At 62.9% G+C, this 56,420-nt stretch carries 51 protein-coding genes, 2 tRNA genes and 1 pseudogene (1 of these 54 running past the window's edge); 34 read left to right on the top strand and 20 right to left on the bottom strand.

Features of this window, described 5'->3' with window-relative positions; translation table 11 throughout:
- On the bottom strand, positions 1-364 hold the 5' portion of the coding sequence (locus EOA19_RS14340) for an AEC family transporter (RefSeq protein ID WP_128303984.1). The gene continues 587 nt to the left of window position 1, outside the view; the window shows 364 of its 951 coding nt (coding positions 1-364); its start codon is at positions 362-364; its stop codon lies off the left edge, out of view.
- Between the two features lie 143 nt (positions 365-507).
- Between EOA19_RS14340 and EOA19_RS14335 the strand changes: the two genes are divergently transcribed.
- The 10 genes from EOA19_RS14335 (at position 508) to EOA19_RS14290 (ending at position 11,196) form a co-directional block, all read left to right on the top strand.
- A complete protein-coding gene (locus tag EOA19_RS14335; protein ID WP_128303983.1) occupies positions 508-3,528 on the top strand; it encodes a caspase domain-containing protein in 3,021 nt (1,006 codons plus the stop codon).
- Positions 3,529-3,631: 103 nt separating this feature from the next.
- Positions 3,632-4,180 carry a histidine phosphatase family protein gene (locus EOA19_RS14330; protein WP_023812259.1) on the top strand — a complete coding sequence of 183 codons (549 nt, stop codon included), beginning with the start codon at positions 3,632-3,634 and terminating at the stop codon, positions 4,178-4,180.
- 229 nt (positions 4,181-4,409) lie between these two features.
- Positions 4,410-4,483: transfer RNA gene (locus tag EOA19_RS14325), tRNA-OTHER, on the top strand.
- Between the two features lie 2 nt (positions 4,484-4,485).
- Positions 4,486-4,555 (top strand) — tRNA-Asn (locus EOA19_RS14320).
- 352 nt (positions 4,556-4,907) lie between these two features.
- Positions 4,908-6,050 carry a slipin family protein gene (locus EOA19_RS14315; RefSeq protein ID WP_023812260.1) on the top strand — a complete coding sequence of 381 codons (1,143 nt, stop codon included), beginning with the start codon at positions 4,908-4,910 and terminating at the stop codon, positions 6,048-6,050.
- A 231-nt stretch (positions 6,051-6,281) separates the two neighbouring features.
- On the top strand, positions 6,282-6,563 hold the full coding sequence (locus tag EOA19_RS14310) for an acyl carrier protein (RefSeq protein ID WP_010909964.1): 282 nt from the start codon (positions 6,282-6,284) through the stop codon (positions 6,561-6,563).
- A gap of 56 nt (positions 6,564-6,619) precedes the next feature.
- Positions 6,620-7,810 (top strand): beta-ketoacyl-ACP synthase, encoded by a 1,191-nt coding sequence (locus EOA19_RS14305; RefSeq protein WP_128303982.1) that lies wholly within the window; start codon positions 6,620-6,622, stop codon positions 7,808-7,810.
- 51 nt (positions 7,811-7,861) lie between these two features.
- Positions 7,862-9,133 (top strand): beta-ketoacyl-ACP synthase, encoded by a 1,272-nt coding sequence (locus EOA19_RS14300; protein ID WP_127291675.1) that lies wholly within the window; start codon positions 7,862-7,864, stop codon positions 9,131-9,133.
- 37 nt (positions 9,134-9,170) lie between these two features.
- The gene (locus EOA19_RS14295; RefSeq protein ID WP_127291678.1) at positions 9,171-10,199 is read left to right on the top strand and encodes a zinc-binding dehydrogenase; all 1,029 of its coding nucleotides are present in this window, start codon (positions 9,171-9,173) and stop codon (positions 10,197-10,199) included.
- 13 nt (positions 10,200-10,212) lie between these two features.
- Complete coding sequence (locus EOA19_RS14290) at positions 10,213-11,196, top strand: lipid A biosynthesis lauroyl acyltransferase (RefSeq protein ID WP_164892933.1); 984 nt, start codon at positions 10,213-10,215, stop codon at positions 11,194-11,196.
- A 61-nt stretch (positions 11,197-11,257) separates the two neighbouring features.
- Here the strand turns inward: EOA19_RS14290 and EOA19_RS14285 are convergent, their stop codons facing one another.
- On the bottom strand, positions 11,258-11,686 hold the full coding sequence (locus EOA19_RS14285) for a L,D-transpeptidase (protein WP_023812266.1): 429 nt from the start codon (positions 11,684-11,686) through the stop codon (positions 11,258-11,260).
- 222 nt (positions 11,687-11,908) lie between these two features.
- On the opposite strand from EOA19_RS14285, the gene EOA19_RS14280 reads away from it, so the two are divergent.
- The 5 genes from EOA19_RS14280 to EOA19_RS14255 all read left to right on the top strand — a co-directional run bounded on the left by EOA19_RS14280 (position 11,909) and on the right by EOA19_RS14255 (position 18,528).
- Positions 11,909-13,189 (top strand): acetylornithine deacetylase/succinyl-diaminopimelate desuccinylase family protein, encoded by a 1,281-nt coding sequence (locus tag EOA19_RS14280; protein WP_128303980.1) that lies wholly within the window; start codon positions 11,909-11,911, stop codon positions 13,187-13,189.
- A gap of 162 nt (positions 13,190-13,351) precedes the next feature.
- A complete protein-coding gene (locus EOA19_RS14275) occupies positions 13,352-14,830 on the top strand; it encodes an ABC transporter substrate-binding protein (protein WP_128303979.1) in 1,479 nt (492 codons plus the stop codon).
- Positions 14,831-15,095: 265 nt separating this feature from the next.
- The gene (locus EOA19_RS14265) at positions 15,096-16,043 is read left to right on the top strand and encodes an ABC transporter permease (protein WP_023812269.1); all 948 of its coding nucleotides are present in this window, start codon (positions 15,096-15,098) and stop codon (positions 16,041-16,043) included.
- Positions 16,040-16,909, top strand: coding sequence for an ABC transporter permease (locus tag EOA19_RS14260; RefSeq protein WP_023812270.1), 870 nt, complete (start codon positions 16,040-16,042; stop codon positions 16,907-16,909). Before EOA19_RS14265 ends, EOA19_RS14260 begins: the two co-directional genes overlap by 4 nt.
- A complete protein-coding gene (locus tag EOA19_RS14255) occupies positions 16,906-18,528 on the top strand; it encodes a dipeptide ABC transporter ATP-binding protein (RefSeq protein WP_128303978.1) in 1,623 nt (540 codons plus the stop codon). The genes EOA19_RS14260 and EOA19_RS14255 overlap by 4 nt, the downstream gene beginning before the upstream one ends.
- A 21-nt stretch (positions 18,529-18,549) precedes the next feature.
- On the opposite strand, the gene EOA19_RS14250 is transcribed toward EOA19_RS14255, so the two are convergent.
- On the bottom strand, positions 18,550-18,981 hold the full coding sequence (locus EOA19_RS14250; protein ID WP_128303977.1) for a TerB family tellurite resistance protein: 432 nt from the start codon (positions 18,979-18,981) through the stop codon (positions 18,550-18,552).
- 148 nt (positions 18,982-19,129) lie between these two features.
- Between EOA19_RS14250 and EOA19_RS14245 the strand changes: the two genes are divergently transcribed.
- The 4 genes from EOA19_RS14245 (at position 19,130) to EOA19_RS14230 (ending at position 21,561) form a co-directional block, all read left to right on the top strand.
- Complete coding sequence (locus tag EOA19_RS14245; RefSeq protein WP_128303976.1) at positions 19,130-19,915, top strand: TSUP family transporter; 786 nt, start codon at positions 19,130-19,132, stop codon at positions 19,913-19,915.
- 52 nt (positions 19,916-19,967) lie between these two features.
- The gene (locus EOA19_RS14240) at positions 19,968-20,138 is read left to right on the top strand and encodes a hypothetical protein (protein WP_023812274.1); all 171 of its coding nucleotides are present in this window, start codon (positions 19,968-19,970) and stop codon (positions 20,136-20,138) included.
- Between the two features lie 102 nt (positions 20,139-20,240).
- On the top strand, positions 20,241-21,071 hold the full coding sequence (locus tag EOA19_RS14235) for an AraC family transcriptional regulator (RefSeq protein ID WP_128303975.1): 831 nt from the start codon (positions 20,241-20,243) through the stop codon (positions 21,069-21,071).
- A gap of 70 nt (positions 21,072-21,141) precedes the next feature.
- Entirely contained in the window at positions 21,142-21,561 is a 420-nt protein-coding gene (locus tag EOA19_RS14230) for a VOC family protein (protein WP_128303974.1), read from the top strand.
- Between the two features lie 276 nt (positions 21,562-21,837).
- Here the strand turns inward: EOA19_RS14230 and EOA19_RS14225 are convergent, their stop codons facing one another.
- Positions 21,838-23,310 (bottom strand): cobyric acid synthase, encoded by a 1,473-nt coding sequence (locus EOA19_RS14225; RefSeq protein WP_128303973.1) that lies wholly within the window; start codon positions 23,308-23,310, stop codon positions 21,838-21,840.
- Positions 23,310-23,924 (bottom strand): dimethylsulfonioproprionate lyase family protein, encoded by a 615-nt coding sequence (locus EOA19_RS14220; protein WP_128303972.1) that lies wholly within the window; start codon positions 23,922-23,924, stop codon positions 23,310-23,312. Before EOA19_RS14220 ends, EOA19_RS14225 begins: the two co-directional genes overlap by 1 nt.
- A gap of 144 nt (positions 23,925-24,068) precedes the next feature.
- Here EOA19_RS14220 and EOA19_RS14215 point away from each other — a divergent pair, with 144 nt between their 5' ends.
- From EOA19_RS14215 to mmsB, 3 genes are all read left to right on the top strand, one after another.
- Positions 24,069-25,238 carry an isobutyryl-CoA dehydrogenase gene (locus EOA19_RS14215; RefSeq protein WP_128303971.1) on the top strand — a complete coding sequence of 390 codons (1,170 nt, stop codon included), beginning with the start codon at positions 24,069-24,071 and terminating at the stop codon, positions 25,236-25,238.
- A 50-nt stretch (positions 25,239-25,288) separates the two neighbouring features.
- Positions 25,289-25,657, top strand: a complete 369-nt coding sequence (locus EOA19_RS14210) for a four helix bundle protein (protein WP_023812280.1) — start codon at positions 25,289-25,291, stop codon at positions 25,655-25,657.
- Between the two features lie 108 nt (positions 25,658-25,765).
- Positions 25,766-26,650, top strand: coding sequence for a 3-hydroxyisobutyrate dehydrogenase (mmsB, locus tag EOA19_RS14205; RefSeq protein WP_128303970.1), 885 nt, complete (start codon positions 25,766-25,768; stop codon positions 26,648-26,650).
- Positions 26,651-26,980: 330 nt separating this feature from the next.
- Here mmsB and EOA19_RS14200 read toward each other — a convergent pair whose 3' ends face one another.
- The 7 genes from EOA19_RS14200 to EOA19_RS14165 all read right to left on the bottom strand — a co-directional run bounded on the left by EOA19_RS14200 (position 26,981) and on the right by EOA19_RS14165 (position 37,129).
- Entirely contained in the window at positions 26,981-29,419 is a 2,439-nt protein-coding gene (locus EOA19_RS14200; protein ID WP_128303969.1) for an FAD-dependent oxidoreductase, read from the bottom strand.
- Positions 29,420-29,613: 194 nt separating this feature from the next.
- Positions 29,614-30,258 carry a cytochrome c oxidase assembly factor Coa1 family protein gene (locus EOA19_RS14195; protein WP_128303968.1) on the bottom strand — a complete coding sequence of 215 codons (645 nt, stop codon included), beginning with the start codon at positions 30,256-30,258 and terminating at the stop codon, positions 29,614-29,616.
- 81 nt (positions 30,259-30,339) lie between these two features.
- Entirely contained in the window at positions 30,340-30,705 is a 366-nt protein-coding gene (locus EOA19_RS14190) for a hypothetical protein (protein WP_023812284.1), read from the bottom strand.
- 143 nt (positions 30,706-30,848) lie between these two features.
- The gene (locus EOA19_RS14185) at positions 30,849-32,228 is read right to left on the bottom strand and encodes an aspartate aminotransferase family protein (protein ID WP_128303967.1); all 1,380 of its coding nucleotides are present in this window, start codon (positions 32,226-32,228) and stop codon (positions 30,849-30,851) included.
- A gap of 256 nt (positions 32,229-32,484) precedes the next feature.
- The gene (locus tag EOA19_RS14175; RefSeq protein ID WP_128303966.1) at positions 32,485-34,557 is read right to left on the bottom strand and encodes a prolyl oligopeptidase family protein; all 2,073 of its coding nucleotides are present in this window, start codon (positions 34,555-34,557) and stop codon (positions 32,485-32,487) included.
- A 61-nt stretch (positions 34,558-34,618) separates the two neighbouring features.
- Entirely contained in the window at positions 34,619-35,791 is a 1,173-nt protein-coding gene (locus EOA19_RS14170) for an MFS transporter (protein WP_128303965.1), read from the bottom strand.
- A gap of 162 nt (positions 35,792-35,953) precedes the next feature.
- On the bottom strand, positions 35,954-37,129 hold the full coding sequence (locus EOA19_RS14165) for an MFS transporter (protein WP_128303964.1): 1,176 nt from the start codon (positions 37,127-37,129) through the stop codon (positions 35,954-35,956).
- 252 nt (positions 37,130-37,381) lie between these two features.
- Here EOA19_RS14165 and EOA19_RS14160 point away from each other — a divergent pair, with 252 nt between their 5' ends.
- The 4 genes from EOA19_RS14160 to EOA19_RS14140 all read left to right on the top strand — a co-directional run bounded on the left by EOA19_RS14160 (position 37,382) and on the right by EOA19_RS14140 (position 43,766).
- Positions 37,382-38,959 (top strand): trimethylamine methyltransferase family protein, encoded by a 1,578-nt coding sequence (locus tag EOA19_RS14160; RefSeq protein WP_023812287.1) that lies wholly within the window; start codon positions 37,382-37,384, stop codon positions 38,957-38,959.
- 389 nt (positions 38,960-39,348) lie between these two features.
- Positions 39,349-39,834, top strand: coding sequence for a DUF559 domain-containing protein (locus EOA19_RS14150; RefSeq protein ID WP_128303963.1), 486 nt, complete (start codon positions 39,349-39,351; stop codon positions 39,832-39,834).
- Positions 39,831-42,401 carry an FAD-dependent oxidoreductase gene (locus EOA19_RS14145; RefSeq protein WP_128303962.1) on the top strand — a complete coding sequence of 857 codons (2,571 nt, stop codon included), beginning with the start codon at positions 39,831-39,833 and terminating at the stop codon, positions 42,399-42,401. Before EOA19_RS14150 ends, EOA19_RS14145 begins: the two co-directional genes overlap by 4 nt.
- A gap of 9 nt (positions 42,402-42,410) precedes the next feature.
- Positions 42,411-43,766, top strand: coding sequence for a Xaa-Pro peptidase family protein (locus EOA19_RS14140; protein ID WP_023812289.1), 1,356 nt, complete (start codon positions 42,411-42,413; stop codon positions 43,764-43,766).
- Here EOA19_RS14140 and EOA19_RS14135 read toward each other — a convergent pair.
- Positions 43,731-44,558: a PhnD/SsuA/transferrin family substrate-binding protein gene (locus EOA19_RS14135; RefSeq protein ID WP_128303961.1), complete on the bottom strand. Its 828-nt coding sequence runs from the start codon at positions 44,556-44,558 to the stop codon at positions 43,731-43,733. The two genes, EOA19_RS14140 and EOA19_RS14135, sit on opposite strands and share 36 nt — an antisense overlap.
- A gap of 91 nt (positions 44,559-44,649) precedes the next feature.
- Positions 44,650-45,660, bottom strand: coding sequence for a fatty acid desaturase (locus EOA19_RS14130; protein WP_031213520.1), 1,011 nt, complete (start codon positions 45,658-45,660; stop codon positions 44,650-44,652).
- A 230-nt stretch (positions 45,661-45,890) separates the two neighbouring features.
- Between EOA19_RS14130 and EOA19_RS14125 the strand changes: the two genes are divergently transcribed.
- Positions 45,891-46,748 (top strand): helix-turn-helix transcriptional regulator, encoded by an 858-nt coding sequence (locus EOA19_RS14125; protein ID WP_023812292.1) that lies wholly within the window; start codon positions 45,891-45,893, stop codon positions 46,746-46,748.
- A gap of 133 nt (positions 46,749-46,881) precedes the next feature.
- Positions 46,882-47,904, top strand: coding sequence for a betaine--homocysteine S-methyltransferase (gene bmt / locus EOA19_RS14120; RefSeq protein WP_023812293.1), 1,023 nt, complete (start codon positions 46,882-46,884; stop codon positions 47,902-47,904).
- Positions 47,905-47,919: 15 nt separating this feature from the next.
- Here bmt and EOA19_RS35270 read toward each other — a convergent pair whose 3' ends face one another.
- From EOA19_RS35270 to EOA19_RS14105, 3 genes are all read right to left on the bottom strand, one after another.
- Entirely contained in the window at positions 47,920-48,189 is a 270-nt protein-coding gene (locus tag EOA19_RS35270) for a hypothetical protein (RefSeq protein ID WP_023812294.1), read from the bottom strand.
- 208 nt (positions 48,190-48,397) lie between these two features.
- Positions 48,398-50,512, bottom strand: a complete 2,115-nt coding sequence (locus tag EOA19_RS14110) for a VWA domain-containing protein (RefSeq protein ID WP_023812295.1) — start codon at positions 50,510-50,512, stop codon at positions 48,398-48,400.
- A 2-nt stretch (positions 50,513-50,514) separates the two neighbouring features.
- Positions 50,515-51,075: an RNA polymerase sigma factor gene (locus EOA19_RS14105; protein WP_128303960.1), complete on the bottom strand. Its 561-nt coding sequence runs from the start codon at positions 51,073-51,075 to the stop codon at positions 50,515-50,517.
- Between the two features lie 155 nt (positions 51,076-51,230).
- Here EOA19_RS14105 and EOA19_RS14100 point away from each other — a divergent pair, with 155 nt between their 5' ends.
- Genes EOA19_RS14100 through EOA19_RS14075 form a run of 6 tightly spaced genes read left to right on the top strand, consistent with a single transcriptional unit; the run spans position 51,231 to position 53,572 of the window.
- Entirely contained in the window at positions 51,231-51,554 is a 324-nt protein-coding gene (locus EOA19_RS14100; RefSeq protein WP_023812297.1) for a metalloregulator ArsR/SmtB family transcription factor, read from the top strand.
- Positions 51,551-51,976, top strand: coding sequence for an SRPBCC domain-containing protein (locus EOA19_RS14095; RefSeq protein WP_128303959.1), 426 nt, complete (start codon positions 51,551-51,553; stop codon positions 51,974-51,976). The genes EOA19_RS14100 and EOA19_RS14095 overlap by 4 nt, the downstream gene beginning before the upstream one ends.
- A 54-nt stretch (positions 51,977-52,030) precedes the next feature.
- On the top strand, positions 52,031-52,252 hold the full coding sequence (locus EOA19_RS14090; RefSeq protein WP_128303958.1) for a hypothetical protein: 222 nt from the start codon (positions 52,031-52,033) through the stop codon (positions 52,250-52,252).
- An 11-nt stretch (positions 52,253-52,263) separates the two neighbouring features.
- A complete protein-coding gene (locus tag EOA19_RS14085; protein ID WP_128303957.1) occupies positions 52,264-52,707 on the top strand; it encodes a DUF1801 domain-containing protein in 444 nt (147 codons plus the stop codon).
- Between the two features lie 29 nt (positions 52,708-52,736).
- Positions 52,737-53,129, top strand: a complete 393-nt coding sequence (locus EOA19_RS14080; protein ID WP_128303956.1) for a VOC family protein — start codon at positions 52,737-52,739, stop codon at positions 53,127-53,129.
- Between the two features lie 41 nt (positions 53,130-53,170).
- A complete protein-coding gene (locus EOA19_RS14075; RefSeq protein ID WP_128303955.1) occupies positions 53,171-53,572 on the top strand; it encodes a DUF1801 domain-containing protein in 402 nt (133 codons plus the stop codon).
- A gap of 2 nt (positions 53,573-53,574) precedes the next feature.
- Here the strand turns inward: EOA19_RS14075 and EOA19_RS14070 are convergent, their stop codons facing one another.
- The 3 genes and pseudogenes from EOA19_RS14070 to EOA19_RS14060 form a co-directional block, all read right to left on the bottom strand.
- Entirely contained in the window at positions 53,575-54,753 is a 1,179-nt protein-coding gene (locus EOA19_RS14070; RefSeq protein ID WP_128303954.1) for an NAD(P)/FAD-dependent oxidoreductase, read from the bottom strand.
- Between the two features lie 108 nt (positions 54,754-54,861).
- The gene (locus tag EOA19_RS14065; RefSeq protein ID WP_128303953.1) at positions 54,862-55,599 is read right to left on the bottom strand and encodes a dienelactone hydrolase family protein; all 738 of its coding nucleotides are present in this window, start codon (positions 55,597-55,599) and stop codon (positions 54,862-54,864) included.
- A 105-nt stretch (positions 55,600-55,704) separates the two neighbouring features.
- Positions 55,705-56,420: pseudogene (locus EOA19_RS14060) on the bottom strand (cyanate transporter); the annotation flags it as partial.

The following is a 56,420-nucleotide window of genomic DNA, read 5'->3' as shown; positions in this document are numbered from 1 at the left end:
TGGACCCGAATACGCCGAGAACGAAGGGAATGCCCAGCAACACCACATTCGAGAAGGACGACGACACTCCACCGACGATACCTGTGCGTGCGTCCCGCCCGAAGATTCGCGTCGTCACCAGATGGCCGGCAGCCCATGTCATTGCAACCGCGGTGAAGTAAGCGCCCCACAGCGACCATGGCGCCACGCCATGGAAATCGGAATTCACCATCGTCCGAAACAGCAGCAGCGGCATCGCCACGTTGATGGCGAATTCGGAGATGCCGTCCCCGCTGGCCGGCTTTAGATAGCCGGTGAGCCCGGTGAGATAGCCGAGCGCGACGAGGCTGAAGACGAAAAGAACGGTTTCGGTGAGCGGCGACATTTTTCAGGGATAGGCGAGCCACGGCCGCGGCGCAATCGCGCCCGAATTTGATCATGCCCTAATTTGATCATGGCCAAATTTGATCATGGTCCATTGGCAGCGTTATAGAGGGCTTGGATCATCAGGGCGGATGCGAACGACAAATGACCTTTGTCGAAACCTCGAAGCTTAATCTTTTGCGGCGGGCATGGCTGACGGCTTTCATCGCCGCACTGCTTTGCCTTGCCGCGACCGCGCTTGCAGTTGCCGAGACAATAAGCCTTAAGGGCGTGGCGCTGATCATCGGCCAGTCGAATTACCTGCACATCGCCGCCCTGCCCAACCCCGCCAACGACGCCCGCGACATGGCCAAGATGCTGACCGACCTTGGCTTCGACGCCCGCAGCGTCACCGACCGCGACGCCACCAAGCTGAAGCGCGACCTGGAGCGGTTCACCGAAGATGCCGACGGCGCCGATGTCGCCTTCATCTACTACTCCGGTCATGGCATCGAGGCCGGCGGCGAAAACTATCTGGTTCCGGTCGATGCCGACGTCCCGTCGCTGAAGGATGCCGGCACCAGCCTTGTGCCGATATCGGCCGTCATGGAGGCATTGAAAAAGACAGTGCCGGTGACGATCATGCTGCTCGACGCCTGCCGCACCAATCCATTCCCCGCGGATGCCATGGTCCGGCGCTCACCGACCGCTTCCGCCTCGCCCATAGGCGCCGGCGGGTTGGAGCCGGTGCGCGGCGCGAAGGCGCTCGGCAATGCGCCGGCGGCCGACGCGAGCCTGGGTACGGTGGTCGGCTTTGCCGCAGAACCGGGTCGTCCAGCGCTCGATGGCGCCGCCGGCGAAAACAGCCCTTATGCGTCCGCTTTGCTGCGCCACCTCGCGGCGATGAAGGGTACCGAGTTCGGCTCGGTCATGCGCATGGTGACCGAGGAGGTCTATCTCGACACAAAGGCAAAGCAGCGCCCCTGGGTCAATGAAAGCTTGCGCCGGCTGCTCTATTTCGGCGTCGCGCCGGCGGAGCCGACCGGCGACGACGGGCTGATCACCGGCGAGCGGCGCCAGCTGCTGCTGACGATTTCCGACCTGCCCGACCCCAAACGGGCGCAGGTGGAACTGGCCTCGCTGCAGGAAGGCGTGCCGCTTGATGCGCTTTATGGCGTGCTGAAAGCGCTCGGCACGGAAAAGATCCCGGAAGATCCGACTGACCTGCAAAAGGTGCTCGACGCCCAGGCCGAGCGCCTGAAGAAGATGATGTCCGAGCGTGCAGCGCTTCGCACCGACGATCCGGAGATCAAACGGCTTGTCGCCTCCGCCGACAAGGCCATCAGCCAGGGCGCCATCGTGACGGCGCGTAAATTCCTCGACGATGCCGTCGGCCGGATCGAAGAGACCAACGACGCGGTCGATCAAGCCGAGGATCTCGTCAAGCAGAAGCGTCTTGCCGATGCCGCGATCTATGCCAGGCGCGCCGATGCCTCTGGCCTGGTCTTCGACTACAAATCCGCCGCAGGCGATTACGCCAAGGCCTTCTCGCTGGCCGAGAAATGGGACGACAAGCTGCGCTGGAACTACAAGAACCAGCAAGCCGAGGCGTTGAACGCCTACGGCTACGCCACCGGCGATCTCGATGCGCTGCAGCACTCCATCGAGGCCTATCGCACCATTCTGAACTTCATCCCCAATGACGAACAGAATCGCGACTGGGCGATCACCCGCAACAACATGGCGGTGGTGCTGCAGACCATCGGCGAGCGAGAGACGGAGACCGCGCGCCTTGAAGAGGCAGCGCGGATCTTTCGCGATTCCCTTGTCGTGTTCGAGCGCGAGAAGGACGATCTTAACTGGGCCGCCGCGCAGAACAATCTGGCCAACGTGCTGTTGAAGATCGGCGAACGTGAGAGCGACCCGAAACGCCTGAACGAGGCGGTGGTGGCGATGCGCGCCACACTCGAAAAACGCCCGCGCGACAAGGTCCCGCTCGACTGGGCCGCTTCGCAGAACAATCTCGGCCTGGCGCTCTATGCGCTTTCCGAGCGCGAGGCCGCCGGCGAACATCTGACGCAAGCCGAGGCGGCCTACCGGCTGGCACTTGAGGAATACACACGCGAAAAGGCGCCGGTTGAATGGGCGATGGTCGAGAACAATCTCGGCAACACGCTGGTGTCGCTCGGCATTCAGCTCAACGACAAGGCGAAGATAAACGAGGCGGCCAACGCGTTCCGTGCCGCGCTTGAAGTGCGAACCCGTGAAACCTTCCCCGTCTCATGGGCGACCAGCAGGCTCAACCTCGGCAACGCGCTGAGCGGTGTCGCCCGTTTCGATATGGGCACCGGCGCGCTCGAAGAGGCCGCGGCCGCCTATGACGATGCACTGACGGTCTTTACCCGGCAGCGTTTCCCGATGGACTGGGCGTCGGCGCAGAACAATCTCGGTTCGATCTACCAGACGCTTGGCCAGCGCACCCGCGACGCGGCCAAGCTGGAGCAGTCGGCCGCGGCCTTCCGGGCGGCCCGGCAGGTCTATGTCAGACGGAAATTCCCTCTCGACTGGGCAATGAGCCACTACAATCTCGGCAACACGCTGCAGCTCCTCGGCGGCGTCACCGACAAGCCGGAACATTATGGTGAAGCCATTGCCGCCTACCGCGATGCGTTGCGCGAGTACAAGCGCGAGACGACCCCCCGCCAATGGGCGCTGGCCCAGGCCGGCCTCGGCTCGACGCTGCACTGGCTGAGCATGAGCAATGCCGACTCCAGGACGCTGCTTGAGTCCATAGCGGCCCGCCGAGCAGCCCTCGAAGTACTCACCGTCGACGCGGCACCAGTCGACTGGGCCAACGCCCAGAACGGCATCGGCATGAGCCTGCTCAACCTCGGCAATCTCGAACGCACCGGCAAATACCTCGGTGATGCCGAGGCCGCCTTCGCGGCCACGCTGAAGGTATTCACCAGGGAAAGCCTGCCCATGCAATGGGCCTTCGCGCAGAACAATCTCGGTGACGTCAGCTGGAACCGAGCCAGCTATGGCGGGGGCAAGGCCGAATATCAAAAGGCGATCGAATTCTTCGAGAACGCCAAGCAGGGCTTTACCGAAGCCGGCTACACAATCCCCATCCCGCTCACCGACCAGAAGATCGATCTGGTGAAGAAGCAGATGGCGAAGAAGTAGGTCTACGCATCCCGCCGACCGCGCCTTGTCTTTCGGCTGGCTTTACCGTCCCTATATGTCCCGTCACCGGAACCCATTGCCGGGAACCGGAGAAGGATAGCGGATGATTCGATTTGCCTTGGCGTTGTTCCTGTTTCTTATTCCCGGCGTGGCCCACGCCACGGATGCAGGCTGGGCGCTGCTGCGCGATGGCGGACATGTCGTGCTGCTGCGCCATGCCATGGTCACCGGCACCACCGACCCGGCCAATTTCGACATCGACAGTTGCGCCACCCAGATGAACCTGTCGGCCCGTGGCAAGCAACAGGCGAGCAAGATCGGCGCTCTGTTTGCCGCCCGTGCGGCACCGATCGAGCGCGTGTTGTCCAGCCGCTATTGCCGCTGCCTCGATACTGCCCGCATCGCCTTCGAGGCCGAGCCGGAGCTGTTTGCTCCGCTCGATCTCCTGAAGGGCGACGAGGCGCAGAAAGCCGCGCAGATCGCGGCGATCCTGAAAGAAATCCGCGCCTATTCCGGCTCCGACAATCTGGTCATGGTCACCCATCTGGAAGACATCGTGGCGCTGACCGGCATCTCGCCGCGCGAAGGCGAGGCCGTGGTCGTGGAGCCGCAGGGCGATAGCCTGCGCGTGCTCGGCCGCGTCACCTTCTGAGCTCCCTGCGCGCGATCGCTGACGTCGAAAGCGGTGTTGCCGAAATGCCACCGCCGCAAGAAGCCGCAAATCCGCCACGACAATGCCGCTTGCGACAACCCGTCGCAGGGGCTATAGGCGCGCTCCCGGTCACGAGAACCGAAGCGAGCACAACGGTTGGAGCTTTCGCCTCCGCCCGTGCAGGCGGCTTTGCCGCCCTGTATACGGCGCCGCTTTGGGGACTGGGATCGCGGATGTAGCTCAGCGGGAGAGCGCCGGATTTGGGTCCGGAGGTCGGGGGTTCAATTCCCTTCATCTGCACCACGGATAGCTCAGTTTGGTTAGAGCATCAGATTGTTAATCTGACTGTCGAAGGTTCGATTCCTTCTCCATTGGCCTGAAAAGCCATCCGAAAAACGGTCAGGGGACTGGAATGCGAAAGACTGAACGGATGGCCCAAGCCCTCGGGCGCGGATCATCCCAAGCGTCTTTCGCCATCGGCTCGCGGCCAGGCCCGCGGTGACGATCAAGGCGCAGTGTCGCCGGCAAAGGAAGCTCGGCCTCCGGCGCCCGCTTCGCTGCCCCGCGATCCGCTCCCGAAGGCCCGCCACGGATTGATGCCACCAGTCCCCGGATCATTCGTGCCCGGACGATGACGCAAGACGACGATGTGAAACGAGAAACGAAAGGAACGATCGACGCATGACTTGACGCCTCGCATGTGGCCATGCCCGACAGGAGTGAAACAATGACAATTCTCGACAAGGTTCTTGGACGCGAGCGCGTCCTCGTAAAGGAAAACGAACGTGCCCTCACCCTCCACAAGGGTGAGATCAAGACTGTCCTGCTGCCGGGCGAACATTGGCTCGCCAACCGGCGCGGCAGCCTTGAAGTGTCCCGGCACGATCTGAAGAACCCGGAATTCGTTTCGGCATACGAGAAGGCGTTGTTCGACAAGCTCCCGGATGTGGCCGCGCGTCATTTCACCGTCGTTCGCACCGGGCGCACGGATGTCGCCATCATCGAGCGTGACGGCAATCTGCACGCCGTTCTGGCGCCGGACCGCAAGCTCGTGCTGTGGACGGATGCCGGTCCGTGGAAGGTGACGCTGATCGACACATCGGTCGATCTCGCCATCGATGCGGCGGTCATGCGCCGGCTCGGCCAGGCCCGGAAGGCGGAATTGATGTCCGTCCACCCGGTCGTCGACGGTCAGGCCGGACTGCTGTTCATCGACGGTGTCCTGGTCAGGACGCTGACGGCGGGCGTGCATGGCTTCTGGAACGTCGGACGCATGGTGCAGATCAAGGTCGTCGACCTCAAGCGCCAGTCGCTCGACGTTGCTGGGCAGGAAGTGCTGACCAAGGATCGCGTGACGATCCGCGTCAACATCGCAGCCGAATACCGGGTCGTCGATCCTGTCAAGGCGGTGAGCATGGTGAAGGACTTCTCCGAAGCCCTTTACCGCGCCCTGCAGTACGCCTTCCGCAAGACCCTTGGCGCGCTGACACTCGATCAGATCCTTGAAAAGAAGGTGACGATCGACGAGGAGGCCGCCGGCAAGGTTCGCGCCGACATGGCCGAGATCGGGGTGGAGGTCAGTGATATCGCGCTCAAGGATGTCATCCTGCCGGGCGAGATGCGCGAGATCCTCAACCAGGTGGTGTCGGCCGAAAAGCAGGCCGAGGCCAACATCATCCGTCGCCGCGAGGAGACGAACGCGACGCGTTCCCTCCTCAACACGGCCAGGGTGATGGCGGAAAACCCGGTGATGCTGCGGTTGAAGGAGCTTGAGGCTCTGGAAACCATCGCCGGCAAGGTCGAGCGGCTGACCGTCCACAACGGAACGGGCGGGCTGCTGAACGACCTGGTCAAGCTCCGCGACAGCTAATGCATGTCGCCCAAAGTGGTTCCGGTTTTGGGGAACGACATGCATCGAGACAAAGGCTGACGTAACGTCAAAGGGAAGGGCCGCCGGTCAGCCGGCGTCCCTTCTTGCCTTTACAGAGCAGGCTTCCCATCTGCGCCCGGCGTATCAGGCCTTTTCCTGCCGGGAAAAACCGATTAGACAGCGCCCAAACAAGATGCGGACAGATTCCGCCCGCAACCGAAGGAAAAGCCCTTGTCCACCACGTTCGACAAAGTCGCCAAGATCATTGCCGACACCAGCGAGATCGATATCGACACCATTACGCCCGAGAGCCACACGATCGACGATCTCGGCATCGACAGCCTCGATTTCCTCGACATCGTCTTTGCCATCGACAAGGAATTCGGCATCAAGGTGCCGCTGGAAAAGTGGACCCAGGAGGTCAATGACGGCAAGGCTTCGACCGACGATTACTTCGTCATGAAGAACCTGTGCGCCAAGATCGACGCACTGGTTGCCGCCAAGACCGCCTGACTTCGGTTGAGCGCGTGATCTTGACGCGCCCTGCCGCCTGACCCACAAAGCCGCTCATGAGCAGCCCCCGCGACGTCGTCATCACTGGTATCGGCCTTGTCTCCTCGCTGGGGGAAGGTCCGGACGCCCATTGGCAGAAGCTCGCGCAGCCGGGCCTGGAACCGGTGCTCGAAGCGGCGCGCTTTGCACCCTATACCGTCCATCCATTGCCGGAGATCGACTGGAACCTGCAGATCGCCAAACGCGGCGATCAGCGCCAGATGGAAACCTGGCAGAGGCTCGGCACCTATGCCGCAGGCCTGGCGCTGGACGACGCCGGCATCAAGGGCAATGACGAACTCTGCACGACCATGGACATGGTTGTGGCCGCAGGCGGCGGCGAACGCGACGAGGCGGTCGATGCCGCCATTCTCGCCGCTTCGGAAAGCCGCAACGACCGCGATGTGCTGCTCAACGAGAAATTGACCACCGAATTGCGGCCGACACTGTTCCTGGCCCAGCTTTCCAATCTGCTCGCCGGCAACATCTCCATCGTCCACAAGGTGACGGGCTCATCCAGAACCTTCATGGGTGAGGAAGGTGCCGGTGTCGCCGCCGTCGAGACGGCAGCCGCGCGCATCCGCTCCGGCCAGTCGACGCACATCCTGGTCGGCGGTGCCTTCCAGACCGAACATTCCGACATGCTGCTCGGCTATGAACTCGCCGGCTATTTGCATCGCGGCCCGTGGAAGCCGGTCTGGCAAAGACAGGGGGCTGAGGGCGGCGGCGTCGTGACTGGATCCGGCGGTGCCTTCCTGGTGCTGGAGCAGCGCGAACACGCGACAAGCCGCGGACGAAAGATTTATGCCGAGCTTGGGCCGGTCGTCTCCGGCCGCGCCAGGCGCCCACGGGGAGAACTCGACACCGAGATCGCCGCACTGCTCAAGCAGGCTGCAATGCCGAACGGCAAATTACTGGCCCTGTCGGGCGCGTCAGGCGCCCATATGGCAACCATCGCCGAGAAAGCAGCGCTCGACGCCAATCCGGCGATTGCCGCGCGCGGCTTCTCGACGCTGACCGGGCACATGAAGGAAGCACAGTTTCCCTTCGCCGTGGCACTGGCGGCGCTGGCCGTCGATCGCAAGGCCGCCTACCCCGTTTTTGATGCCGCAGCCGAGAAGCCGTTCGAAGGGGTTCCCGCAACCGTCCTTGCAACGGCGATCGGCTATCACCAATTCGAGGGCATGGCGCTGATCAACGCCGCCTGAGGCGGTGTTCCACGATCCATGCTGCAACGATAAACGCTCGAGGGCTCCCGCATGGCCAATCTGAACGATCATATGGGCAGGCCGATCGTCGCCGTCACCGGCATCGGCGTGGTGACCTCGCTTGGCGTCGGCAAGGCCGACAATTGGGCGGCGCTGACCTCGGGCAAGTCGGGCATCCACCCGATCACCCGTTTTCCGGTCGATCATCTCAACACCCGCATCTCCGGCATGGTCGACTTCCTGCCATCGAGCTCGAAGGGCTCCAGCCACCTCACCTATGAACTGGCGGAAACCGCCGCGCGTGAGGCCGTGGCCGAATCCGGCCTCGATTCCGGTGATTTCGGTGGTCCTCTCTTCCTCGCTTCACCGCCGGTCGAACTCGACTGGCACGACCGCTTCGCGCTCTACAATTCCGACAAACTGGACTCCGGCGGCGAACGGCTGCTGCGGGTGGCGCGCGGATTGAAGGAACTAGACATTTTCGAGACCACGCAGTTCGGCTCGATCGCCGACCGGCTTGCCGACCGTTTCGGCACACGCGGGCTGCCGATCACGCTGTCGACCGCTTGCGCTTCCGGCGCCACCGCCATCCAGCTCGGTGTCGAGGCGATCCGCCGCGGCGAATGCGACCGGGCGCTGTCGATCGGCGCCGACGGTTCGGCAACCGCCGAGGCGCTGATCCGCTTCTCGCTGCTGTCGGCGCTGTCGACCCACAACGACATTCCCGAAAAGGCGTCAAAACCCTTCTCCAAGGAGCGCGACGGCTTTGTGCTGGCCGAGGGCTCCGGCGCTCTCGTGCTGGAATCGCTGGAAGCCGCGATGGCGCGCGGCGCCACGATTCTTGGCATCCTGCGCGGCTGCGGCGAAAAGGCGGACGATTTCCACCGCACCCGCTCGAAGCCGGACGCTTCGCCGGCGATCGCGGCGGTCCGTGCTGTGCTTGCCGATGCCGGCTTGAGCGAAGACGAGATCGACTACGTGAACGCTCACGGCACTTCGACGCCCGAAAACGACAAGATGGAGCATCTGTCGCTGTCGACGGTGTTCGGCGAGCGGATCGGCTCGATGCCGGTTTCGTCGAACAAGTCGATGATTGGCCACACGCTGTCGGCCGCCGGCGCGGTCGAGGCAGCTTTTTCGCTGATGACGATGCGCGAAAGCGTCATTCCGCCGACCATCAACTATGACAATCCCGACCCCGCGATCGTGCTGGACGTGGTGCCGAACAAGAAGCGCAATGCCGAGGTTCGCACCGTTCTGTCGAACTCCTTCGGCTTCGGCGGCCAGAACACTTGCCTTGTCATGGCGCGGGAACCGGTCTAAGCGACCTTTTTCAGCCAGACCGAAACCGACAGGCCCAATGCGCGCATTGCAACTTATCGAGGACCGCCGTCTTGAAACGGTGGACCTGCCGCCACCCTCACCGCCGGCACTTGGCGAAGTCACGCTGCGCATCAAGGCGGTGGCGCTGAACCATATCGACGTCTGGGGCTGGCGCGGCATGGCCTTCGCCAAGCGCAAGCTGCCGCTGGTCGTCGGCGCCGAAGCCTCCGGCGAGGTCGAGGCGGTGGGCCCCGGCGTTTCCAGCCTGCTGCCCGGACAATTGGTATCGATCTACGGCGCGCGCACCTGCGGCCTCTGCCGAGCCTGCCGCGAAGGCCGCGACAACCTCTGTGAACATGTTTCGGGTGTGCACGGTTTCCATCTCGACGGTTTCGCGCAAGAGAAGATCAACCTGCCGGCTCGCCTGCTGGTCCCTGCCCCGCCCGGCGTGACCGACATCGGCGCGGCGGTCGCGCCCGTCACCTTCGGCACGGTCGAGCACATGCTGTTCGACAACGCCAGGCTACAGCCCGGCGAGACGATCCTTATCCATGCCGGCGGATCCGGCATCGGCTCGGCGGCCATCCAGCTGGCCAAGCGGATGGGCTGCACCATCATCACCACGGTCGGCTCCAACGACAAGATCGACAAGGCCAAGGCGCTCGGCGCCGACCATGTCATCAACTACCGCGACGACCGTTTCGAGGGCGTCGTGCGCAAGCTGACCAAGAAGAAGGGCGTCGATGTCGTCTTCGAACATGTCGGCGCCGACACTTTTGCCGCCTCGATGTTGTGCCTGAAGCGTGGCGGCCGCCTGGTGACCTGCGGTTCGACTTCCGGCGTGTCGACGCAGATCAACCTCATGCAGCTGTTCCAGCAGCAATTGAAACTGCTTGGCTCCTTTGGCTGCCGCATGGAGAACATGGCAAACGCCATGCAGAAAATGGCGGCGGGACAGGTCGCACCTGTCATCGATACCGAAGTCGACTTCGACGGTATAGATGCCGCGCTGAAGCGCATGGAAGGCCGCGACGTGTTCGGCAAGATCATCCTGCGCGTCGGCTAGAGCCTTGACCTCTGTGTTCAAGAAGTTCCGCCGGGATCTAAAATTTCGTTACGGCAGGCAACTGCGCCAGCTCAATTACTGGCTGGTGGCGCGGGCGGCGATGATGATCATCTCGGTCCTGCGCCTGCTGCCGGCCGACAGTGCGCTGAATTTCGCCGACCGCGTCGCACGCATGGTCGGCCCCCGGGTGGGACGCCATCAGGTTGCCGTCGACAATCTGCGCAAGGCCTATCCGGAAAAGAGCGAAGCCGAGATCCAGGCGATCGCCTCCGACATGTGGGGCAACATGGCCCGTCTTGCCGCGGAATACATCTTTCTCGACGCCCTCTTCGACTATGACCCTACAGCCATCAAGCCCGGCCGCATCGAGGTCAAAGGAGCGGACCACTTCGTCGAAATCGCTGGCGAACAGAAGCCGCATATCGTCTTTACCGGTCATCTCGGCAATTTCGAATTGCTGCCGGTGGCGGCGGCGACCTTCGGCATGAACATCACGGCGCTGTTTCGGCCGCCCAACAATCCTTATCTTGCCGACTACATCCTCTCGACGCGCCGCTCGACCATGGGCTCGTTGCTGCCATCGATGGCCGGTGCTTCATTCGCCTTGGCCGGGGTCCTGGAGAACGGCGGCAACATCGGCATCCTTGTCGACCAGAAATTCTCCAATGGACTGGATACGACGTTCTTCGGCCGTCCGTGCCAGAGCAATCGGGTGCTGGCCACCCTTGCCCGTCACTATGACTGCGACGTCTATCCGGCGCGCTGCATCAGGCTGCCAGGCAACCGCTTCCGGCTCGAAATCGAGGACAAGCTGACATTGCCGCGCACCGCTGACGGCAGCGTCGATGTCCACGCCACCACCCAGCGTCTCAACGATGTCGTCGAACGCTGGGTGCGAGAAGATCCCGGCCAGTGGATGTGGTTCCACAAAAGGTGGGAGATCAGCGGCGGGCGTCGAAAGCGGCCCTCGCAGGCAAAAGCGGTCCCAAACGCTTAAACAGAACTGCTGGCGAGGGTGTTAGCCCTGCGCCAGCCGACAACAGCGAACCTGAATCTCTTCAGTTCGTCACGACAATCCGCGTATTGCCGAAGCCGGCTTGCCGAACCATCGCATAGAAGGCGGCGGCGTTGGTCGGGTGCAAGCGCACACAGCCATGCGATGCCGGGCGCCCGAGCTGCCTCACCGCGCCGGTGCCGTGAATGGCATAGCCGCCGCGGAAGAACACGGAATGAGGCATCGGCGACATGTCGTATTTGCGCGAATACCACATCCGCGCCGTCCGTTGCGGCCGATAGCTGCCGCGCGGGGTAATGTAGCCTTTGCGCGCGGTGGAGACGCTCCACCGGTAAACCGACGCACCATATCTGACGGTCATCGTCTGCGACGACACGTCAATATTTGCAACGAGGCTGGCTGCCCAGCCCTGCCCCGAAGCACCGAACAGCATCGCAACAAACACGGCTGCCATGAGAACTGTCTTTTTCATGCGATCAAACCCCTTTGATTGCCCCTAACCTGTCTGCCCTCAAATTGTCTTTCATCTTTTTAATGGCAGATGAACGGGCTAACACACACACCTTGACCAATTCGCCAATCCAAAGCAGCGAATTTGAACGATTTCCCGCAATAGTTGCCGCAACGACACGCCGCCCAGGCTCGATCACCAACGGGCTTGCAAAACCGCTGAGATCGCTGCTCAACTCTGGGTATGAACGAGCGACTCCTCCGGGCAATCGATGACAGGCGCGACGATGTCGTCGCGCTGACCACTGAGCTGATCCGTTTTCCGACCATCAATCCACCCGGCGAGGCCTATCGGCCATGCGCCGAATATCTCGGCGCGCGGCTGAAGAAGAGCGGTTTCGAGACCGAATTCATCCGCGCCGAAGGCACGCCCGGCGACACCGACCGCTACCCGCGCGTCAATGTCGTTGCCCGTTTCGACGGAAGATCGTCAGGCGCCTGCGTCCACTTCAACTCACACATCGACGTGGTCGAAGCTGGCGACGGCTGGACCGTCGATCCTTTTGCCGGCATCGTCAAAGACGGCAAGGTCTACGGCCGCGGCGCCTGCGACATGAAGGGCGGTCTTGCCGCCTCGATCGTCGCAGCCGAAGCCTTCCTGGAAGTCTTCCCCGATTTTCCCGGCGCCATCGAAATATCCGGCACGGTCGACGAGGAGTCCGGTGGTTTCGGCGGCGTCGCCCATCTGGCGAGCCTGGGCTATTTCTCGAAGCCCAGAGTCGACCACGTCATCATACCCGAGCCACTCAACAAGGACCGCATCTGCCTCGGTCATCGCGGTGTCTGGTGGGCGGAGATCGAGACCAAGGGGGAGATCGCGCACGGCTCGATGCCGTTTCTCGGCGACAATGCCGTACGTCACATGGGCGCCGTGCTGAGGGCTTTCGAGGACGAGCTGTTCCCCGCACTCGACCGCAAGATGACGCGCATGCCGGTCGTGCCCGAAGGGGCAAAACGCTCGACCATGAACATCAATTCGATCCATGGCGGCCAGACCGAGGACTTCCGGCCCGGCCTGCCGTCGCCCAACGTGCCCGACTCCTGCCGGCTGACCATCGACCGCCGTTTCCTGCTGGAGGAAGATCTCGACACCGTCAAAGGCGAAGTGACCGGTATTCTCGACCGGCTAAAGCGCGAGCGGACAAAATTCGACTACGAAATCCGCGACCTGATGGAAGTGCTGCCGCTGATGACCGAGCGCGACGCCCCGGTGGTCAAGGCGGTTGCGCAAGGCATCATGGCGATCTTCGACCGCGAACCCGACTATGTCATTTCGCCCGGCACCTACGACCAGAAGCACATTGCGCGCATCGGCCATATCTATGATTGCATCGCCTATGGGCCGGGCATTCTCGACCTCGCCCATCGGCCGGACGAATGGGTCGGCATATCGGACATGGTGGAATCGGCCAAGGTGATGGCAATAGGGCTCAACGTGCTGCTGCGCGGCACAGCCGCGGAATAAGGTGCGCACCGCGACAAGCTTCGACCTGCCGATGCGGTCGCCAGGACAAAAACATTCCCGGCCACGCCAACGGGCAGAACGAAACGCAATTTACTCCGTGGCGAAATCACGCTTCTATCGCCCGGGTTCGAGCACGTGTCTGAACGCATGGGGAGTTGCACGATGAAACTGTGGAAAACCATTCTGGCGGCCGCGGTGCTGTCGCTGGCCGCCGGCATTTCCGCGTTTGCCGCGCGAACCGACCTGGTCATCGGCATTCCGCTCGAACCCCCGCATCTCGATCCGACCGCCGGTGCCGCCGCGGCAATCGACGAGGTTCTCTACGCCAATGTGTTCGAAGGCCTGACGCGCATCGGGCCGAATGGCGAGGTGCTGCCGGATCTGGCCGAAAGCTGGACCATTTCCGATGATGGAAAGGTCTACACCTTCAAGCTGCACACCGGCGTGAAATTCCATGACGGCACCGACTTCGACGCCAGCGACGTGAAATTCTCGCTCGATCGAGCCCGCGCCGAAAATTCCGTCAACGCACAAAAGGGCCTGTTCGCCGCCATCGACAAAGTCGACGTGGTCGACCCGGCAACCGTCAAGGTCACGCTGAAAAACCCGCAGGGCTCGTTCCTCTACAATATGGGCTGGGGCGACGCGGTAATCGTGGCGCCGGAATCTGCCTATACCAACAAGGAGAAACCGATCGGCACCGGCCCGTTCAAATTCCAGAGCTGGGCCAAGGGATCGTCGATCACCTTGGTCAAATCGGATAACTACTGGGGTACGCCGGCGTCCCTCGACAAGGCCGAGTTCCGCATCGTGCCGGATGCAGCCGCCTATGTGCCGGCGCTGCTCTCGGGCGACATCCAGGCTTTCCCGTTCTTCGATGCCGACAGCGTCGCCCAGGTCAAGGACGACCCGCGCTTCAAGGTTGTGATCGGCGCGACCGAGGGTGAGACCATCCTGTCGATCAACAACAAGAAGCCGCCTTTCGACAAGCTGCAGGTAAGACAGGCGATCTCCTACGCGCTCGACCGCAAGGCGATCATCGACGGCGCCTCGGCCGGCCTCGGGCAGCCGATCGGCTCGCATATGTCACCGGCCAACAAGGATTATGTCGACCTCACCGGCCGCTACCCGCATGATGTCGCCAAGGCCAAGGAACTGCTGAAGGAGGCAGGCCTCGAGAACGGCTTCAAGGCGACGCTGAAACTGCCGCCGCCCGCCTATGCGCGGCTCGGCGGCGAGATCATCGCTTCACAACTTCGCGACGTCGGCATCGATCTGGAAATCATTCCGGTCGAATGGGCACAGTGGCTGGATCAGGTGTTCACCAAGAAGGATTACGACCTGACCATCGTCTCCCACACCGAGCCCAACGACATCGATATCTATTCGCGCAAAGACTATTATTTCAACTACGACAATCCAGCCTTCGACAAGGTGATTGCCGACCTCGGTGTCACCTCCGACGAAGCCAAGCGCAAGGAATTGCTGGGGCAAGCGCAGAGGATCCTGGCCGACGACGCCGTGGTCGGCTTCCTCTACGAATTACCGAAGGTCGGCGTCTGGGACGCCAAGCTGCAAGGCCTGTGGGAAAACGCACCGATCCAGGCCAATGATTTGACCAAGGTGAAGTGGTCGGATTGAAGACTCAGGCTGCCTGGCGGAACTTGCGCTCCGTCACACCCCCCTCTGCCCTGCCGGGCATCTCCCCCGCAAGGGGGGAGATCGGCAGTTTGGCCGATGGTGCACCCTTTGCAACCTTCTTGGTCTGCGCACCGTCAACGATTGGCGAAAGCCTCGATGAGAGCACAATCTCCCCCCTTGCGGGGGAGATGTCCGGCAGGACAGAGGGGGGTGTGCGGGAACGCAACCTTTGCCCGGTGGACAAAATAACAGTGCCTCCGCTTCCATGACCGCCTATCTCCTAAAACGCATCGCCGTCGCCATCGCCACGCTGCTGCTGGCTTCCATGGTGGTGTTCGCCGTGCTGGAGATCCTGCCCGGCGATCCGGCACGGCTGATGCTGGGCATGAACGCAAGCGCCGACCAGATCGAACTTCTCCGCAACCAGATGGGCCTCAACGCGCCACTGGCCTTGCGCTATCTGCACTGGGCCGGCGGCCTGCTCAGCCTCGATTTCGGCCGTTCCTACACCTATTCGGTGCCGGTCATCGACCTGGTGAGCGAGCGGCTTGCCGTCTCGCTGCCGCTGGCGCTGATTGCACTTGCGCTCTCCACCATCATCGCGATTCCCGTTGGCCTGTTTTCCGCCAGCCGGCGTGGACGCGCCGGTGATACGATTTCGATGGGTGCCGCACAGCTTGGCGTCGCCGTGCCCAATTTCTGGTTCGCGCTGATGCTGATCTATGTGTTCGCCGTCTGGCTGCGGCTGGTCCCGGCCGGTGGGTTTCCCGGCTGGAGTGCCGGCGTCTGGCCAGCCCTGAAATCGCTGCTGCTGCCGGCGGTCGCACTTGCCTTGCCGCAAGCCGCGATCCTGGCGCGCGTCACCCGCTCGGCGCTGATCGAGGTGCTGAGCGAAGACTACATCCGCACCGCCCGCGCCAAGGGCCTGCCCTATCGCGCAGTCTTGTGGCGGCATGCACTGCGCAACGCCATGATCCCGGTCCTGACCATTCTGGGCCTGCAATTCGCCTTCCTGCTTGCCGGCACCATCATCATCGAGAATGTTTTCTATCTGCCCGGCCTCGGCCGGCTGGTATTCCAGGCGATCACCCAGCGCGATCTGATCGTCGTCGAAAGCGTCGTCATGCTGCTGGTCGCCGCCGTCATCGCCGTCAACCTTCTCGTCGATCTTTCCTATGCGGTTGTCGATCCGCGCCTGAGAAGCCGGCAATGACACTGCACATCGACATCCCAGAGGAGACGTTCGGCAGCATCCTGGCCAAGGCATTCAGGAACACCGCCTTCGTGGCCGGTTTCGTCATCACCCTGCTGATCCTGGCAATGGCAATCGTCTCCTATGCGTGGACGCCCTACGACGTCACCAAACTGGTGATATCGGACAAGACGCAAGCCCCCTCTCTGACGCACTGGTTCGGCACCGATCATTTCGGCCGCGACATCCTGTCGATGGTCATGGTCGGCGCCCGCAATTCGATTGCCGTGGCGCTGGTCGCGGTTGGCATCGGCATGGGGGTCGGCGTGCCGCTCGGCGCCTTTGCCGCGGCACGCGGCGGCCTCGTCGACGAGGCACTGATGCGGCTGAACGATCTCGTCTTCGCCTTCCCGGCTTTGCTGTCGGCGATCATGATCACCGCCATCTTCGGGCCGGGCGCGATCAACGCCATCATCGCCATCGGCATCTTCAACATTCCGGTCTTTGCCCGTGTCGCCCGCGCCGGCGCGCTGGCGATCTGGCCGCGCGAGTTCATTCTGGCCGCGCGCGCCGCCGGCAAGAGCAGCACGCAGATCACAATCGAACATGTGCTGCCCAACATCGCCACGCTGCTCCTGGTGCAGGGCACCATCCAGTTCGCGCTGGGCATCCTGGCCGAGGCCGGGCTTTCCTATCTGGGCCTGGGTGCCCAGCCGCCGATGCCGAGCTGGGGCCGCATGCTGTTCGACGCGCAGACCCGCATGGTGGTGGCGCCATGGATGGCGATCTTTCCGGGCATGGCGATCGTCGTCGCCGTGCTGGGACTGAACCTGCTGGGCGACGGCATTGCCGACATCCTCGATCCGAAATCGCGGCGGCAGCGATGAGCCTGCTCGACATTGAGAACCTGTCGCTGACTATCGGCGACACGCAGATCCTCAGGGGTATGGAGCTTTCCGTCGCGCCCGGTGAGGTAATGGGGCTGGTCGGCGAATCCGGTTCGGGCAAATCGATGACCGCGCTGACGGTGATGCAGCTTCTGCCCCATGCCGCGCGCGCCACCGGACATGTCACATTCGACGGCATCGACATCCTGGCAGCAACCGAGGACCAGATGTGCGCGCTGCGCGGCGACGACATCGGCATGGTCTTCCAGGAGCCGATGACGGCGCTCAACCCGGTCAAGACCATCGGCGAACAGGTTGCCGAAGGCATACGCTGGCACACCAAGGCCAGCCGCGCCGAGGCCGAAGACCGGGCGCGAAAAATGCTCGACCGTGTCGGCTTGCCCTCGGCGAAATTCCCGATGTCGCGCTATCCGCACGAACTGTCCGGCGGCCAGCGCCAGCGCGTCGTCATCGCAATCGCTTGTGCGCTGAAGCCGAAGCTGCTGATCGCCGACGAGCCGACGACGGCGCTCGACGTGGTTCTGCAGGCACAGATCCTCGACCTCTTGCGCGACCTCGTCGCGGAGAGCCGCATGGGTCTGCTCCTGATTTCGCATGATCTTGCCGTCGTGACCGAAATGGCGGACCACATCACCATCCTGCGCCGTGGCGAGGTGATGGAGGCCGGCGACACGGCGCGCACGCTGTCCGAACAGCTTCATCCCTATACGCGCCAGTTGGCGCAAGCCTCGATGCATGTGCCGGCGCGCGCCAAGCCGCATGGTGTCGAGACGAGCCGACCTTTGCTTCAGGTCGAGGGCGTGACCCGCGACTATGCCGGCCGGCGCACTTCGCTGTTCAGGAGGGCGTCTGATATCCGCGCCGTCGACGACGTATCCCTGTCGATGGCGCCGGGCCAATCGGTGGCGCTGGTCGGCCGCTCCGGCTGCGGCAAGTCAACGCTCGCCCGTATGATTCTGGCGCTGGACCGGCCAAGCTCCGGTACGATCCGGTTTCGCGGCGAGACCATCACCGGCAAGAGCGAATCCGAGCTGAAGCCGGCCCGGCGTGACATGCAGGTCGTTTTTCAAGATCCCTACGGATCCTTCGACCCGCGCCAGAAGGTCGAAAAACTGGTCGCGGAGCCATTGCATCTACAGGACAAGAAACCGACGCGCGCCGAGCGCCGCGAGATGGTGGCGCATGCGCTGCACGAAGTCGGTCTCGACCAGCGCGACATGGACAAATATCCGCACGAATTTTCCGGCGGCCAGCGTCAGCGCCTGTCGATCGCCCGCGCCATAATCACCCGCCCGAAGCTGGTCGTCGCCGACGAGCCGGTGTCGGCGCTCGACGTCTCGATCCGCGCCCAGATCCTCGATTTGTTCGCCGAGCTCAACCAGAAGCTCGGTATCGCCTACCTCTTCATCACCCACGATTTGACCGTCGCCCGCGCCATCACGGACGAGGTGCTGGTCATGCATGACGGCAAGATCGTCGAGCGCGGCAAGACCAGCGAGGTGCTCGACCGCCCGCAATCCGAGGCTGCCAAGGCGCTTGTCACCGCCGCCCCTGACTTGCACCGGGCAATCGCGAAGCGGCTGCGAGAGCAAGGCTGATCAGGAGAGAAGGCGGCCCAATCACTCCTGCGGCTTCACCACATCGACCGGGCTGATATCGAGCAGGTCGAGCGTGCGGCGCAGCAGGCGCACCTCGCTCTCGGCCAGTTGCGAATCGGCCTTGGCGATCTCCGCCATATGTTTGGCCAATTGCCGGCGCCGCTCGATGTCGAGATCGCGGAACAGTGCAATCGCCTGCGAGCCGTTGGTCTCGTAGCCGAACTCGTTGAGATATTCGATGACGCTGTCGATGCTGCTTTCCGCAATGCCGAAGGCGTCCTTGCAGATGCGCCGGAAGGCAACCATCTCGCTCTCGCTGACCGACCCGTCGGCCAGGATCATGCGAAACAGCATCAGCAGTTCCGCCGACAGGACCGGATCGTCCGCCACCTTGCGCACACCCGGGTCGCCGTCGAATATCTGACGTATCTGGTCGAGCAATGCGAATGCCATCAGGAGCCTCTTCTCGGGTTAACCACACAAACACAAATCCAAGCGCGATGCGCTTGGATAGAGGTAGCGCGGAATCGACCTTGCGCAAACAGGGCGGTCGTGGTCGAAAGCCCGATATCTCAGCCGGCCGGACCCCTCCATACATCAGATGATCGACCTTAGCATCCAGACCGTCGTTATGCTCGCCTTCGCCGCCTTTGCCGCGGGCTTTGTCGATTCGATCGCCGGCGGCGGCGGGCTGATCACGGTGCCGGCGCTGCTGCTTGCCGGCTTCACGCCGGTCCAGGCGCTCGCCACCAACAAACTGCAAGGCATGTTCGGCTCTGGCTCGGCGACCATCCACTACGCATCGAAGGGTCATGTCGATCTGCGCCGGCAATTGCCGTCGGCGCTTCTGGCCCTTGTCGGAAGCGCCATCGGCGCCTTGCTGGCAACGATCGTGCCGGGTGACATTCTGCGTGCTGCCCTGCCTATTGTGCTGATCGCCATCGCGCTCTACTTCGCGTTTAAGCCCAACATGAACGACATCGACCGCGCCGAGCGGCTGTCGCCCTTCCTGTTCGGACTGATGCTTGTGCCCGCCATCGGCTTCTACGATGGCCTGTTTGGACCGGGCGCAGGCTCCTTCTACATGCTGGCCTTCGTGGCGCTCGCCGGCTATGGCGTGCTCAAGGCGACGGCGCATACCAAGCTGCTCAACTTCGCCTCCAACATCGGCGGCTTCATCGTCTTCGCGGCCTTCGGCGTCGTCTACTGGAAGATCGGCCTGATGATGGGCGTTGCCCAGTTCCTCGGCGCCCGCGTCGGCGCCAGCCTGGCCATGCGCATCGGCGCAAAACTGATCAAGCCGCTGCTGGTGATCGTGTGCCTGGCGCTGGCGGTGAAGCTGCTGGCCGACCCTGCGAACCCGCTGCGGGCCTTGATTGGTGTGTGATCACGCGCCCTGATAGAATGCCGCTGTTCGAATCATGTTGGAGGAGCCACACATGAATCTTAGCGCACCTACGCAGATCGTTTTTATCATTTCCGTTGTTATCGCCATCATCGGCGTCCTCGCCGCGCTTGGCGTTCTTGCGTTCATTCCACTCGCATCGGTGTGGATCGTGCTTATTGCTTTCATCGTGCTTGCCGGCGGCTGCTTGATGCGCGGCGCCTGACACGTTCTCTTGAAGTGGGGACGAGGAGCGCCCGGCCAAAAGCCGGGCGCTTTTGATTCCGGCCAAGGGTCTGCTAGATTTCTTTCTACGGAAGGATGGCCGATGCCAGTCGAGATGCAACCCCGGCAAGAGCAGGACCGATCTGTCGCCGGGCGGTTCGAGATGCGCCGGCGCCTGCCCGATCCTCGACTTCAGGGCATGGTGTCGGACATTTGCGGCTATCGCGAAACAGCGCCCGGCCATCTGCGCAACGTCGAATACGCGTCGCTCACCGTACCGCTGGTCATCAGCTTCGCCGAACCCTTCGCCATCGGCCTCGGCAAGGCGCCCGGCGACAATGACCACTTCGCCAGTTTCGCCGCCGGCCTCTTTGCCGGACCGGTGGTGATCGAATCCTTCGGCGGTGCCTGCTGCGTCCAGGTCAACTTCACGCCGCTTGGCGCACGCCGTTTCTTCCGCCTGCCGATGAGCGAAGTGACAGACAGCATGGTCGTCCTCGACGACGTGCTTGGCGCGCAAGGCTTGGCGCTGCGTGAAAAGCTTGGCAACACGCCGGACTGGACGACGCGTTTCGATATGGCCGAAGCCTTCGTCACCGCCCGTCTCGAGAATGCCAGCGAGACGCCGCTCGAAATAGCCTGGGCCTATGACCGCATCATCACATCCGGCGGCCGGACCCGCATTGGATCGATCGCCGAAAGGCTGGGCTGGAGCCGCAAACATCTCGCCGGCAGTTTTTCCAACGCCATCGGCATCGGCCCCAAGACGCTGTCGCGCATCGTCCGCTTCAACCGGGCGCTCGGCCTGTCGAGACAGCCGGCAGCCGACTGGGCTGGCATAGCCGCCGATTGCGGCTATGCCGACCAGGCGCATCTGGTGCGCGAGTTTCGCGACCTCGCCGGCGAGACGCCAACCGCGCTTTCAATCAGGTAACATTTCTTCAAGACCTTGGGACGGCCTTCGACGACAGTGGGCATCGACCAACCCAACTGAAGGAGTTCCCATGCCCACCACCGCTGAAGCGCCGCGGCTTTACCCCGCTTTGCGCTACAAGAACGCTGCAAAAATGATCGACTGGCTGGGCGAAGCCTTCGGCTTCAGCGTTCGTGCCCGCTATGGCGAAGGCGATGTCGTACACCATGCCGAATTGGTCTTCGGCTCCTCGATGATCATGCTGGGCACGGTGCGCGACGACGACTACGGCAAGATGGTCGGCGAGCCCGGCTCAGGCGGCGGCAAGTCGATCTACATTGCCGTCGACGATGCCGATGCCGCCTATGCCAAGGCCAGGAAGGCCGGCGCCACCATCATCCAGGAATTGACCAACCGCGACTATGGCAGCCGCGAATTCATCTGCCGCGACCCGGAAGGCAATGTCTGGTCCTTCGGCACCTACTGGCCGAAGGCAAGCGAAAGGGCCTGAACGACCATCGCCAGCGCTTGAAGTTGGCGAAAGCGTCCAAACTTCGTCATACCAGGGCGAAGCAGGAGCGAAGCTCCGTCGCGGAGACCCTGGTATCCATGCCGTGACCTCGACCAAAGAGTGCAACGGAGCAGAATTCTGCACCGAAGCAACGCTTCGAAGTCGCGGCATGGATCCTCGGGTCTGCGGCGCGTCGCTACGCTCCTTGCTCCGCCCGTGGATGACGACGTGATGGGCGTTTATCGCTAGTTGCCAAGGTGGTTCGCCAAACGGGCTCTATCGAGCCAGCGCAAAGATCGCGTCGCAGTCGAGATGGGTCTCCAGCTCGGCTGCGACCTCGTCCAAGGCCCGCTCGACCTCGGCCCGATAGTCGATGCCACCGCCCTTGATGCCGAGGCTTTCGAGGAATTTCCCGCGAAAGCCATCGGCGCCAAACAGACCGTGCATATAGGTGCCGATCACCTTGCCATCGGCAGACACTGCGCCGTCATCGACACCATTGATGACTGCCGACGGCCGCAGCGTATCCGGTCCGGTGGTGCGGCCGAGATGGATTTCGTAGCCCTCGAGCGGCAGGTCGAACGGCACCGAGCGGGCGCTGACGTTGCGCACCGTCTTTTCCGGTTCCATCACCGTTTCGACGTCGAGCAGGCCGAGCCCTTCGGCCTCGGTGACGCTGCCTTCGATGCCGTCAGGATCGCGCACCATGCGGCCGAGCATCTGGAAGCCGCCGCAGATACCGACGACATGACCGCCGCGCTTCCGGTGTGCGAGAAGGTCGCGATCCCAACCGTTCTCGCGGAATTTCAGGAGATCGCCGATCGTCGACTTCGAGCCAGGAATGACCACCAGCCCGGCATCGGCGGGCAGCGGCTTTCCCGGCGGCACGAACACCACCTCGACCTGCGGTTCGGCCTTGAGCGGGTCGAGATCGTCGAAATTGGCGATGCGGCCAAGCATCGGCACCGCCACCTTCAGCGCGCGCGCTTCGCCGGACGCCAGCCTTTCCAGCACCACCGAATCTTCCGAGGGCAGGCGTGCCGCCGCCTTCAGCCACGGCACGACGCCAAAACAGCGCCATCCCGTGAATGTCTCGATCGACCTTATGCCGTCGTCGAACAGCGAAACGTCGCCGCGGAACTTGTTGATGAGATAGCCGACGATCATCCGCCGGTCCTCTTCCGGCAGGATCAGATGAGTGCCGGCGACCGAAGCGATGACGCCGCCGCGATCGATGTCACCGACCAGCACCACGGGCACATCAGCGCGCGTGGCAAAGCCCATGTTGGCGATGTCGCGGCTGCGCAGGTTGATCTCGGCCGGCGAGCCGGCGCCCTCGACGATGACCAGATCGGCGCCCTCGCCGACCTTGCCCCAGGAGTCCAGAACGGCATCCATCAGCCGGCCTTTCAGTGCCTGGTAGTCGCGCGCCCGCGCTTCGCCGAACACCTTGCCCTGCACGATGACCTGCGCGCCGACATCGGTCTGCGGCTTGAGCAGCACCGGGTTCATGTGGACCGATGGCGCGACGCCGCAAGCGATCGCCTGCAGCCATTGCGCGCGGCCGATCTCACCGCCGCCGGCTTTATCGCCGGGGATATCGGCAACGGCGGCGTTGTTTGACATGTTCTGCGGCTTGAACGGCCGCACCTTCAGACCACGGTTCTTTGCCGCGCGGCAGAGGCCGGCGACCAGCACCGTCTTGCCGACATCGGAACCCGTGCCTTGCAGCATGATCGCTCTGGCCATCAGCCCCTGCCCTGCGCCACGGTTCCAGTGATGTTCGATTTTGCCGCCAGCGGCCCGCCGCGCCAGATGTAGAGCGCTAGCAATGGCTCCTTGCCGGTGCGCATGGCATGATTGACGTTGGACGCGTGGTGGACGACCTCGCCGGCCGTGCGCATGCAAAAGCCGCTCTCGCCCATGCGCCATTCGGTGCCGCCGGTCAGCGGAATGTAGATTTCCTCGGCAACGTGATGGTGGTCGGGATAGACGATATCCGGCCCAAGGATCAGCAGGCCGGCGGCGACCGCGTCATTGGCGAAATGGCCTCGGGTGCCAAACACTTCCAGCCAGCCGTAATTGTCGATGAACTCTTTTCCGAAATCGGCCTCGCCATAAGTCTGCCCCCAGCGAAAATCATTGCGACGCTCGGCAAGCAGTTGCACCAGCGGCTTGGCATCCGGCGGCGCCAGCTCGGCCGCGCGCTCGAGATGGCGCTGGCAGGCAAGCGGATGTGGCTCCAGCGTGCGGGCCGGCATGTCCCAGCCAATGCGCGCCACGGCTTCGCGCACCAAGGCGTGATCCACGGACGCAAGGTATGCGTGGAACCGGCCCAGCAGTTCATCGAATTTTGTCGTCACATTGTGCTCCGGACATGCATTGATGCACAGCCGCTCCCCAACCGGTTGATAGGCTCGGGTTGCGCGGCGGCATCATTGGTCTAGATTGGTGCGCGCGCAAAGCCAAAAACGACAGGCCAACAGGTCGAAGATTAGGAGCACGCCATGGACGCCGCGGTCGATGCGAGCACCAGCCAGTTCGAACTTAACGAGGAGCAGCGCGCCATCCAGGAGATGGCGCAGGCCTTCGCCGCAGACCGTGTCGCGCCGAATGCGTTAGACTGGGACCGCAACAAGCATTTCCCGGCCGACGTGATCCGCGAGACCGGGCCGCTCGGCCTTGGTGGCATCTATATCAGCGATGACGTCGGTGGTTCCGCGCTCGGCCGGCTCGATGCCGTACTGATCTTCGAGGCGCTTGCGCACGCCGATCCGGCCTTCTCGTCCTTCATCTCGATCCACAACATGGTGGCCTCGATGATCGACCGTTTCGGCAATGACGAGCAGCGCCAGCGCTTCCTGCCCAAGCTCACGTCGATGGAATGGCTGGCGAGCTACTGCCTGACCGAGCCCGGCTCCGGCTCCGATGCCGCGGCGCTCAAGACCCGTGCGGTCAGGAGCGGCGACGACTATGTCCTCAACGGCACCAAGCAGTTCATCTCCGGCGCTGGCGACAGCGATGTCTACGCCGTCATGGTGCGCACCGGTGCCGAGGGGCCGAAAGGCGTTTCCACCATCATCGTGCCGAAAGACGCGCCAGGCCTCTCCTTCGGCGCCAACGAGCACAAGATGGGCTGGCACATGCAGTCGACCCGCCAGGTGATTTTCGAGGATTGCAAGGTGCCGGCGGAAAACCTTTTGTCCGGCGAAGGCGCGGGCTTCGGCATCGCCATGGCCGGGCTCGACGGCGGCCGGCTGAACATATCAGCCTGTTCGCTGGGCGGCGCGCAGTCGGCGCTCGACAAGGCGCTTTCCTACACCGCCGAGCGCAAGGCCTTCGGCTCGAAGATCAACCAGTTCCAGGCGCTGCAGTTCAGACTGGCCGACATGGAGACCGAGCTGCAGGCGGCGCGTATTTTCCTTTATGCCGCCGCCTCGAAGCTCGACAGCAAGGCGCCGGATGCCGGCAAATGGTCGGCGATGGCCAAGCGCTTCGTCACCGATACCGGCTTCAACGTCGCCAACGACGCACTGCAGCTGCTCGGCGGCTATGGCTACCTGCATGACTACGGCATCGAGAAGCTGGTGCGGGACCTGCGGGTACACCAGATCCTGGAAGGCACGAACGAGATCATGCGCGTCATCATCGCGCGGGCGCTGATTGGTAGGCAGTAGGCAGTAGGCAGTAGGCAGTAGGCAGTAGGCAGTAGGCAGTAGGCAGTGAGATGACCGGCAAGATCAGTTCGTACAAGGATCTTATCGTGTGGCAGCAGGCGATGGATCTGGCTGTCGCCACCTATTCTTTGACCAAGGCATGGCCCAAGGAAGAATTGTACGGGTTGACCAGCCAAATCCGCCGTTCAGCGACCTCTATCCCTGCAAACATCGCCGAAGGTTATGGTCGAGACAACAGAGGCTCTTATCAGCAATTTCTCCGGATCGCCCAAGGCTCGCTGAAGGAGTTCGAGACACACCTCCAGATCGCCGAACGCATTGGCCTTGCCACGCATGATCAAGCTGATCACTTGCTGATATCGACCGAGGGCATCGGCAAAATGCTTCGCCAACTCATTGTCAGACTTACACCGGAATAGACATGCCTACTGCCTACTGCCTACTGCCTACTGCCTACTGCCTACTGCCTACTGCCTACTGCCTACTGCCTACTGCCTACTGCCTAGCCCAAATCACGGAGCACCATTATGAGCACCATTGCCTTCATCGGCCTAGGGAACATGGGTAATCCGATGGCCGCTAACCTGGTCAAGGCGGGGCATGCGGTGAATGGTTTCGACCTTGTGCCGGAAAGCCTCACCGTCGCCCGAGAGCATGGCGTGACTGTGATGGCCAATGCCGTTGCCGCAGCGAAGGATGCCGATGTGGTGATTACGATGCTTCCCGCTGGCAAGCATGTGCTCTCCGTCTACGAAGACATCGCGCCCAAGGCGAAAAAGGGGGCGCTGTTCATCGATTCCTCCACCATCGATGTGGAGTCGGCGCGCAAGGTGCACGCCATAGCCGCCAAACACGGCCTGCTATCCATCGATGCGCCCGTCTCAGGCGGCACCGGCGGTGCCGCAGCCGGCACGCTGACCTTCATGGCCGGAGGCTCCGATGACGCCTTTGCAACCGCGGAGCCGATCCTGAAGCCGATGGCCGGCCGCATCGTCCATTGCGGCGGCGACGGCGCCGGCCAGGCGGCAAAGATCTGCAACAACATGATCCTCGGCATTTCGATGATCGGTGTCGCCGAAGCCTTCGTGCTGGCGGAAAAGCTCGGCCTGTCACACCAGGCGCTGTTCGACGTCGCCTCAACCTCGTCGGGGCAATGCTGGTCCTTGACCACCTATTGCCCGGTGCCCGGCCCGGTGCCGACTTCGCCCGCAAACAGGGACTACAACCCAGGATTTGCAGCAGCACTGATGCTGAAAGACCTGAAATTGTCCCAGGAAGCCGCGCAAAGTGCGGGTGCTGTAACGCCGCTTGGTGCCGAAGCAGCCCAGCTCTATGCCTTGTTCAACGCCCAGGGACATGGCGGCGTCGATTTCTCCGGCATAATTAATTTTCTCAGGGGTAACCCAGCGTAACCCTTGGATTTGGCGGGTTTTTCCGGTTTCCTTCGGTGGAAAAAATGCAAATTTAGATTTGCTTAAGCTCTCGATAACTCCGCGGTAACGATGTCCCTATAAAACGGACTGCGAGGCGGACATATCTCATCCGCCCGGCGCTCCGGATCAGGTCTCGCGTACCGGAGCCCGTAAGTTTCGACAAGTGCCATAAGTTTCGCAAAGTGTTTGCGTAGCGAAGCGCCATGCGTATCTGGCAAAGCCGCGTTCCTGATGGAGCGCGGTTTTTGCGTTTTGCCCTGCAGCACGTTTTGAGACATCGATAACCCGGAAACTGTACTCCGGGATGCCTCACATGCGCCCGCGGGCGCCTTCCGGATCATAGGGCGAGTCCGCGATCACCTTGGCCGCGCGGCGCTCGCCGAGGATGGACACCTCGAGCTCGATACCGGGCGACACAAGTTCCAGGGGCAACAGCGCAAGTGCGATGTCGTGACCGAAAGTGTAGGAGTAGCCCGCAGAGGTGATGTGGCCAACGAGCTCGCCTTCGCGGTAGACGCCCTCGAAGGCGAACGCGCTCGCACCGTCCGTATCGATCGACAGCGTGGCGATCCGGCGTGCCGCCCCCTGCTTCTGTTTTGCGACCAGTGCCGCGCGGCCGATGAAGTCCCCTTTGTCGAGGCTCATGAATCGGTCGAGGCCGCTCTCCCAGGCCGACAGTTCGAGATTCATGTCGCGATACATGGCGCGGTAGGATTTATCGAGACGAAGCGATTCCAGCGCTTGAAGTCCGACCAGCCTCAGTCCGTGCGCCTCCCCCGAGGCCAGGAGCGCATCCAGCAAATGCCGCTGATAGCAGAGCGGATGATAGAGCTCCCATCCCAATTCGCCCGAATAGTTGACGCGCAGCAGTCGCACGTCGCTGGCCATGCCGACAGTGCCGGACTGCACGCTGAACCAGGGGAAGGCCTCGTTGGAGAGATCTATTTCCGTCAGCGGCTGCAATATGTCGCGCGCCTTCGGCCCAACCACCGTGAAGCTGCCGCGATCCTCCGTGACGTTGCGCAGATGCACGCTGCCGTCCTTCGGCAACAGCCGGCGGAGATCGTCAAGGTTACAGCGCTCTGCGCGCGGCGTCGATATGAGATAGAACAGGTCGCTCTGCAGCCGCGCCACCACATACTCGGCCCGCACGCCGCCGGCCGGCGTCAGGTGATGGGCAAGAGCGACGCGACCGGGACGCGGCAGTCTGTTGGCCAGGATTCCGTCGAGCCAGTCCCTTGCGCCCGGTCCGCTGACCTCGAACTTGGTCATTGGTGTCATCTCGACCAGGCCAGCGGTCTGGCGGACAGCCTGGACCTCCGCGGCGACGTGGTTCCCTTTGGGGGTCCAGCGCCAGCTGTAGACGTTGCGCGCTTCGACACCGGCAGGCGCAAACCAGCTCGGCATCTCCCAGCCGTTCAACACATCCCACACCGCGCCGAGCTGGCTTAGACGGTCATAGGAAGGGGCCGTTTTCTGCGGTCGTGCCGCCGGCATGTCCTGGCCTGGATAGTGCTGTGCGGCGTGGGTGCCCCAGGCTTCCCGGACCTTTGCCCGGGTCCAGTTCTTGTTGGCATATTGGCCGAACCGACGGGGATCCAGCTCCGCCGTGTCGATGCTGTTGCCACCCTCCACGATCCGTTCGGAGAGGTAGTAGCCAATCGCACCGCCCCAAAGGATGCCCCCCGGCACCCCTTCGGCGAGCCAGACATTCTCCAGGCCCCACGCCTGCCCCATCAGCGGCAGTTCATCGGCCGTCATCTGGAAAGGCCCTCGCACATTCCGCTTGATGCCGGCGCGGCCTAGTGCGGGGACCAGTTCGGTCGCGCGCTCCCAGTTCCAGGAAACGGCGTCGAAATCTTCATCGAGCAGATCGGCGCCGAACCATTCCGGGACGCCGTTTTCGGCGAACAGCTTGAGCTGCTCGGTACGCTCATAGGGGCCGAACATCAGCCCGTCCCCCTCTTCGCGCAGATAGCCCTCGTAACCCTCGTCCCTGAGGATCGGCATCTCCGGAAGACCAAGCCGTTTGCGTTCCACCACCTCGGGAACCGACTCGGTGATCCAGTACTGATGCAGGATCGGGATCGCGGGAATGTCCAGGCCCAGCATGGCGCCTGTCTGGCGTGCGTAATTGCCGGTCGCAAGGATGACATGTTCGCAAACGATGTCACCGCGCGAGGTCTTGACCCTCCACTCGCCGCTCGGCATCCGCTCGAAACCCACGACCTCGGTATCAAGATGGATCTTCGCGCCGAGGTCGCGTGCACCCTTGGCCATGGCCTGGGTGACATCGGCGGGTGCAATGTGGCCGTCATCGGGATGGTAGAGGGCGCCCAGCATGCTGTTGTTGTCGAGCAGCGGCCAGATCTCTCGCGCCTCCGCGGGCGATACGATCCGGGCCCGCACACCCTGGACCTCGGCAACGTCCATGTAGCTTCTGTACTCGTCCAGCCTGTCGCGCGTGTTGGCAATGCGCAGCTGGCCGCATTTGTGCCAGCCGACGTTCTGGCCCGTCTCCGCCTCCAGCCCCTCATAGATTTCGATCGACCTGGCGATCATGCGGCCGACATTGCGGCTGCGCGCGTAAGAGGGGATGAGCCCCGCGGCATGCCATGTCGACCCGGCCGTAAGCTGCGTTCGCTCCAACAATGCCACATCGGTCCAGCCGCGCTTTGCCAGGCCGTAGAGAATGCCGGCACCCACACAGCCGCCACCGACCACGACCGCACGAAAGGAACTCACCATATGCGCGTGCCCTTGTATGAAATTGCCACCGGCCCACATGAACGCATGCGCATACTGTCAGACAGCATCCGGCTTTTCAGCATATTTCCTTGTCTGGAACGCAGCAGTGGTGACCCGATTGTTGGGCCACAAAGCCGACCGAACTGTCAGCCTTCGCGCCCGTGTTTAGGCTGCTTTTTTTGCGTTTTGCCCAGCTATATTCCGATTGCAGCATTCGGGATCGGGACATGATCTTCGTTGATCAGCACGATCGGCGCATTGGTTCCCTCGACCCTGACGACCAGCAGGCGCAAGCTCCATGTGCCGGCTGTCCGGACAGCGGTCGAATAGGCCGTGCCCTTGCCCTTGGCGCCGTGGACCGGAATGCCGAACTGGGCGTCGCCGGCCCCATTTGCATTGACGTTGAGATGGCCGCCGACCCAGAAACTGTCGGTCAAATCATCACCCAACGCCGCCTTGACGCGGTCGTCGGCGCGAAGCCTGTCTATCGTCATGTGATAGGCATCGCTGCCTTTCAGGACGTAGGGAATGCTGCCCACCATCGTCGCGCAGCCGCCAATCCCGACAACCCAGACGGCAAGGCCGGCGATTGCCCAGTTGCGCTGCGTCTTGCGAAACTGTTCCGCGTCACGCCAGGCGCGGTTCTGCCAAGCCCAGCGGCTGCCGCGCGCGCCCAGGACGATGATCATGATGATGTTGACGACAGGGATCAGCGCCAGCAACGCGATGAAAGTGCTGTTGCCGATGCCCCAGATCCAGTTGAGGAAGAAGGCGCCCCAGTTCCAGCGGTCGAGTTCGGCTGGAATTTCAGCCGGCTGGTTGAGCGGTTGTCCGGCCATCGTGTCCCCCATCGGTGACGTACCGACTGATTCTAGCGCATGCGCCCGTCAATGCGCAAAATCAAAGTTCTGCAACTTCTGTCAGGTCTTGTTGGACAGCCGGCGAAAATTCGCTTTCACGGCACGGCTTGCCGGCTTCAGCGCGGCGCTGATCGAGCGCTCCGCCGCGACCCCGTTGAACAGCGACGGCGTGCGGCCGGAAAAGATTTCCGGCCAGAACCGCGATGCCGATTGCAGGAAGGACATTTGCGCCGCAAACACGCCTTCGGCCATAGCGGCGGTCTTCTCGTTTACCGCACGCGCGGTCTCCGTGCTCCATGGCTGGCTGCTCCCGCCATCCATGGTCATCAACGGCAGCCGCATCATCGCCACCAGCGGCGCCAGCATCAGGTCGCCGCCGATGCTGGCCGCTTCTTGCGTCCGTCGGCTCTTGCCGGTCTTTCTCATGGAAACAAAACCCCTTGTCGCGGCCGAATCAGCCGCAGCCCCACACACTACGCGCTTGTGGTGGAATTCGTTCGCTCCCCGCGTCAGCATGGCCTCAAGGCTGGGCGCTCCCGCCGAGGAGCGCCCAGCCGAGGGGTCGAGTTCTACCGCTTGCGCAGATCGGCTTGCGCCAGATCCAGCGCCTTCGAGATGCGATCGCAGGCCATATCGATCGTATCGCGGGTCCAGATCAGCGGCGGCGACAGGATCATCGTGTCGCCGGTAGCGCGCAGCATCATGCCGTGCGCGATGGCATGATCGCGCACGGTCACCGCCGCACTTCCAGCCGGCAGGAACCGCTCCTTGGTCGCCTTGTCCTTGACGATCTCGATCGCGCCCATCAGTCCGATCGAACGCACCTCGCCGACCAGATCATGTCCGGCAATGCGCTCCTGCAACGCCTTGGCGAAATAAGGACCGGTGTCGTTCCTGACGCGGTCGACCAGCCCTTCGCGCTCGATGATCTCGAGGTTCTTCAGCGCCACGGCGCAGGCCACCGGGTGGCCGGAATAGGTGTAGCCATGGTTGAACTCGCCGCCCTTCTCGACCAGCGTCGAGGCGATGCGGTCGCCAACCAGCAATGCCGACAGCGGTTGATAGCCCGAGGTCAGAGCCTTGGCGGTGGTGATCGTGTCGGGCTCGATGCCGAGCGTCTGGGCGGCGAACCATTCGCCGGTGCGGCCATAACCGGTGATGACTTCGTCCAGCATCAACAGGACATCGTATTTGCGGCAGATGCGCTGCACTTCCGGCCAGTAGCTTGCCGGCGGTATCTTCACGCCGCCCGCCCCCATGACCGGCTCGCCGATAAACGCGGCAACCTTGTCGGCGCCGGCTTCGAGGATCGCCTCCTCGACAGCCCCGGCCGCGCGCAGGCCGAAATCATGATCGCTCTCGCCAGGCAGCGCCAGTTCATAGGCGTAGGGCATCATCACATGGACGATGTTGGGCACCGCACCGTTGAGCTGCTTGTGCATACCATCCATGCCACCGAGCGAGGTGCCGGCAACGGTCGAGCCGTGATAGGCCATCTTGCGCGAGATGATGCGGTTCTTCTCCGGCTGGCCTTCCAGCACCCAATAGTGGCGCACGAGGCGCAGGGCCGTGTCGTTGGCCTCCGAGCCCGACGAGCCATAGAACACCTGGTTGACGTGCTTCGGCGCGATCTCCGCCAGCTTCTTGGACAGCAGCACTGGCGTCGGCGTCGAGCATTTGAAGAAGGAGTTGTAATAAGGCAGTTCCTTCATCTGGGCATAGGCGGCGTCGGCCAGCTCGTCACGGCCATAGCCGATGTTGACGCACCACAGCCCGGCCATGCCGTCGAGGATTTCAGCCCCTTCGGAATCGTAGATGAAAGGGCCGTTGGCATGGGTGATGATGCGCGACCCGGCCCCGCGCATTTCCTTGTGGTCGGTGAACGGATGCAGATGATGCGCGGCGTCGATCTGCTGAAGCTGCTTCAGCGAATAATTCTGATAGGTCATGTCTGATCTTTCCTCTGGATTCTATCCGGCAAGCCGGGGCGAATGCTTCAGAGGCAGAGAGGTGGCGAATAGCCGATGCGGGCGCACAGCCGCAAAAGCTCGGCGCGCAGCGTACGCGGTGACGGCGTCACCGCGACCCGCAATGCGCGAGCCTCAAATGCGTCAATCAACATCCTGACGAGAGCCATGGAAGCCATCTTAGAGCAAAGGCTGGTCGAGGAGAACCACCCTTTGCTTGGCCCATAACGGAATGAGTCTAGGCCTTGGCTGTCAGCGCCCTCTGCAGGAAGACATATTTCATCGCCGTCTGCGCCGCCTGCGGCCGGCGGTCGCCACGCCCGCCATGGCCGCCCTCGGTCTCCTCGAAGAACAGCGTCCTGGCATGGCCGGCTTCCTGCAGGCGGGCGGCCATCTTGCGCGCATGGCCGGGATGGACCCGATCGTCAGCGGTCGATGTGGTCAGCAGCACCGGCGGATAGGCGGCAGCGGCGTCGACATGCTGGTAGGGCGAGTAGGCTGAAAGCCACTTCGCGTCTTCGGGTTTCGACGGATCGCCGTATTCGGCCATCCACGAGGCGCCGGGCGGCAATTCGGCGTAACGCAGCATGTCGAGCAGCGGCACCTCGATAATGACGGCGCCGAAAAGCTCGGGATGCTGCGTCAAGGAAACGCCGGTCAGCAAGCCGCCATTCGAACCACCCTGGATGCCGAGTGAGCTTGCTGTCGCGATGCCGCGCTTGACGACGTCCTGCGCGACCGCTGCGAAATCATCGAATCCGTTTTGGCGATTGCCCTTGAGCGCCGCTTGATGCCAGGCCGGGCCGAACTCGCCGCCGCCACGGATGCAGGCCTGCACATAGGCATTGCCCTTTTCCAGCCATAGCCTGCCGCGCACGCCGGCATAGCCGGGCAGCAGCGGCACTTCGAAACCGCCATAGCCGTAAAGCAGCGTCGGCACCGGCCCCTTCTGATCGCGCCGCCTGACGACGAAATAAGGGATCATCGTGCCGTCCTTGGAGCGCGCCTCGAACTGTTCCGAGATCAGCGGCGAGGCATCGAAACGCGCCGGCTGCGACTTCACGGTTTCTAGCGTCTCGCCATTGTCGTCAGACCAGATGATCGAACTCGGCGTCAGGAAATCGGTGAAGGAGAAGGACACGCTCGAGCCGAACTGCTCGGCATGGCTGATGCCGACATTGCCATTTTCGGGCAGCGCCACCGGTTTCAGCGACCAGTTGCCATCCTTGCGCTCGCAGACGACGACCTTGCCGCGCACATTGTCCATCAGGCTGATGAACAGCCGGTCCCGCGTGCGGGCAACGCCGGCTATGGAAACGCGATATGCCGGCTCGAACAAGGTTTCGACAGGTCCGAGCGCGCCGATCTTGACCCAGTGCGCGAGATCCAGCGAATAGAGGCCGTCGGGCTTGCAAACCGTGCCGTCGGGCGCCGTCCATGGACTGCGTACGCCGAACACGAGCTGATCCCTGAATATTGCCGTATCGGTCATGTCGTCCGGTAGCGGCAGTTGTTTGTTTTCGCCGGAAGGCAGCCGAAGGAAGATGTGCGAAGCGAAGAAATTCAGCGTTCGAGCCAGGACCAGATAACGTCTGTCACCGTCGTACTCGACAGCGGCACCAACGGCGAGATCCTCTTTCTGCGCCTCGAAGATCGGCGTCGCGTCTTCCAGCTTGGTACCGCGCTTCCACAGCTTTATGACTCGCGGATAGCCGGACTCGGTCTTGTCGGCCTCGTCGAAAGCGGCCGAAACAATCACGGTGTCCTTATCCAGCCAGCTGAAGCCCGACTTGGAAGCGGGTGCACGAAACCCACCCTCGACAAACGACTTGGTCGCGATGTCGAATTCGCGCATCTCGCTGGCGTCGCCGCCATCCGGCGACATACTCACCAGGCAACGGTTGAAGTCCGGATAGAGTCGGCTTGCGCCGCCAAAAACCCATTTTACCCCCTCCTTCGCCGCAAGCTGGTCGAAGTCGATGATCGTTTCCCAGTCGGGCTTCTCGGTCTTGTAGGAAGCGACGGTCGTGCGGCGCCAGAGGCCGAGCACATTGGTCTTGTCCTGCCAGAAATTGTAGACATGGCCGGCTTTTGCCGCGCCGACCGCGATGTTGTCCTCGGCCGTCATCAGGTCGAGCGCGGTCTGGAACGACGCCTGATAGGACGGATCGCCCTGCAATTCGCCAACCGTGACCTCGTTCTGGCGATGTACCCAGTCCAGTGACTGCTTGGCCGTCCTGTCCTCCAGCCAGAGGAAGGGATCGTCGGTCGAGGGGGTGGAATTCGGCGTCTGGGTGGCAGGCTTGGTCATGAGGTCTCCGATAAACGCGTTGCTTTGAAAAGGCCAACGCCGACAGGCTGTATCGATATTCTCAGCGCACGATTGAGGCTTTCCGCCGACCAGCGAGGCTAGCAATAGCCAGCGCCAGGCACAGCAGCCCAAGCGTGATCGGCAGCCCGCCGGCACCCAGAATATCCATGGCGCCGCCCGCCAGCGGCGGCACGGCGATACCGCCGACGCCCCACATCAAGGAAAAGGCCGCGTTACCGGCAACCAGTGCGGAGCCGGTGAAGCGTTCGCCGAGCTCGATGATCGACATCGTGTAGATGCCGTAGGAAACCGCGCCCCAGATAAAGACCATTGGCCAGATGAGCGGCGACTCGATGAGAAGCGGAAGCAGGACGCAGCCGAGCACCGTGATCGCGACGCAGGCGAGCCGTACCAGGAGCGCGGAAAGCCTTTCCGCCAAAAGGCCGAGCGGCACCTGCATGGCGATGTTGCCGGCAATCATCACCGACAGCAGCGCCGACATGCGGGTTTCGGTGATGCCGTGATGGGTGCCATAGACCGGCAGCAACGCCAGCGCGCCCTGTTCGAAGCCGGCGGCGACTATGACGGCAAACAAAATCAGCCACGCCAGCGGCACGAAACCCAGGACGGAAACCTGATGCCCGGCCTCGTCGACCTTGGGCAAACGCGGCAGCACCAAGCCCAGGCAGATGCCGCACAGCACGAAGGCGGAGATACCGACGAGGAAGGGCGGCCAGCCCTCGGTGCCGACTGCAAGCAGGCACAGTGGCCCGGCCGCGAAACCGGCCGAGATGATCGTCGAATAGACACCCATGACGCGCCCTCGCCGGGCCGGCGGCGCCAGCGCGATGACCCAGATCTCGCTCAGCACATAGAGCGGGTTGCTCACCACACCGATCAGGAAGCGCAGGGGAAACCACAAATAGACATTTTGCGTCCAGCCGATCAGCGCCAGCACGACAGCCGAAAGGGCCGCACAGGTAAGCGCCGTGCGCCCTGCCCCGAACCGCCGCGCCAGCGCCGGGATCAATGGCGACGACAGGATGAAACCGATCGGCGTCATGGCCGCCGACAAGCCGATCATCGCTGGCGAAACGCCCTGGCGCTGCAGGATGAAACTCAGCAGCGGATAGGACAACCCTTGCGCGACGGCGAACACCGAGACGGTCGCGATCACACCGGTGATGCCAGCCCATTGCATCGTCTCGTCCTTGTTCGATTCAACCAAATTCATGTGCGCACCGCTATCGAGGCTGCAGGATTAGCGATTGAGCAACGTGGTGGTAAGCCCCTGGCAGGCGAAAACAGTTTGCTCCAGACAATGCCTGTCAGGAGGCTGGGCCTGTCAGGAGGCTGGGCCTGTCAGGAGGCTGGGCCTGTCAGGAGATTGGGCTTGTCAGGAAGCTCGGCGCACGGACGACCGATACAGCGCGAACATCACCAGCACCGCGTCGAGGCCGGCGATCACGACCGGCAGCCCGAGCGGGCCGATGCCTTGCATGAGCAGGCCGGCACCGGGTGGGCCGACGATGCCACCGACGCCCCACATCAGTGCAAAGGCAGCGTTGCCGGCGACCAGCACAGAGCCCTTGAACCGGCTGCCGAGTTCGACCAATGCCATGGTGTAGACGCCGTAACCGACCGCGCCCATCACCAGCAGCACGACCCAGATCAACGGCGTTGCGATCAGCAGAGGCAGCAAAAGCGCGCAAACGGTTGTTGCCAGCGCGCAGACGATGATCATGGCGCGTGCGCCAAAACGCTCCGCCAGAAGACCGAGTGGTATCTGCAGCAGGATGTTTCCGAGGGAAAGCGCCATCACCAGCGAGGCCAGAACGGCTTCGGCCAGGCCGTAGCTGGCGCCGAAGACCGGGACCAGCGCATAGGTGCTCTGCTGGACCGCCGCCGAGACAAGCACGGCAAGCAGCAGCGCCGGCGCCATCCTGGCAAAGCCGACGAGGCCGCTGGCAGGCTGGCCGTCATCCTCGAAACCGGTGAGCTTAGACGAGACCGCGTGCAGGATCACCGCGCAGAGCGCGAAACCGGCGACGCCGACCATGAAGGGCGCCCAGCCCGACGTACCGAGCAGGGTCAGCGCGAATGGTCCGGCGGCGTAACCGGCGCCCATCAGCGTGTTGAACACGCCCATCACCCTGCCGCGCCGCGATGGCGGCGCCAGCGACAGTGCCCACACCTCGCCGAGAATGTAGAGCGGGTTGATGACGACGCCGATGATAAAGCGGATGACGAACCAAGCCACCCAGTCCTGCAGATAGCCGATGCCCAGGAAGCAGAGCGCGCCGATCAGCGAGCAGCCGACCGCCAGGTTGCGCCCACCGACCAGCCGCACCGCGGCCGGCACGAAGGAAGCCGAAAGGATCAGCCCGAGCGGCATCATCGCCGCCGACAAGCCGATCAGCGCCGGCGACATGCCCTGTTTCTGCATCAGCAGCGTGAACAGCGGCGAGCTCAACCCCTGCGCAGCGCCGAACATGGCAAGTGCCGCGGTGACGCCGGCAAGCGCTGCCCATTGCGTTCCTGCTTCGCCTTCGCTCGAGCCGGTCGCGACCATGCTGCCATCCAAATGAACTGCTGGCCATCCGGCCGGCAAGCCGAGTAGCTATCGGTTCGATCCCGGGAAAGGAAGGGCCGGCCGCCGAAATCCGCTTAAGCCAACGAGGCGGCGGGATCAGGCCGATGTCGTGGCCGCGCAACTGCCGTTCCGGCATGTCGCTTCCCTCGCCCTAGTGGTCGCCGCCTCCGCAATGGCTGGGCAGCCGCCGGTCCATTATGCCGCCCGCTATCGCATCCTACGAGGACCATCATGACCGCCGCCCTACAACCCTTGGAACCGGCATTGGCCACTGACCGCGCCCGTCGCGGCGGCCGCGCCGGAAAGCGCGCCGGCGGCTCGGCCGCGTTCGAGCAGCCGGCTTTTCGCCAGCTGAAGAACCCGCTGGCGCCAACCAGGCTGGTCTCCGACGACGAGCTGGAATCGATCCACCTCGCTTCCCTGCGCGTGCTGCGGGAAATCGGCGTCGACGTGCTGCACGACGAGGCCCGCAGCATCATGAAGGCGCATGGCGCCGATGTGCGCGACGGCAGCGAACGGGTGCGCTTCGACAGCGACATGATCCTGGAACTGGTGTCGCACTGCCCGTCGGAGTTCACCATCCATGCCCGCAATCCCGCTCACAATGTGCGCTTTGGCGGCAACAATGTGATCATCTCGATGATGGCGTCGGCGCCCAATTGCTCCGACATCGATCGCGGCCGCCGGCCCGGCAACCAGCAGGACTACCGCAACTTCCTCAAGCTTGCGCAGATGCACAACATCCTGAACTGCACGGGCGGCTACCCGGTCGAGCCGACCGATATCCATCCGTCCGTCCGCCACCTCGAATGTATCCGCGATCTCAGCGTGCTGACCGACAAGGTGTTCCACATCTATTCGCTCGGCAAGGAGCGCAATGTCGACGGCATCGAGATCGCCAGGATCGCGCGCGGCATCAGCCACGAGCAGATGCTGGAAGAGCCGTCCGTCTTCACCATCATCAACACCAATTCGCCGCTCAAGCTCGATGTGCCGATGATGGAAGGCATCATCCAGATGTCGAGCAAGGGCCAGGTCGTCGTCGTCACGCCGTTCACCCTGTCGGGGGCCATGGCGCCTGTCACCATCGCCGGCGCACTGGTGCAGCAGAACGCCGAGGCGCTTGCCGGCATCGCCTTCGCCCAGATGGTGCGCAAGGGCGCGCCCGTCGGCTATGGCGGCTTCACCTCCAATGTCGACATGAAGTCCGGTTCGCCGGCGTTCGGCACGCCGGAATACATGAAGGCGCAGCTTGTCGGCGGCCAGCTTGCCCGCCGCTACAACATCCCCTACCGCACCTCCAACACTTGCGCCGCCAACACGGTCGACGCGCAGGCGGCTTATGAAAGCGTGTTCTCGCTGTGGGGCGCCATCCAGGGCGGCGGCAATCTGATGATGCATGCCGCCGGCTGGCTCGAGGGCGGCCTGCGCTGCTCCTACGAGAAGACCATTCTGGACATCGACCTGCTGCAGATGGTCGCCGAATTCCTGACCCCTCTCGATCTTTCCGAAGAGGCACTCGGCTTCGACGCCATCCAGTCGGTCGGTCCTGGCGGCCATTTCTTCGGCACCCAGCACACGCAGGACCGCTACAAGACCGCCTTCTACTCGCCGATCCTCTCCGACTGGCGCAATTACGAGACCTGGGCGGAAGCCGGCTCGCCGACGGCGCTCGAAAAGGCCAACAAGGTCTGGAAGGAGCGGCTGGCGTCCTATGAGGAGCCTTACATGGACCCGGCCATCCGCGAGGAACTCAACGCCTTCGTCGCCAAGCGGCGGTCCGAAGGCGGCGCGCCGACCGATTTTTGATCGGCCGTGTTGTTGATGAACAGTCGACCCCCACTCCGTCGAGCTGCGCTCGACACCTCTCCCCCGATCGACGGGGGAGAGGAAAGGCGCGAGCTTATACAGGCTGGCTCCGTTCCTCTCCCTCCGGAGGGGGGAGAGGTGGCGTCGCGAAGCGGCGACGGAGTGGGGGAAGCCGTTCCTGAAACGCGCAGCCGCCGCAAAATTGGTACAACGAAGATAGCGCGTAACCTACGGCAAGCGGGCAACCAGGTGGAAGCATTGCTTTGATGAACAGTCGACCCCCACTCCGTCGAGCTACGCTCGACACCTCTCCCCCGATCGACGGGGTAGAGGAAAGGTGCGAGCTTATACAGGCTGGCTCCCTTCCTCTCCCTCCGGAGGGGGGAGAGGTGGCGCCGCGAAGCGGCGACGGAGTGGGGGAAGCCGTTCATGAAACGCGCAGCCGCCGAAAAACAGGCACAACTCGGCGAGCGAGAAAACTCAGGCAAGGCGACAATCAAGCCGAAGCGCTGCTTTGGCTTGAGTTAAAAGCCCGCAAGCTTGGCGGTTACAAGTTCACGCGACAGTTCTCTATCGAACCATACTACGCTGACTTCGCTTGCCGCGAAAATTGGCTTGTCGTGGAAATCGACGGGCACCAACACGCCGGCAGTTCATATGACCGCCACCGCGACGACTTCATGCGCGCTCAAGGCTATTCGATCCTGCGTGTTTGGAACCATGACGTCCTGAAACATCGCACGTCGGTCTGTGAAACCATCCTCGCCGCGCTTGATGGCAGGCTGGCCGAGAACATCGCTGCATCCGATCTCCGCTTTGTCTTCACACCCCGCTCACCCAATTCAATCTCTTCAAAAACGGACTTATCTAGATGAAATCTCACGTAAAAGCGGTTGTCATCGGCGGCGGCGTCGTCGGCTGCTCGGTTCTCTACCACCTGGCCAAGGCCGGCTGGACCGACATCATGCTGATCGAGCGCTCGGAGCTCACCTCCGGCTCGTCCTGGCATGCGGCGGGAGGCTTCCACACGCTGAACGGCGACCCCAACGTCGCCAAGCTGCAGGCCTATACGGTGCAGCTCTACAAGGAGATCGAGGAGATATCCGGCCAGTCCTGCTCGCTGCACCTGACCGGCGGCGTGATGATGGCTGATACGCCAGAGCGCATGGATTTCCTGCGGCTGGCCCACGCCAAGGGCCGCTATCTCGGCATGGACACAGAGCTGATCACCCCGTCCGAAGCCAAGGCGATGTTTCCGCTGATGGACGAGACCAATTTCGTCGGCGCCATGTGGGATCCGGTGGAAGGCCATCTCGATCCGTCGGGCACCACCATCGCCTACTCCAAGGCGGCAAAAAAACTCGGCGCCGAGATCGTGCTGCGCAACCGCGTTGTGGAACTGACACAGGAGGTCGACGGCACCTGGAACGTCGTCACCGAACAGGGCACGGTGAAGGCCGAGCATGTCGTCAACTGCGGCGGCCTGTGGGCGCGCGAGATCGGCCGCATGGTCGGCGTCGAGCTGCCGGTTCTGGCCATGGAGCACATGTATCTCTTGACCGAGCCGATGCCGGAGGTCGAGGAGTTCAACAAGTCGACCGGCCGCGAAATGATCGGCGTGCTCGACTTCAAGGGCGAGATCTACACCCGCCAGGAGCGCAACGGCATCCTGCTCGGCACCTATGAGAAGGCCTGCAAGCCGTGGTCGCCGGTCAACACGCCGTGGGATTTCGGCCATGAATTGCTGCCGCCCGACCTCGACCGCATCGCGCCGTCGCTGGAAATCGGCTTCAAGCATTTCCCCGGCATCGAGAAGGCCGGCATCAAGCAGATCATCAACGGCCCCTTCACCTTCGCGCTCGACGGCAACCCGCTGGTCGGCCCGGTGCAGGGCCTGACCAATTTTTGGTGCGCCTGCGCCGTGATGGCCGGCTTCAGCCAGGGCGGCGGCGTCGGCTTGGCGCTGTCGAACTGGATGGTCCATGGCGATCCCGGCTTCGACGTCTGGGGCATGGATGTCACCCGCTTCGGCGAATGGGCCGGCCTGCGCTACACCAACGCCAAGGTGCGCGAAAACTATTCGCGCCGCTTCTCCATCCGCTTCCCCAATGAGGAACTCCCGGCGGCACGCCCGGCGCAGACGACCCCGCTCTACGACACGATGCTGGCCAACAACGCCGTCATGGGCGACAGCTGGGGACTTGAGACACCGCTCTGGTTCGCACCTGAAGGCAAGGAACCCAGGGATATCGTCTCCTTCCACCGCTCCAACGATTTTGGGCCGATCGGCGAGGAAGTGCGCGCCACGCGTGAGCGTGTCGGTGTCACCGAGATCGCCAATTTTGCCAAATACGAAGTCTCGGGACCCGCGGCCGAGGATTTCCTCAACCGGCTGATGACCAACCGCATGCCGAAGACCCGCCGCATCGTGTTGACGCCGATGCTCAACGAATTCGGCAAGCTGATCGGCGACTTCACCATCGCCAAGGCGGCAGAAGACCGCTTCATGATCTGGGGCTCGTCGGCGGCGCAGAAATACCACATGCGCTGGTTCGAGAAGCACCTGCCGAAGGACGGAACGGTGCGCATCCACCGCTTCGACCAGACCCTGGTCGGCCTGTCGATCGCCGGGCCGAAATCACGGGACTTGCTGCAGAAACTGGTCGATGTCGACGTCTCGACAAAAGCCTTCCGCTTCATGGATTTCCGCGAGATGGCGGTCGGCGGGGCGCCCTGCATGGTCAACCGCATCACCTACACCGGCGACCTCGGCTATGAAATCTGGATGGCGCCGGCCTACGAGCGCCTGGTTTACAAAGCGATCAAGGACGCCGGCGAGGAATTCGGCCTTGTCGATTTCGGCATGCGCGCGCTGCTCTCCATGCGCCTCGAAAAGAATTTTCCGACCTGGTTCCGCGAGTTGCGGCCGATCTACGGCCCGTTCGAAGGGGCGATGGACCGCTTCATCAAACTGGAGAAGAACGACTTCATCGGCCGCGAGGCTGCCGCCAAGGAACAGGTCGAGGGTCCGAAGCTGCGCCGCGTCTCCTTCATCGTCGATGCCGCCGACGCCGACGTCATGGGCGACGAACCGATCTGGGCCAAGGTCAGCAAGGACTACGGCACGGTGGAAAAGCCGCATGGCTATGGCGCGCCACGCTTCGACAAGGGCGGCAAGGAAATACGCGGCTCCAAGGCTGCCGAAGGCGCGTCCGCCGTGCGCGGCATCGTCGACGGCGACTGGCGCGTGGTTGGCTGGGTCACGTCGGGCGGCTATGCGCATTATGTGCAGAAGTCGATGGCGCAAGGCTATGTGCCGGCGGCTCTTGCCGAGGACGAAAGCGCGGGCCTGTTCGAGATCGAGATCCTCGGACACCGCCGGCCGGCCCGCATCAACGTCGAAGCGCCTTTCGACCCGAGCGGCGAGAAGATGCGGACCTGAGGTTCGACCATGGACAGCGCGGGGCCGAAGGGCAGCTTTGGCCGCCATCGCAAGATCATGCCGTTCGAGCCAGGCTCGATCGAGGCCCTCCGCGACGCCTCCCGCCGGAAGGCGGCTTCGCTCAACCAGCATGTGCTGGGCTATGGCGCGCAGGCCGAAGCTGAATGGGCCGCGGCAGGCATTGCCGCGCCCGATCTGCCTGCCATGCGTCAATACCGGCTGGAGCGTATCCGCGCCGAGCTGAAGCGGCGCGGCTATGCCGGCGCCCTGCTCTACGACCCCGTCAACATCCGCTACGCCACCGACTCGACCAACATGCAGCTGTGGGTGGCGCACAACCCGACGCGGCATTGCTTTGTCGCCACCGACGGCCCGGTGGTGCTGTTCGACTATTTTTCCTGCGAGCACCTGTCCGATCATTCCGGCGTCGTCGACGAGGTGCGGCCGGCGGTGTCGTGGATGTACCTCTATAGCGGCGAGTTGACCGAGCAAAAAGTCCGCCGCTGGGCCGCCGGGATCGCCGATCTGGTGAAAGAGCATGGCGGCGGCAACAGCCGCATCGCCGTCGATCACATCAACCCGGAAGGCGTCGAGGAACTGGCGCGGCTTGGTATCTCCATCGGCAATGGCGAAGCGGTGATGGAAAATGCGCGGCTGATCAAGTCGCCTGACGAAATCCTCGCCATGCGCCGCGCCATCGTCGCCTGCGAGGCGGCGATGGGCGAAATGGAACAGGCGCTGAAGCCTGGCATTTCCGAAAATGAGTTGTGGGCGGAACTGCATCGCGGCAACATCGCGCGCGGCGGCGAATGGATCGAGACCCGGCTGCTGACGTCAGGTCCGCGCACCAACCCATGGTTCCAGGAATGCTCGTCACGCAAGATTGTATCAGGCGACCTCGTCGCCTTCGACACCGACCTTATCGGCCCCTACGGCTTCTGCGCCGACCTGTCGCGGACATGGCTGTGCGGCGATGCAAAGCCGACCAATGAACAGCGCGACCTGTTCCGTATCGCCGCCGATCAGATCGAGCACAACACGGCACTGATGCAGCCGGGCATCTCGTTTCGCGACCTCGTCGAGCGCTCGGCCGTGCCACCGGGAGACTGCTTCCCGACGCGATACGGCGTGCTCTATCATGGCGTCGGCCTGGCCGACGAGTATCCGACACTACCGCATGCCAGCGACTGGACATCGGACACGCCGGACGGCGTGCTGGAACCGGGCATGGTGCTGTGCGTGGAAAGCTATATCGGCCGGCTTGGCGGGCGCGAAGGCGTCAAGATCGAGGAACAGATCCTGATTACCGAGACCGGCAACGAACAGCTCTCAACCTACCCGTTGGATGCGAGGCTGCTCGGCTAGCCCGGCAAGGGCCTCGCGCAACGCCCCAACCGTCTTTTCCGGTGTCACCGCGGCGGTGATGTAAGGCAGGCCTTTGCGCCGCCCGGTCCAGCCGATGACCACCACCTTTTTCGCCGCCGGCTCGAAACGCTGCGCCAGTGCCCAGCTCTCGCAGTCGATGGCCGCTATATCGGCCTTGCCCTCGGCAATTGCCACGATCGAGGAACGGTGCCCACCGCTTTCGCTGCGCGAGGCAAAGAGGTCAAGGCTCTCGCCCATCGCCTCCAGGTCGCGCGTCAAACCGAGGAACCCCGACATCGAATCGAGGCTGTTGAAGGTGAAGCGCTTGCCACGGATGCGATCGAGTGGGACCAGCGGGCTGCCGTCATTGGGCGAGGCAACCGACGGCGCGCCATCCGCCAGCATGACGATAGCGCTGGAATAGAGCTCGCCCTGCCCGCCTTCGTAGGCGTCGTAGCTTGGCTGGGCGACCACCTGCACATGCCTGGATAGGCCGAGTTCCATCGGCCCCCAGCAGGTCTGCGCGAACAGCAGCGCCGGGTGCAGCCACAGTCTGTGAAAATCGAGTTCGTCCGGCGGCAATGTCGCTGGATCGGGTGCGATCAATGCACCGGCAGCATCACGAATTCCGCCCGGCACCGGCGGCAGGTCACCATTGCGACGCGCGATGGTTTCCGGCGCGTCAATGCCCTTTCCCCGGAAAGCACCGCGCAGCAGCACCCATTGCGCGTCGACCTCGCCGCGCACTTCGGGCCAATCATACATCGGCAACGCCGCAACCAATTCACTCATGCCGATATCAAATCATCATGTCGGGAAAAAGGATCGCAAAAACGCGGCGTCCAATCAGAATTGGCCGACACGGACCCCCGGATAGGCCGGATTATTCCTTGGGCGGCTCGGCGGGAACCGGCGCACTGCCAAGCCCGCTGATGCTGCGCGCCCTGATGCGCGGCTTGAAGGCCCTGCCCGGCTCGGCTTGACGCCGCAGCACCGGGTGCACGATCGGCTCTTTTGCCTTGAAGGCGTAAGCCTTGATCAGCGCGAAATAGTTCGGATAGGCATAGCCATTGTTCATCCGCAGCCATTCCTCACGGCGGTCACGAAACAGCTTGGGTAGCTTGTACCAGGCCACGGTCGGGGTCTTGTGGTGGACGAAGTGCAGATTGTTGTTGAGGAACAGGAACGACAGCGGCGAACGCTCGACGATCACCGTGCGACCTTCCGGATGTTCCGACCATTGATGCTCGGCGAACGTGCGGATCGAGATCAGCGACTGGCCGAGCCAGACCGGCACGAGAATGTAAAGCCACAGCGGGATGCCGAAGCCGAACTGGACGATCGGCAGCACGACGGCAAGGCCGATCGCGTGCAGCAGCCACGCCTTGCGGATCGCCTTGTCGCCGGCGAACATCTGCTTGGCGTCGTCGATGAAGAAGCCGACGCAGGACAGCCACGGGCCGAGCACGAAGCGGCCGGCCATGGTGTTGTTGATTTTGAGCAGGAATTTCATCGTCGGCGGCAGCTCGTCATGCTGCCAGAGCGCCTGGTAATAACTCTCTGGATCGTCCAACGGGTCGGTCAGCCGCTCGTCGGCGTGGTGGCGCAGATGGATGGTCTTGAAGCGGCGGAATGGCCAGACCAGACCGATCGGCAGGAACACGAAGGCTTCGTTGACCCGTGCATTGCGTGTCGGATGCCCGTGCAGCACTTCGTGCATGATCGACGATTGCAGTGCGGCGGTCAAAGCCAGGATGGCGAGCGCCAGGACGGGGTAGGATGGCCAGAGCAGGAAACCGGTGGCGAGCCAAGTTGCGTAACAGAAAAAGGCGAGTACCACGGTCGGCCACTCGATGGCCGGTGCGCTGTGTCGCCTGATGCTCTTGCTCGTCATGCTATCGACCACTGTCCCTCAGTCGCCGGAAACCCCAATTGGCTCCTGACAGCATAGTGTCAGGAGAAATGATTCCACTCAACGAGACAAAGTGCACAAACTGTTGCGATTGCGCATTTTCGGCCGCACATGTTATACATTGTAAACAAACTTAGGGATTCATTTACGCCTGAGGCGCGCTCGGAAGCGATTCGGCGCAAATTTTTCCTCAATCGAGGTGGAGCCCGCACATGGACAAGCGCGACCTGTCGACGATCTTCCGCGAACGCCTGAAAATGCTCTTGACACGCTCCGACCTGAACCAGTCGGCCTTCGCGACCGCGGTCGGCATCGACCGCTCGGCGCTATCGCAGCTGCTGTCCGGCGCCTCGACCCGCCTGCCCCGCGCCGAAACGCTGCTCAACATCGCCGCCGAGTTCAAAGTGTCGCTGGACTGGCTACTCGGTCTCAGCCAGGACGAGGGCCTCACCGGCGAAATCCGCGAGAGCCTGGAGATCGAGGAGGCACCCGACGGCTTCGACCGCACCCTGCTGGCCAAATGGCATGCCGAGGCGGCCGGCACCAAGATCCGCTACGTGCCTGCCGGCATTCCCGATCTTCTGCGCACCGAAGCGCTGGTCGACTACGAAGCCGGCATCACCAACAAGAGCCGCCTGGCGCAGGCCGGAGAAACGCAATACCGCATCGACTACAACAGGCGCCCGGAAACCGACATGGAAGTCTGCATGCCGCGCCACACGCTGGAGATCTTCGCCCGCGGGCTGGGTGTCTGGGACCGTTTCCCCGAAGCCGACCGGCGCGCCCAGTTGCTGCACATGGCGACGCTGCTCGACGACCTCTACCCGACCTTCCGGCTGTTTCTCTATGATGGGCGGATGCGCTATTCGATCCCCTACACCATCTTCGGCCCCTATCGTGCCGCCATCTATGTCGGCGACATGTATCTGGTGCTCAACGCCACCCAGCCGATCCAGACGCTGATCCAGCATTTCGACAATCTGATCCGGGCTGCCGACATCAATGCGCACGAGGCGTCCGGCTTTGCGCACAGGCTGGCCGGCATGTCGTTCCCAACAGGCACTGTCTGATTTCGGCAGCCAAGATCACCACCGCGCCATGGCTCAAGGCGCCGCATGGGCGAACTCCGTCCTAGCTATTCATTGACTACACATAAAGACTTCTTTATATCCTTATCCGACTTCGAACATGAAAGCCAATCCGATGACGACCACCAACCCGATCGATGCGCTGCTGGCTGAAAAGGGCGTGCTGCTGGCCGATGGCGCCACCGGCACCAATCTATTCGCCATGGGTCTGGAGGCCGGCGAGGCGCCCGAACTGCTGAACGAGACGGCGCCCGACACCATCACCAGCCTGCACCAGAATTTCGTCGATGCCGGCGCAGACATCATCCTCACCAATTCGTTCGGCGGCACCCGTCACCGTTTGAAGCTTCACCATGCGCAGGACCGCGCGCATGCGCTGAACAAGCGCGCCGCCGAGCTTGCTCGTGCCGTCGCCGACAGAGCCGGCCGCAAGGTGATCGTCGCCGGTTCGGTCGGCCCGACCGGCGAATTGCTGGTGCCGCTGGGCGCCATGACCTATCACGAGGCGGTCGACGCCTTCGCCGAACAGATCGAGGGTCTCAAGGCCGGCGGCGCCGAAGTTGCCTGGATCGAGACGATGTCGGCTCCCGACGAGATCCGCGCCGCCGCCGAGGCGGCCATCCGCGTCGGCTTGCCCTACACCTACACCGGTTCCTTCGACACCGCCGGCCGCACCATGATGGGTCTGCTGCCGAAGGATATCCACGGCGTCACCGACGGGCTGTCGCAGGCGCCGCTCGGCGTTGGCGCCAATTGCGGCGTCGGCGCCTCCGACATCCTGGCCTCGCTGCTCGACATGACCGAGGCGAAGCCGGAAGCGACGGTGATCGTCAAGGGGAATTGCGGCATTCCCGAATTCCGCGGCACCGAGATCCATTATTCCGGCACACCCGAACTGATGGCCGACTATGTCAGGCTCGCCGTCGATGGCGGCGCCAAAATTATCGGCGGCTGCTGCGGCACCTCGTTCCAGCACCTCGCCGCCATGCGCAAGGCGCTCGACGCGCACACCAGGGCGGATCGTCCGACGGTTGCCGCGATCGTCGAACGCATCGGTCCGATGCGCAACAAGGTGGCGACGGAAAACACCGCCGAGACCAGCGAAGCCCGCCGCGAGCGCCGCCGCAGCCGGGCCTGACCCATCGGTTTTCGACTATTCGCTGTTGTCGGCGTAGCTCGACTGCGCCGACTTGAAGTCGACCACATTGTCGCCGCGCATCGTCATCAGCGCGCCTGAAGCGCTGGGGTCGGTGATCTGTTCCAGCATGATGCGGAACCGGTCGTTGGTCAGTGCCGACAGGGCGGTATGGCGCGCCTGCGCGACATCGTCACTGATACGCCTGGATTCCGATGATGGGGCCGATGAAACCGCCGAGGCGTCTGGCGCTGGGGGTATCGAGTTGGCGATAGTCCTGATCTGCAATTTCGGCTCCCTCAAGCCCAGTACACCTGTCCTGCGTAACAAGGAGAGGGTTGCCATCCAGTACCGGAAATGCCGCGCAATTTAACGACCCGGAAAATCCGCGAAAAAAGGCCGGCAAGATTTCCCTCGCCGGCCTGCCTCACCCGCCCGTAGGTCGGTTTCCCCTGTCAGAACGATCCCATCTGAAAGAAACCGGCCGTCATCACCACTACCGGTTACCGCCCAGCGCCGAGGCAAGGCGCACAAGTGAAAGGAACTCGGACCTGTACCCAAACGGGTCGGCTCCTCGAGCGGCAGTGGCGATCTCCATGATCTTGTCGTAGCCAAACTTCGCGGTCGCATCCTCGTCGCGCAGCTTCTGGCCGAAGGCGGCAACCGCGACGGAGAAGCGCTGATCGGCGCTGGCCTGGTCGAAGGACGAAATCTCGTTGGCCGAGGTCACCGGCGTGGTGATCAGCTTCGAGACGTCTTCATTCGGCAGCTTGTAGCGGATCTTGACGAAGGCATATTCGTCCGCGTTGGCGACGCCGCCATTGTCCACCGACGCCTGGCCGTAGCGCAGCGGATCGATCTGCTCGCCGCCGCTGCCCTTTGGCGTGATTTCATAGATCGCGGTAACGGAATGGCCCGAACCAATGTCGCCGGCATCGACGCGGTCATTGTTGAAATCCTCGCGGTTCAAGGCGCGGGTCTCGTAGCCGATCAGGCGATATTCCGAGACCTTGTTCGGGTTGAACTCGACCTGGATCTTCACGTCCTTTGCGATAGTGAACAACGTCGACGAAGCATCCTCGACCAGCACCTTTTCGGCCTCGGCCAGCGTATCGATATAGGCGGCGGTGCCGTTGCCGTTCTGCGCGATGGTCTGCATCATCTGGTCGTTCAGATTGCCGCGGCCGAAGCCGAACACCGACAGGAAGACACCGCTCTTGCGCTCGCTTTCGATCAGCCGCTTAAGGTCGTCGTCATCGGTCTGGCCGACATTGAAGTCGCCGTCGGTGGCGAGCATCACCCGGTTGACGCCGTCCTTGACGAAGGATTTTTGCGCCAGCCTGTAGGCTTCCTTGATGCCCGCCTCACCGGCCGTGCTGCCGCCGGGCGTCAGATTGTCGATGGCGCTGAGGATCTTGTCCTTTTCGGACGCCTTGGTCGGCTCCAGGACTGTGCCGGCGTCGCCGGCATAGGTGACGATCGAAATGGTGTCGTCGGCCTTCAGCTTGCTGACCAGCAGCCGGAAGGCCGATTTGAGCAGCGGCAGCTTGTCCGGCTCGTCCATCGAGCCCGAGACATCGATCAGGAACACCAGATTGGCCTTCGGCTGCTCGGTCGGCTTGACGTCAAAACCCTTGATGGCGACATGCATCAGCCTGGTCTGCGTGTTCCACGGCGTCGGCATGACGCTGACGGTCGAGTTGAACGGCGTCGCGGCGGAGTCCGGCCCCTTCCAGTCATAGGGGAAGTAATTGATCATCTCCTCGACGCGAACAGTATCGGCTTGCGGCAGAGTGCCTTGCTTCAGCGAACTGCGCACGAAGGAATAGGACGCCGTGTCGACGTCGATCGAGAAGGTCGAGACCGGGTCCTCGAGTGCCGCATGCACCGGATTGGTCTTGAAATCCTCGATACGGTCGCGATTTTCCTCCTGCGGCAGCATCTGGTCGGCCGGCGCCATAGCCGGCTGCTGCGGCGCCATCAGCTTCGACTCCGCCGCCATGCGGGCTCGCGAGGTGCTGGGTACACTTGCAGCGCCATCCAGTGCGAATTCACCTGTCGGTGCCGGTGGCGCAGGCTCGGCCAGCACACCGCGCTCCAGCGCATTTTGTTGTGCAGCGCCCCCAGCAACGGTCGATTCGGATTTCTGCGGCGAGGCCGGCGCCACAAGCGCATCGGTGGCGTCGCGGCTTTCCACATCGGCGTCCGCCTTCTTGTCCTTCTCCAACTCGCCGCGAGCCGGCTTCGGCTCGGCGGTCGTCGGCTTCACCGTCGTCGGCTTGTCGGCCAGCGTCTCGCTGATCTTCTCGTCGCCGCCGAATTTGGGCGGCTGTTCCCTCAGCAAATGGAAGGTGGCGTATCCGGCGATCGGCAGGGCGACGAGCCCGGCAAGGGCCGGCGTGGCAATAAGTTTCTTTTGCATGATCTCGCTCCAGAGCTTTTGTGCTCGCTCTGTGAGACGAAGCCCGCCAACCGATCCTTGGGAGACCGCAGAAATATTTTCCTGATCATAGGCGCGCAGGGCGGCCTCGAAGGCACGTGCCTTGGCATCCTTGGCGGGCGCCGGCGCTGCGATATCGCGCAGTCTGTTGAGTTCATTGTCGTCGACCATGGTCACACTTCCCCGGCCGCGCGCATCAGCGTCTTCAGCCGTTTCTTCGCTTCATGGATGTGCCAGGAAACCGTCGTCTCCGAGATCGCCATCGCCTCGGCGGCGGCCGCGTGGCTCAATCCTTCGCCATAGACCAAAAGCACGGCGTCGCGCTGCTTGTCCGGCAATTGCCGCACCGCGGCCCATAGCGCTTCGGCGGGGTCTTCCGGTTCGATCGACGCCTCGCCCGAGATCAGTGCATGGACGCCATAGGCCTCTGTCGTGACTGTCTCGCGGGCGGATTTGCGCATCATGTCGCGCGCGGCGTTCAGGGTCACGGAATAGAGCCATGTGGTGAAGGCGCCGCCGCCGCGATAGTCGCGGATCGCTTTGCCCAGCCTGACGCAGACTTCCTGGGCTATGTCTTCGGCATCGGCCTTCCTGCCGCACCAGCGATAGGCAGCGCGATAGACGAAGTCATAGTGCCTTTCCAGCAATGTGCTGAAGGCCCCCCTGTCTCCGCCCTTCGCCCGCCCGATCAGTTCGGCGTCGGAGGCTTCGCTCTCATCCAGCATCATCGCCATCATTGCCTGTTGGACGAAGGCTAATGGCTAATCCTTGGGGCAATGGAAAGATTTTTTTTGGAAACCGCCGGATCGTGACCGCCGGCACCCCGCTTGACACATCCATATCTCGGCGGTTATACGTCAATCAATAGTCACCGGGTTATCGATCCAAAATGAACAACGCTCACGATGTCCTCTTCAGAACGCTCTCCGATCCGACGCGTCGTGCGATCTTCGAGCGCCTGTGCCGGCAAGGCGAGCAGACGGTCGGTGCCCTGACGGCTCAGTCGGGGGTCTCGCAGCCGGCGGTGTCGAAGCATCTCGGCGTGCTCAGGCAGGCCGGGCTCGTGCGTGACCGCCATCAAGGACGGCAGACCCATTACAGCGCCCAGCTCGCAGCACTTTCCCCGCTGACCGACTGGACGAACCAGATGAATGCGTTCTGGCAGAGCCGGTTCGATGATCTCGAAAATTTGCTCAAAAGAATGGACCAATGACCAACATCGCGACCGAAACGCGCTCCGTCATCGTCGAACGTGAGATCCCCTATCCGCCGGAGAAAATCTGGCGCGCGCTGACCCAGCCGCATCTCATCGAGGAATGGCTGATGAAGAACGACTTCCAGCCAGTCGTGGACCACCGTTTCAAGCTGCGAAAGGAACCGCAACCTGACGTGAGCATCGTTGTCGACTGTCAGGTAACAGCCGTCGAGCTGAACAAGACACTGTCCTACACGTGGCAGGCCTATGGCCTTGAGAGTGTCGTCACCTGGACTCTCCTGCCGACCAGCACGGGCACCCGGTTGCGCATGGAACAGTCCGGCTTCCGGCCGGATCAGGAGCAGGCGTATCGGGGCGCGACGAGCGGGTGGCGGCAGTACTTTACGAATCTGAGTCAAGTCCTGGCGCGGATAGATTGAAACCTGCCGGTGCGGATCGGTGGTCCGCGTCGGCTGTTTTGACAGGAGGAACTATTGGACTGGAACATGTGGGTTCGGCAAATTCATCGCTGGCTGTCGATCATCTTTACGCTGACCGTCATCGCCAACTTCGCCACCATGGCATTCGGGCAGCCTCCCGCCTGGGTGGTCTACTCGCCGCTCTTGCCGCTCCTCCTGCTGCTGTCCAGCGGTCTGTACATGTTCGTGCTGCCCTATGCCGCCAAGGGACGCGGCGCGCAGCGTGCGCGCGGATAGGAGTAGGCAGAATGGTCAAGACACAGGGTCAGTCGACCAAGGCCAAGGCTGCGCCAGTGCTGCTCTCGGGCGGCAACCCGCAAATCGCCAAGGGCGATGGTGACGCCCCGGTGCAGGCCTATATCGCTGCGATGCCGGGTTGGAAGCGCGGCCTGGGCGAACGCCTCGACGCGCTCATCGAGCGCAACGTGCCGGACGTCCGCAAAGCCGTGCGATGGAACTCGCCCTTCTACGGCATCGAAGGCCAGGGCTGGTTCGTGAGTTTCCATGTCTTCACCCACTATTTGAAGGTAACTTTCTTCAGTGGCATCTCATTGCAGCCGATCCCACCTGGCGGCACGGCCAAGAGCAAGGATGTGCGCTGGATCGACATCCGCGAAGACGATCAGTTCGATGAGGCGAGGATGGTGGAATGGATCAAGCAGGCCGCGGCCCTGCCCGGCTGGATCCCGTAATGACCGACTATGACAGAGGAAAATGAGCGATGAAGATCAAGCTGACCAGCGTGTATGTGGACAACCAGGAAAACGCACTGCGCTTCTACACCGACGTGCTGGGCTTCACCAAAAAGGCCGATTTCAGCAATGGGCCTTATCGCTGGCTGACCGTGGCCTCGGCCGAAGAGCCTGATGGGACCGAACTGCAGCTCGCGCTCAACGACAACCCGGCCGCCAAGGCCTATCAAGAAGCCATTTTCAAGCAGGGTCAGCCCGCGATCATGTTCTTCACCGACGACGTCAAGGGCGACTACGAGCGCATCAAGGCGAAGGGCGGCGCGTTCACCATGCCGCCGACCGAAGTGACCGGTTCGACCATCGTCCAGATGAACGACAGCTGCGGCAATCTCGTTCAGATCACCCAACTGACGCGCTGGTGACAGGCAGCGGTTGAACGTATCGAGGCACAGGAAGGCACCCAATGACCCCCTCGCAACAAATCGACCAATTGATCGCCGGCCTCTCGGACTGGCGCGGCGAGACGCTCGCCCGCATCCGCAAGACCATCCTTGCAGCCGACCCGGACATCGTCGAGGAGTGGAAGTGGATGGGCAGCCCGGTATGGTGTCTCGACGGCAACATCGTGGTCGGCAACGCCCACAAGGACAAGGTGAAGCTGACCTTTTCCCATGGCGCCAGCCTGCCGGACCCCGACAAGCTGTTCAACAACGGTTTCGGCGGCAAGGTGTGGCGGGCAATCGATATCCTTGAGGGCGATAGGCTCGATGAGCGTGCTTTGAAAGACCTCGTCCGCGCAGCGATCGATTACAACCAGGCCAAAAAGAAGAAGAAGGCGACTGCTGGGACGAAGCCACGGACGTAAGTCTAGGCCGCCTGCCCCGCCACCCAGCCCGATGACCATGCCCACTGGAAATTATAGCCGCCCAGCCAACCCGTGACATCGACGACTTCGCCGATGAAAAACAGGCCCGGCACGGATTTCGCCTGCATCGTCTTCTGGTCCAGCCCGTTGGTGTCGACTCCGCCCAGCGTCACTTCGGCGGTGCGGTAGCCCTCCGAGCCGGCAGGCTTGATGCGCCAGTCATTGACTGCGGCAGTTATGGTTTTCATCTGGGCGTCGGAAAGATCGGCAAGGTTGCCGTCGATCCCGGTGCGCTCGGCGATCGACTGCGCAAGCCGCTTCGGCAGATGATTTGCCAGCACCGTCTGTACCGCTTGCCGCCCATTGCTTCGCTTGGCCACCCGAATGAGGTCCGCCACGTCAACTCCCGGCAGCATGGCGATGCGGATTTCATCGCCCTCGCGCCAATAGGAAGAGATCTGCAGGATGGACGGTCCGCTGACGCCGCGATGCGTAAACAGCATCGCTTCGGAAAACCGCGTCTTGCCGCAGGCGACTTCCGCGTCGACGGCGTTGCCGGCCAGCGGCGCCAGCCGTTCGAGCGTGTTTGCGTCGAAGGTCAGCGGAACCAGCGCCGGCCGCGTTTCGACAACAGCAAGGCCGAACCGCTCGGCAAGCTCATAGCCGAAGCCGGTCGCCCCCATCTTGGGGATCGACTTGCCGCCGCAGGCCACGACCAGCGACTGGAAAGTGACCAAGCCTGTGGAGAGGGTGAGCGCAAACCCCTCCACGGTTTTGCGGACATCCTCAACGCTGGCCGAGAGCGCCAGCTCCACGCCCCTGCCCTGCATTTCCGAGACCAGCATGTCGATGATCTGGCGTGCGGAGCCATCGCAGAACAGCTGCCCAAGTGTCTTCTCGTGATAGGCAATGCGGTGGCGTTCGACGAGGGCGATGAAATCGCGCTGCGTGTAGCGGCTGAGCGCCGAAATGCAGAAATGCGGATTGCCCGACAGAAAATTCTTCGGGCTGGCATGGATGTTGGTGAAATTGCACCGGCCGCCGCCGGAGATGCGGATCTTTTCGCCAGGCATTGCCGCATGATCGAGGATCAGCACCGAACGGCCGCGCTTGGCCGCCTCCACGGCGCACATCATTCCAGCGGCACCCGCGCCGATGATCACGACATCATAGGATTGCATCAGGCTATTCGTTCCCGCTCGACCCACTCACATGGGGCCGCGCCACTTGTGCTGCCTGATACCGCGAACGGGACGGGCAGCCAACAGGCAAGAACAGCCGCGGAAGGCTTAGATCAGCGTCTCGGCGAACAACGTCGTCAGCCGCTTCCAGTGGCGTTCGGCGCCGGCGGCATTGAAAACGCTATGATCGGGTACGCACCAGCCATGCGCCATCCCGGCATAGTTCTCGATGACATGATCGACTTCAGCGACCCGCAGCGCTTCGGCCAGCCGCGCCGACTGTTCCGGCGGGAAACTCCTGTCGACGCCGGATGTGCCGACATAGACGCGCCCCTTGATTGAGGCTGCCTTGCGATGCGGGCTGTCGGCGGCGTCGCTGGCCAGATTGCCGCCATGGAAGCTTGCGGCCGCTTTTATCCGTTCGGGATAGGTTGCAGCCGCATTCAATGATCGACCGCCGCCCATGCAATAGCCGACGGTGCCGATCGGCCCGGTGATGCCCTCGGCAGCAAGCGCATCGAGGAACGCACCGCTGTCGCTGATGGTCATGTCCTGCGTCGTGCCGGTGACCAGCGCCATCAGCGGGATTTTGGTCTTTTCCTCGGCGAAGGCGGTCTTGGCGTCGAACGGCCCGTAGGGCGCATTGCGGTAGAATAGGTCGGGCACCAGTACCGCATAGCCTTCATTCGCCAGCCGGTTGGCCATACTGTCGAGCGCCGGCCGCGGACCGAAGGCGTCCTGATAGAGAATGACGCCGGCCTTGGCAGGAGATGCGTTTGCCGAGCGGAAAAGCCCAGCATTGGCAACACCATCCCTGGTCTTGATCTGAAGGTCGTGTTTCGTCATCGCCCGCTCCGTTCGACTGATGCGCGATACATATCCGCGCGAGGCCATACGGCAAGGCATTCCCCCGGGCATGGCAGTCAACATTTCGTGCAGGATTGCGTGACGCTATTGCTCGCCCTCGCGCACGGTCCGCGCGCCGACATGCAGCGCACGGCCGGCACCGAGCCCCATGATGGCTACGCCAAGCCCGAGCGCGACGAACAGGAACGCCGTCCCCGAAAAACTGCCGGTCCAATCGCGGATCAGGCCCACCAGCAGCGGGCCGAATGCCGCCAGTACATAACCGACGCCTTGCGCCATGCCTGAAAGATGCGCGGCGACATGCGAATCCGGCGAACGCAGCACGATCAAGCTCATGGCAGCCGCGATCAGGCCACCCTGCCCGATGCCTTGCAGGACCGCCCAGAACAGCACCGTCGACGTCGGCGCAAAGAGAATGCCGAGCAGCGCGATCACCGCTATGGCAACGAGCGCCACATTGATGCCGCGCTGGTCCTTCAGCCGCATCGCAAAGGATGGCACGGCGAGGCACGTGATGACCTGCGCCATCACCGACACCGAAACCATCGCGCCGGCGGTGGCCGCGTCAAAGCCGCGCTCGCGCAGGATCGGCGCCAGCCAGCCGAAGATGCAATAGGCAAGTGCCGACTGCAGCCCCATGAACAGCGTCACCTGCCAAGCCAGGCGATCGCGCCAAAGCCCGACGACGTGAAAGCCGCGATGACTGACCTGCCGACGGCTGCCCAGCGCCTGCGGGATCCAGATCAGCAGCACGACCAGCGTCGGCACCGCCCAGGCAGCGAGCGCTCCCGACCATGAAC

The organism is Mesorhizobium sp. M7A.F.Ca.US.010.02.1.1, assembly GCF_004023085.1.
Taxonomy (GTDB): Bacteria; Pseudomonadota; Alphaproteobacteria; order Rhizobiales; family Rhizobiaceae; genus Mesorhizobium.
Note: the sequence above shows the minus strand (reverse complement) of the source record. Positions and strands in the feature narration are given on the sequence as shown.

What these genes read in the sequence shown, in the direction of transcription:
- EOA19_RS14285 (WP_023812266.1), bottom strand. Translation starts at nt 11,686, where the DNA reads ATGAAAAAGACAGTTCTCATGGCAGCCGTGTTTGTTGCGATGCTGTTC.
- bmt (WP_023812293.1), top strand. Translation starts at nt 46,882, where the DNA reads ATGACGACCACCAACCCGATCGATGCGCTGCTGGCTGAAAAGGGCGTG.
- EOA19_RS14130 (WP_031213520.1), bottom strand. Translation starts at nt 45,660, where the DNA reads ATGACGAGCAAGAGCATCAGGCGACACAGCGCACCGGCCATCGAGTGG.
- EOA19_RS14065 (WP_128303953.1), bottom strand. Translation starts at nt 55,599, where the DNA reads ATGACGAAACACGACCTTCAGATCAAGACCAGGGATGGTGTTGCCAAT.
- EOA19_RS14145 (WP_128303962.1), top strand. Translation starts at nt 39,831, where the DNA reads ATGAAATCTCACGTAAAAGCGGTTGTCATCGGCGGCGGCGTCGTCGGC.
- EOA19_RS14080 (WP_128303956.1), top strand. Translation starts at nt 52,737, where the DNA reads ATGAAGATCAAGCTGACCAGCGTGTATGTGGACAACCAGGAAAACGCA.
- EOA19_RS14260 (WP_023812270.1), top strand. Translation starts at nt 16,040, where the DNA reads ATGACACTGCACATCGACATCCCAGAGGAGACGTTCGGCAGCATCCTG.
- EOA19_RS14265 (WP_023812269.1), top strand. Translation starts at nt 15,096, where the DNA reads ATGACCGCCTATCTCCTAAAACGCATCGCCGTCGCCATCGCCACGCTG.
- EOA19_RS14195 (WP_128303968.1), bottom strand. Translation starts at nt 30,258, where the DNA reads ATGGCCGGACAACCGCTCAACCAGCCGGCTGAAATTCCAGCCGAACTC.
- EOA19_RS14185 (WP_128303967.1), bottom strand. Translation starts at nt 32,228, where the DNA reads ATGACCTATCAGAATTATTCGCTGAAGCAGCTTCAGCAGATCGACGCC.
- EOA19_RS14305 (WP_128303982.1), top strand. Translation starts at nt 6,620, where the DNA reads ATGAGCAGCCCCCGCGACGTCGTCATCACTGGTATCGGCCTTGTCTCC.
- EOA19_RS14215 (WP_128303971.1), top strand. Translation starts at nt 24,069, where the DNA reads ATGGACGCCGCGGTCGATGCGAGCACCAGCCAGTTCGAACTTAACGAG.
- EOA19_RS14140 (WP_023812289.1), top strand. Translation starts at nt 42,411, where the DNA reads ATGGACAGCGCGGGGCCGAAGGGCAGCTTTGGCCGCCATCGCAAGATC.
- EOA19_RS14315 (WP_023812260.1), top strand. Translation starts at nt 4,908, where the DNA reads ATGACAATTCTCGACAAGGTTCTTGGACGCGAGCGCGTCCTCGTAAAG.
- EOA19_RS14170 (WP_128303965.1), bottom strand. Translation starts at nt 35,791, where the DNA reads ATGAATTTGGTTGAATCGAACAAGGACGAGACGATGCAATGGGCTGGC.
- EOA19_RS14095 (WP_128303959.1), top strand. Translation starts at nt 51,551, where the DNA reads ATGACCAACATCGCGACCGAAACGCGCTCCGTCATCGTCGAACGTGAG.
- EOA19_RS14190 (WP_023812284.1), bottom strand. Translation starts at nt 30,705, where the DNA reads ATGAGAAAGACCGGCAAGAGCCGACGGACGCAAGAAGCGGCCAGCATC.
- EOA19_RS14255 (WP_128303978.1), top strand. Translation starts at nt 16,906, where the DNA reads ATGAGCCTGCTCGACATTGAGAACCTGTCGCTGACTATCGGCGACACG.
- EOA19_RS14200 (WP_128303969.1), bottom strand. Translation starts at nt 29,419, where the DNA reads ATGGTGAGTTCCTTTCGTGCGGTCGTGGTCGGTGGCGGCTGTGTGGGT.
- EOA19_RS14245 (WP_128303976.1), top strand. Translation starts at nt 19,130, where the DNA reads ATGATCGACCTTAGCATCCAGACCGTCGTTATGCTCGCCTTCGCCGCC.
- EOA19_RS14160 (WP_023812287.1), top strand. Translation starts at nt 37,382, where the DNA reads ATGACCGCCGCCCTACAACCCTTGGAACCGGCATTGGCCACTGACCGC.
- EOA19_RS14070 (WP_128303954.1), bottom strand. Translation starts at nt 54,753, where the DNA reads ATGCAATCCTATGATGTCGTGATCATCGGCGCGGGTGCCGCTGGAATG.
- EOA19_RS14330 (WP_023812259.1), top strand. Translation starts at nt 3,632, where the DNA reads ATGATTCGATTTGCCTTGGCGTTGTTCCTGTTTCTTATTCCCGGCGTG.
- EOA19_RS14335 (WP_128303983.1), top strand. Translation starts at nt 508, where the DNA reads ATGACCTTTGTCGAAACCTCGAAGCTTAATCTTTTGCGGCGGGCATGG.
- EOA19_RS14085 (WP_128303957.1), top strand. Translation starts at nt 52,264, where the DNA reads ATGGTCAAGACACAGGGTCAGTCGACCAAGGCCAAGGCTGCGCCAGTG.
- EOA19_RS14295 (WP_127291678.1), top strand. Translation starts at nt 9,171, where the DNA reads ATGCGCGCATTGCAACTTATCGAGGACCGCCGTCTTGAAACGGTGGAC.
- EOA19_RS14075 (WP_128303955.1), top strand. Translation starts at nt 53,171, where the DNA reads ATGACCCCCTCGCAACAAATCGACCAATTGATCGCCGGCCTCTCGGAC.
- EOA19_RS14175 (WP_128303966.1), bottom strand. Translation starts at nt 34,557, where the DNA reads ATGACCAAGCCTGCCACCCAGACGCCGAATTCCACCCCCTCGACCGAC.
- EOA19_RS14110 (WP_023812295.1), bottom strand. Translation starts at nt 50,512, where the DNA reads ATGGTCGACGACAATGAACTCAACAGACTGCGCGATATCGCAGCGCCG.
- EOA19_RS14280 (WP_128303980.1), top strand. Translation starts at nt 11,909, where the DNA reads ATGAACGAGCGACTCCTCCGGGCAATCGATGACAGGCGCGACGATGTC.
- EOA19_RS14210 (WP_023812280.1), top strand. Translation starts at nt 25,289, where the DNA reads ATGACCGGCAAGATCAGTTCGTACAAGGATCTTATCGTGTGGCAGCAG.
- EOA19_RS14100 (WP_023812297.1), top strand. Translation starts at nt 51,231, where the DNA reads ATGAACAACGCTCACGATGTCCTCTTCAGAACGCTCTCCGATCCGACG.
- EOA19_RS14105 (WP_128303960.1), bottom strand. Translation starts at nt 51,075, where the DNA reads ATGGCGATGATGCTGGATGAGAGCGAAGCCTCCGACGCCGAACTGATC.
- EOA19_RS14230 (WP_128303974.1), top strand. Translation starts at nt 21,142, where the DNA reads ATGCCCACCACCGCTGAAGCGCCGCGGCTTTACCCCGCTTTGCGCTAC.
- EOA19_RS14165 (WP_128303964.1), bottom strand. Translation starts at nt 37,129, where the DNA reads ATGGTCGCGACCGGCTCGAGCGAAGGCGAAGCAGGAACGCAATGGGCA.
- EOA19_RS14125 (WP_023812292.1), top strand. Translation starts at nt 45,891, where the DNA reads ATGGACAAGCGCGACCTGTCGACGATCTTCCGCGAACGCCTGAAAATG.
- EOA19_RS14240 (WP_023812274.1), top strand. Translation starts at nt 19,968, where the DNA reads ATGAATCTTAGCGCACCTACGCAGATCGTTTTTATCATTTCCGTTGTT.
- EOA19_RS14135 (WP_128303961.1), bottom strand. Translation starts at nt 44,558, where the DNA reads ATGAGTGAATTGGTTGCGGCGTTGCCGATGTATGATTGGCCCGAAGTG.
- EOA19_RS14225 (WP_128303973.1), bottom strand. Translation starts at nt 23,310, where the DNA reads ATGGCCAGAGCGATCATGCTGCAAGGCACGGGTTCCGATGTCGGCAAG.
- EOA19_RS14275 (WP_128303979.1), top strand. Translation starts at nt 13,352, where the DNA reads ATGAAACTGTGGAAAACCATTCTGGCGGCCGCGGTGCTGTCGCTGGCC.
- mmsB (WP_128303970.1), top strand. Translation starts at nt 25,766, where the DNA reads ATGAGCACCATTGCCTTCATCGGCCTAGGGAACATGGGTAATCCGATG.
- EOA19_RS14235 (WP_128303975.1), top strand. Translation starts at nt 20,241, where the DNA reads ATGCCAGTCGAGATGCAACCCCGGCAAGAGCAGGACCGATCTGTCGCC.
- EOA19_RS14250 (WP_128303977.1), bottom strand. Translation starts at nt 18,981, where the DNA reads ATGGCATTCGCATTGCTCGACCAGATACGTCAGATATTCGACGGCGAC.
- EOA19_RS14300 (WP_127291675.1), top strand. Translation starts at nt 7,862, where the DNA reads ATGGCCAATCTGAACGATCATATGGGCAGGCCGATCGTCGCCGTCACC.